Annotated in this window: 53 protein-coding genes, 1 tRNA gene and 3 pseudogenes (1 of these 57 running past the window's edge); 38 read left to right on the forward strand and 19 right to left on the reverse strand. The window is 59.5% G+C overall.

The window, feature by feature from the left end:
• Both NKI54_RS22005 and NKI54_RS22010 read left to right on the forward strand, forming a co-directional pair.
• Positions 1–769, forward strand: a 769-nt coding sequence (locus NKI54_RS22005) for a TRAP transporter large permease (RefSeq protein WP_352692365.1), incomplete at its 5' end; no start/stop codon positions are given.
• Entirely contained in the window at positions 766–1,815 is a 1,050-nt protein-coding gene (locus NKI54_RS22010; protein ID WP_352692366.1) for an L-idonate 5-dehydrogenase, read from the forward strand. The genes NKI54_RS22005 and NKI54_RS22010, both read left to right, overlap by 4 nt.
• 188 nt (positions 1,816–2,003) lie before the next feature.
• Here the strand turns inward: NKI54_RS22010 and NKI54_RS22015 are convergent, their stop codons facing one another.
• Genes NKI54_RS22015 through NKI54_RS22035 form a run of 5 tightly spaced genes read right to left on the reverse strand, consistent with a single transcriptional unit; the run spans position 2,004 to position 5,721 of the window.
• A complete protein-coding gene (locus tag NKI54_RS22015) occupies positions 2,004–2,312 on the reverse strand; it encodes a type II toxin-antitoxin system RelE/ParE family toxin (RefSeq protein WP_352692367.1) in 309 nt (102 codons plus the stop codon).
• Complete coding sequence (locus NKI54_RS22020; protein WP_352692368.1) at positions 2,309–2,569, reverse strand: CopG family ribbon-helix-helix protein; 261 nt, start codon at positions 2,567–2,569, stop codon at positions 2,309–2,311. Before NKI54_RS22020 ends, NKI54_RS22015 begins: the two co-directional genes overlap by 4 nt.
• Positions 2,570–2,625: 56 nt before the next feature.
• Positions 2,626–3,498, reverse strand: coding sequence for a carbohydrate ABC transporter permease (locus NKI54_RS22025; protein WP_352692369.1), 873 nt, complete (start codon positions 3,496–3,498; stop codon positions 2,626–2,628).
• On the reverse strand, positions 3,495–4,385 hold the full coding sequence (locus tag NKI54_RS22030; RefSeq protein WP_352692370.1) for a carbohydrate ABC transporter permease: 891 nt from the start codon (positions 4,383–4,385) through the stop codon (positions 3,495–3,497). The genes NKI54_RS22025 and NKI54_RS22030 overlap by 4 nt, the downstream gene beginning before the upstream one ends.
• 43 nt (positions 4,386–4,428) lie before the next feature.
• Positions 4,429–5,721 carry an ABC transporter substrate-binding protein gene (locus NKI54_RS22035; RefSeq protein ID WP_352692371.1) on the reverse strand — a complete coding sequence of 431 codons (1,293 nt, stop codon included), beginning with the start codon at positions 5,719–5,721 and terminating at the stop codon, positions 4,429–4,431.
• Between the two features lie 438 nt (positions 5,722–6,159).
• Between NKI54_RS22035 and NKI54_RS22040 the strand changes: the two genes are divergently transcribed.
• From NKI54_RS22040 to NKI54_RS22050, 3 genes are read left to right on the forward strand one after another with little or no spacing between them, the layout of a single operon-like run.
• Positions 6,160–7,035 carry an ROK family protein gene (locus tag NKI54_RS22040; protein ID WP_352692372.1) on the forward strand — a complete coding sequence of 292 codons (876 nt, stop codon included), beginning with the start codon at positions 6,160–6,162 and terminating at the stop codon, positions 7,033–7,035.
• Positions 7,032–7,802 (forward strand): GntR family transcriptional regulator, encoded by a 771-nt coding sequence (locus NKI54_RS22045; RefSeq protein WP_352692373.1) that lies wholly within the window; start codon positions 7,032–7,034, stop codon positions 7,800–7,802. The genes NKI54_RS22040 and NKI54_RS22045 overlap by 4 nt, the downstream gene beginning before the upstream one ends.
• Before the next feature lie 36 nt (positions 7,803–7,838).
• Complete coding sequence (locus NKI54_RS22050) at positions 7,839–8,630, forward strand: sugar isomerase domain-containing protein (protein ID WP_352692374.1); 792 nt, start codon at positions 7,839–7,841, stop codon at positions 8,628–8,630.
• Positions 8,631–8,684: 54 nt separating this feature from the next.
• On the opposite strand, the pseudogene NKI54_RS22055 reads toward NKI54_RS22050, so the two are convergent.
• From NKI54_RS22055 to NKI54_RS22065, 3 genes and pseudogenes are all read right to left on the reverse strand, one after another.
• Positions 8,685–9,323, reverse strand: a pseudogene (locus NKI54_RS22055) (IS5 family transposase); the annotation flags it as partial.
• A 157-nt stretch (positions 9,324–9,480) separates the two neighbouring features.
• Entirely contained in the window at positions 9,481–9,909 is a 429-nt protein-coding gene (locus NKI54_RS22060) for a type II toxin-antitoxin system VapC family toxin (RefSeq protein WP_023678722.1), read from the reverse strand.
• Positions 9,909–10,154 (reverse strand): type II toxin-antitoxin system VapB family antitoxin, encoded by a 246-nt coding sequence (locus tag NKI54_RS22065; RefSeq protein WP_023678723.1) that lies wholly within the window; start codon positions 10,152–10,154, stop codon positions 9,909–9,911. Before NKI54_RS22065 ends, NKI54_RS22060 begins: the two co-directional genes overlap by 1 nt.
• Positions 10,155–10,556: 402 nt before the next feature.
• Between NKI54_RS22065 and NKI54_RS22070 the strand changes: the two genes are divergently transcribed.
• A complete protein-coding gene (locus tag NKI54_RS22070) occupies positions 10,557–10,805 on the forward strand; it encodes a hypothetical protein (protein WP_352692376.1) in 249 nt (82 codons plus the stop codon).
• A gap of 101 nt (positions 10,806–10,906) precedes the next feature.
• Here the strand turns inward: NKI54_RS22070 and NKI54_RS22075 are convergent, their stop codons facing one another.
• From NKI54_RS22075 to NKI54_RS22090, 4 genes are all read right to left on the reverse strand, one after another.
• Complete coding sequence (locus tag NKI54_RS22075; RefSeq protein WP_352692377.1) at positions 10,907–12,952, reverse strand: CHASE2 domain-containing protein; 2,046 nt, start codon at positions 12,950–12,952, stop codon at positions 10,907–10,909.
• 15 nt (positions 12,953–12,967) lie between these two features.
• Positions 12,968–13,777 carry a FecR family protein gene (locus NKI54_RS22080; RefSeq protein WP_352692378.1) on the reverse strand — a complete coding sequence of 270 codons (810 nt, stop codon included), beginning with the start codon at positions 13,775–13,777 and terminating at the stop codon, positions 12,968–12,970.
• A gap of 11 nt (positions 13,778–13,788) precedes the next feature.
• Entirely contained in the window at positions 13,789–15,063 is a 1,275-nt protein-coding gene (locus NKI54_RS22085; protein ID WP_352692379.1) for a tetratricopeptide repeat protein, read from the reverse strand.
• A gap of 488 nt (positions 15,064–15,551) precedes the next feature.
• Complete coding sequence (locus NKI54_RS22090) at positions 15,552–16,739, reverse strand: magnesium transporter (protein WP_352692380.1); 1,188 nt, start codon at positions 16,737–16,739, stop codon at positions 15,552–15,554.
• 421 nt (positions 16,740–17,160) lie between these two features.
• Here NKI54_RS22090 and NKI54_RS22095 point away from each other — a divergent pair, with 421 nt between their 5' ends.
• The 3 genes and pseudogenes from NKI54_RS22095 to NKI54_RS22105 form a co-directional block, all read left to right on the forward strand.
• Positions 17,161–17,541, forward strand: a complete 381-nt coding sequence (locus tag NKI54_RS22095) for a hypothetical protein (protein WP_352692381.1) — start codon at positions 17,161–17,163, stop codon at positions 17,539–17,541.
• A gap of 102 nt (positions 17,542–17,643) precedes the next feature.
• Positions 17,644–17,869, forward strand: a pseudogene (locus NKI54_RS22100) (transposase); the annotation flags it as partial.
• A pseudogene (locus NKI54_RS22105) lies at positions 17,864–18,299 on the forward strand (TIM barrel protein); the annotation flags it as partial. The pseudogenes NKI54_RS22100 and NKI54_RS22105, both read left to right, overlap by 6 nt.
• 132 nt (positions 18,300–18,431) lie before the next feature.
• On the opposite strand, the gene NKI54_RS22110 reads toward NKI54_RS22105, so the two are convergent.
• From NKI54_RS22110 to NKI54_RS22120, 3 genes are all read right to left on the reverse strand, one after another.
• The gene (locus NKI54_RS22110) at positions 18,432–20,615 is read right to left on the reverse strand and encodes a calcium-binding protein (protein ID WP_352692382.1); all 2,184 of its coding nucleotides are present in this window, start codon (positions 20,613–20,615) and stop codon (positions 18,432–18,434) included.
• A gap of 638 nt (positions 20,616–21,253) precedes the next feature.
• Positions 21,254–21,328: transfer RNA gene (locus NKI54_RS22115), tRNA-Gln, on the reverse strand.
• Between the two features lie 121 nt (positions 21,329–21,449).
• Positions 21,450–21,794, reverse strand: a complete 345-nt coding sequence (locus NKI54_RS22120) for a VOC family protein (RefSeq protein ID WP_352570745.1) — start codon at positions 21,792–21,794, stop codon at positions 21,450–21,452.
• A gap of 186 nt (positions 21,795–21,980) precedes the next feature.
• On the opposite strand from NKI54_RS22120, the gene ppdK reads away from it, so the two are divergent.
• The 3 genes from ppdK to NKI54_RS22135 all read left to right on the forward strand — a co-directional run bounded on the left by ppdK (position 21,981) and on the right by NKI54_RS22135 (position 26,775).
• Positions 21,981–24,659, forward strand: a complete 2,679-nt coding sequence (gene ppdK / locus NKI54_RS22125) for a pyruvate, phosphate dikinase (RefSeq protein WP_352692383.1) — start codon at positions 21,981–21,983, stop codon at positions 24,657–24,659.
• A gap of 135 nt (positions 24,660–24,794) precedes the next feature.
• Entirely contained in the window at positions 24,795–25,982 is a 1,188-nt protein-coding gene (locus tag NKI54_RS22130) for a glycosyltransferase family 9 protein (protein ID WP_352692384.1), read from the forward strand.
• 55 nt (positions 25,983–26,037) lie between these two features.
• Positions 26,038–26,775 (forward strand): polysaccharide deacetylase family protein, encoded by a 738-nt coding sequence (locus NKI54_RS22135; RefSeq protein WP_352692385.1) that lies wholly within the window; start codon positions 26,038–26,040, stop codon positions 26,773–26,775.
• On the opposite strand, the gene NKI54_RS22140 is transcribed toward NKI54_RS22135, so the two are convergent.
• Together NKI54_RS22140 and NKI54_RS22145 are read right to left on the reverse strand one after the other, a co-directional pair.
• The gene (locus NKI54_RS22140; RefSeq protein WP_352692386.1) at positions 26,776–27,165 is read right to left on the reverse strand and encodes a DUF427 domain-containing protein; all 390 of its coding nucleotides are present in this window, start codon (positions 27,163–27,165) and stop codon (positions 26,776–26,778) included.
• Between the two features lie 125 nt (positions 27,166–27,290).
• Entirely contained in the window at positions 27,291–27,677 is a 387-nt protein-coding gene (locus NKI54_RS22145) for a hypothetical protein (protein WP_352692387.1), read from the reverse strand.
• A 175-nt stretch (positions 27,678–27,852) separates the two neighbouring features.
• Between NKI54_RS22145 and NKI54_RS22150 the strand changes: the two genes are divergently transcribed.
• Complete coding sequence (locus tag NKI54_RS22150) at positions 27,853–29,481, forward strand: fatty-acid--CoA ligase (protein ID WP_352692388.1); 1,629 nt, start codon at positions 27,853–27,855, stop codon at positions 29,479–29,481.
• 83 nt (positions 29,482–29,564) lie between these two features.
• Complete coding sequence (locus tag NKI54_RS22155) at positions 29,565–30,350, forward strand: DUF1499 domain-containing protein (RefSeq protein ID WP_352692389.1); 786 nt, start codon at positions 29,565–29,567, stop codon at positions 30,348–30,350.
• A gap of 13 nt (positions 30,351–30,363) precedes the next feature.
• On the opposite strand, the gene NKI54_RS22160 is transcribed toward NKI54_RS22155, so the two are convergent.
• Positions 30,364–31,272 carry an MBL fold metallo-hydrolase gene (locus NKI54_RS22160; RefSeq protein ID WP_352692390.1) on the reverse strand — a complete coding sequence of 303 codons (909 nt, stop codon included), beginning with the start codon at positions 31,270–31,272 and terminating at the stop codon, positions 30,364–30,366.
• Positions 31,273–31,386: 114 nt separating this feature from the next.
• On the opposite strand from NKI54_RS22160, the gene NKI54_RS22165 reads away from it, so the two are divergent.
• The 11 genes from NKI54_RS22165 (at position 31,387) to NKI54_RS22215 (ending at position 43,389) form a co-directional block, all read left to right on the forward strand.
• Positions 31,387–31,977: a biotin transporter BioY gene (locus NKI54_RS22165; RefSeq protein ID WP_352692391.1), complete on the forward strand. Its 591-nt coding sequence runs from the start codon at positions 31,387–31,389 to the stop codon at positions 31,975–31,977.
• 402 nt (positions 31,978–32,379) lie between these two features.
• Positions 32,380–32,943: a transcription termination/antitermination protein NusG gene (gene nusG, locus NKI54_RS22170; protein WP_352692392.1), complete on the forward strand. Its 564-nt coding sequence runs from the start codon at positions 32,380–32,382 to the stop codon at positions 32,941–32,943.
• 147 nt (positions 32,944–33,090) lie between these two features.
• A complete protein-coding gene (locus tag NKI54_RS22175) occupies positions 33,091–34,410 on the forward strand; it encodes a UDP-glucose dehydrogenase family protein (protein WP_352692393.1) in 1,320 nt (439 codons plus the stop codon).
• A 137-nt stretch (positions 34,411–34,547) separates the two neighbouring features.
• Positions 34,548–35,819 (forward strand): sugar transferase, encoded by a 1,272-nt coding sequence (locus NKI54_RS22180; protein WP_352692478.1) that lies wholly within the window; start codon positions 34,548–34,550, stop codon positions 35,817–35,819.
• 102 nt (positions 35,820–35,921) lie between these two features.
• On the forward strand, positions 35,922–37,016 hold the full coding sequence (gene gmd / locus NKI54_RS22185; RefSeq protein WP_352692394.1) for a GDP-mannose 4,6-dehydratase: 1,095 nt from the start codon (positions 35,922–35,924) through the stop codon (positions 37,014–37,016).
• Positions 37,017–37,036: 20 nt separating this feature from the next.
• A complete protein-coding gene (locus tag NKI54_RS22190; RefSeq protein ID WP_352692395.1) occupies positions 37,037–37,792 on the forward strand; it encodes a glycosyltransferase family 2 protein in 756 nt (251 codons plus the stop codon).
• 133 nt (positions 37,793–37,925) lie between these two features.
• A complete protein-coding gene (locus tag NKI54_RS22195) occupies positions 37,926–39,182 on the forward strand; it encodes a lipopolysaccharide biosynthesis protein (protein ID WP_352692396.1) in 1,257 nt (418 codons plus the stop codon).
• Between the two features lie 20 nt (positions 39,183–39,202).
• Positions 39,203–39,985, forward strand: coding sequence for a methyltransferase domain-containing protein (locus NKI54_RS22200; protein WP_352692397.1), 783 nt, complete (start codon positions 39,203–39,205; stop codon positions 39,983–39,985).
• A complete protein-coding gene (locus tag NKI54_RS22205) occupies positions 39,916–41,082 on the forward strand; it encodes a glycosyltransferase family protein (RefSeq protein ID WP_352692398.1) in 1,167 nt (388 codons plus the stop codon). Before NKI54_RS22200 ends, NKI54_RS22205 begins: the two co-directional genes overlap by 70 nt.
• A gap of 186 nt (positions 41,083–41,268) precedes the next feature.
• Positions 41,269–41,934, forward strand: coding sequence for a methyltransferase domain-containing protein (locus tag NKI54_RS22210; RefSeq protein ID WP_352692399.1), 666 nt, complete (start codon positions 41,269–41,271; stop codon positions 41,932–41,934).
• A 195-nt stretch (positions 41,935–42,129) separates the two neighbouring features.
• Complete coding sequence (locus tag NKI54_RS22215) at positions 42,130–43,389, forward strand: O-antigen ligase family protein (RefSeq protein ID WP_352692400.1); 1,260 nt, start codon at positions 42,130–42,132, stop codon at positions 43,387–43,389.
• Positions 43,390–43,424: 35 nt separating this feature from the next.
• Here the strand turns inward: NKI54_RS22215 and NKI54_RS22220 are convergent, their stop codons facing one another.
• The gene (locus tag NKI54_RS22220) at positions 43,425–44,243 is read right to left on the reverse strand and encodes a hypothetical protein (RefSeq protein WP_352692401.1); all 819 of its coding nucleotides are present in this window, start codon (positions 44,241–44,243) and stop codon (positions 43,425–43,427) included.
• A gap of 201 nt (positions 44,244–44,444) precedes the next feature.
• Here NKI54_RS22220 and NKI54_RS22225 point away from each other — a divergent pair, with 201 nt between their 5' ends.
• The 13 genes from NKI54_RS22225 to cysN all read left to right on the forward strand — a co-directional run.
• Positions 44,445–44,642 (forward strand): hypothetical protein, encoded by a 198-nt coding sequence (locus NKI54_RS22225; protein ID WP_352692402.1) that lies wholly within the window; start codon positions 44,445–44,447, stop codon positions 44,640–44,642.
• A 7-nt stretch (positions 44,643–44,649) separates the two neighbouring features.
• Positions 44,650–45,474, forward strand: coding sequence for a class I SAM-dependent methyltransferase (locus NKI54_RS22230; protein ID WP_352692403.1), 825 nt, complete (start codon positions 44,650–44,652; stop codon positions 45,472–45,474).
• Positions 45,475–45,478: 4 nt separating this feature from the next.
• The gene (locus NKI54_RS22235; protein WP_352692404.1) at positions 45,479–46,453 is read left to right on the forward strand and encodes an NAD-dependent epimerase/dehydratase family protein; all 975 of its coding nucleotides are present in this window, start codon (positions 45,479–45,481) and stop codon (positions 46,451–46,453) included.
• A gap of 89 nt (positions 46,454–46,542) precedes the next feature.
• Positions 46,543–47,625, forward strand: coding sequence for a glycosyltransferase family 4 protein (locus NKI54_RS22240; RefSeq protein ID WP_352692405.1), 1,083 nt, complete (start codon positions 46,543–46,545; stop codon positions 47,623–47,625).
• Between the two features lie 21 nt (positions 47,626–47,646).
• Entirely contained in the window at positions 47,647–48,120 is a 474-nt protein-coding gene (locus tag NKI54_RS22245; protein ID WP_352692406.1) for a hypothetical protein, read from the forward strand.
• Positions 48,121–48,398: 278 nt separating this feature from the next.
• Positions 48,399–48,881, forward strand: coding sequence for a hypothetical protein (locus NKI54_RS22250; protein WP_352578540.1), 483 nt, complete (start codon positions 48,399–48,401; stop codon positions 48,879–48,881).
• A gap of 514 nt (positions 48,882–49,395) precedes the next feature.
• Complete coding sequence (locus NKI54_RS22255) at positions 49,396–50,205, forward strand: tyrosine-protein phosphatase (protein ID WP_352692407.1); 810 nt, start codon at positions 49,396–49,398, stop codon at positions 50,203–50,205.
• Complete coding sequence (locus NKI54_RS22260; RefSeq protein ID WP_352692408.1) at positions 50,205–50,993, forward strand: polysaccharide biosynthesis/export family protein; 789 nt, start codon at positions 50,205–50,207, stop codon at positions 50,991–50,993. The genes NKI54_RS22255 and NKI54_RS22260 overlap by 1 nt, the downstream gene beginning before the upstream one ends.
• Positions 50,994–51,030: 37 nt before the next feature.
• On the forward strand, positions 51,031–53,415 hold the full coding sequence (locus NKI54_RS22265; RefSeq protein ID WP_352692409.1) for a GumC family protein: 2,385 nt from the start codon (positions 51,031–51,033) through the stop codon (positions 53,413–53,415).
• Positions 53,375–54,562 carry a tetratricopeptide repeat protein gene (locus NKI54_RS22270; RefSeq protein WP_352692410.1) on the forward strand — a complete coding sequence of 396 codons (1,188 nt, stop codon included), beginning with the start codon at positions 53,375–53,377 and terminating at the stop codon, positions 54,560–54,562. Before NKI54_RS22265 ends, NKI54_RS22270 begins: the two co-directional genes overlap by 41 nt.
• Positions 54,559–55,875, forward strand: coding sequence for an O-antigen ligase family protein (locus NKI54_RS22275; RefSeq protein ID WP_352692411.1), 1,317 nt, complete (start codon positions 54,559–54,561; stop codon positions 55,873–55,875). The genes NKI54_RS22270 and NKI54_RS22275 overlap by 4 nt, the downstream gene beginning before the upstream one ends.
• A gap of 341 nt (positions 55,876–56,216) precedes the next feature.
• Positions 56,217–57,122, forward strand: coding sequence for a sulfate adenylyltransferase subunit CysD (cysD, locus tag NKI54_RS22280; protein ID WP_352692412.1), 906 nt, complete (start codon positions 56,217–56,219; stop codon positions 57,120–57,122).
• A gap of 2 nt (positions 57,123–57,124) precedes the next feature.
• Positions 57,125–57,254 carry the 5' end (the start) of a sulfate adenylyltransferase subunit CysN gene (cysN, locus tag NKI54_RS22285; protein WP_352692413.1) on the forward strand. It continues 1,808 nt past the right edge of the window, so only the first 130 of its 1,938 coding nucleotides appear in the window; the start codon lies at positions 57,125–57,127; its stop codon lies off the right edge, out of view.

A 57,254-nucleotide genomic window follows, 5' to 3' on the forward strand; every position in this document is an offset into this window, starting at 1 on the left:
CAGTTTCCGCGTCACAGAGGCCCGTGTCGCATCAAAATGGAAAACCAAAAGTCCCTGTTTCCGGACGTTTGAAGAAGAGGTGCAGTATGAATCGGTCGTTGCGGCGGACTGGTATTTCGATTTCTCCGCGGTCATGGCGCTGATGACGCCGGTCATCCTGATCGGCGGCATGACGATGGGCTGGTTCACGCCGACCGAGGCGGCGATGGCGGCCGTGATCTGGTCGCTTTTCCTCGGGCTGGTGCGCTACCGCACGATGACGCTGCGTTTGCTTGCCAAGGCCAGCTTCGACACGATCGAAACGACCGCCTCGGTGCTCTTCATCGTTACCGCCGCATCGATCTTCGCCTGGCTGCTCACCGTCAGCCAGGCAGCACAGCTGTTTTCGAACTTCATCTTCGCGCTCACCGAAAACAAGTGGGTCTTCCTGATCCTGGTCAACATCCTGATGCTGGTGGTCGGCTGCTTCCTCGATACGATCGCCGCGATCACGATTCTGGTGCCGATCCTGCTGCCGGTCGCTGCCGTCTACGGCATCAACCCGGTGCATTTCGGGCTGATCATGACGCTCAATCTGATGATCGGGCTTTTGCACCCGCCGCTCGGCATGGTGCTCTTTGTGCTGTCGCGCGTCGCCAAGCTCTCGGTCGAGCGCACCACCATGGCGATCCTGCCGTGGCTGGTGCCGCTTATCGTGGCGCTGCTTCTGATCACCTTCATACCCGCCATCACGCTTTGGCTGCCGACCGAGATGGGCTTGATCCGGTGAGTGGCCAGGTGATTGCCGCGACGCTGTTCGGCCCGCAGGACCTGCGCGTCGTGGAGCGTCCGCTCGAACCGCTAGCACCAGGTATGGTGCGGGTGCGCTTTGGGGCAGGGGGCATCTGCGGCTCCGACCTGCATTATTTCCGCCATGCCCGTACCGGCGACTTCGTCGTCACTTCGCCGCTTGTCCTCGGCCACGAGATCTCGGGCGAAATCGTCGAGATCAACGGCGCCGCGCCCGGCCTGGGCGTCGGCGACCATGTCGCGGTCAATCCGTCACGCTGGTGCGGGCATTGCGCGCGATGCCTGGAAGAGCGCGCCAATCTCTGCGAAAACATCTACTTCATGGGTTCGGCATCGAAGACGCCACATATGCAGGGCGGCTTCGCCAGTCTGTTCGACGCCACGCCCGCGCAATGTTTCAAGGTTCCATTTGATGTGGCCTACCAGGCGGCCGCACTTGCCGAGCCGCTGGCGGTCAGCCTGCACGCCATCGCGCGGGCGGGCGACATCAGGGGCCGCAACGTCATCCTGTTTGGTGCCGGCCCCATCGGTCTCTTGGCCATGCTTGCGGCCAGGCTTGCCGGCTGCGCTGAGCTTACGGTCGCCGATATCGCCGCCGCTCCGCTCGCCTTCGCCCGCAGTTTGGGCGCGGACAGGACGATCGACCTTTCCGGCGGCGACGCCGAACTCCAGGCGCTTGCTGCCGGCGGTTCGCTTGATGTGGCGTTCGAGATTTCGGGCACCACGGCCGGCCTTGCCGCAGCAATCGCAAGCGTCCGGCGTGGCGGCACGGTGGTCCAGGTCGGCAATCTTCCCGGCGGCCAGATCCCGCTGCCTGCCAATGCAGTGATGGCCAAGGAGATCGACCTCAAAGGCACCTTCCGCTTCGGTACGGAGTTCGGCCGGGCGGTCGATCTCATCGTTTCGGGGGAGGTGGATGTCCTCAAGCTGGTGACCGCCGAGCGCACGCTTTCTTCCGCGCCCGACGCCTTCCTTCTTGCCGCCGACCGTTCACAAAGCGTCAAGGTCGTGCTCACTGCGGACTGAATCGTGGTTTTGCCAGATCGTTAGTAGCCATAACTCATTGCGAACGGACGAAACTCAGAACGTGCTCGACGTATATGCTCCCACCCAGGTCTCCGGTTAAACTCGGGAGCAATACCCGGCAGCTTGCTGTCAAAATTGTTGGCAGCAAATCCGCTCGCGATTAAAGCCCCTTCGTCGCGAGATTTCGCTCAGCTCGGCCATTCCTCGTCCTGCCAATCGCGCGCTGCGTGGATCACCCGCAAAATTGAAATGCTTTCCCGGCCGCCCTTGGCGGTCACGGCATAAGCGATGATGTAGGGCAGGCGACTCAAAGGCTTTTCATAGGTGCCGGATACACGGCCGGGTCGCCCGGTTGCCATTTCCCCAAGCGCGGCCCCTGCGTCCAGAATCCGGTCTGCTACCAGGCGCGCAGCGCGCGGATTATCCTGCGAGATATAGGCGATCTGTTCCTTGATGTCGTCCAGCGCACCGCGAGACCACTGAACGGCTCGCGTCACACCTTGCGGCCCGTGCCGGCATCAATCGCGGCATAAATTTCTGCCATAGCCTTATCATGAGACACGATGCGCCCACCTTCGACATCAGCAAGGCCGCGCTTGATACCTTCAATGATTTCAAGCTCGCGATCGACATACGCTGCGACGGCTTCACCTGCGAGGAACGACTTGCTACGCCGGGTGTCGGTTGCGATCCGGTCGAGCTTTTCCTTTACATCGGGACTGACGCGAATTGTCATAGTGGTGCTAGCGGCCATAGCGGTGTCCTGTGTTGATCTGTGTACACCTTAGCACAGAGCGCGGCGCTGGTCCATTATCCCTTGATCGCCGAGCCGACGATCGAATCCACAAAGAAGCGCTGCAGGAAGACGAAGAGCACCAATGGCGGCAGCACGGCGAGTGTGGCGCCGGCCATCACCAGTCCCGTATTGAGGGCGCCTCTGTTGTAGCTGAGCAGGCGGCTCAGGCTGATAACGATCGGATAGTCGTGTGCATTGCCCTGTAGAACGGTCAGCGGCCAGAGATAGCTGTTCCAGTGGTAGACGAAGGCAAACAGCGCCAGTGCCGCGATTGCCGGCGCCACGCTCGGCGCGACGATCTTGAACAGGATCAGGAGTTCCGACGCCCCATCCATCCGCGCTGCGTCGATCAGATCGTCGGGCACGCCGGCTATGAACTGGCGCATCAGGAAAATGCCGAACGCATTGGCGAGATTGGGCACGATAATACCTGCAAGGCTGGCGTTCAGGCCGATTGATCCGACGAGACGGTAAAGCGGGATCAGCGTGACGATCGGCGGCAGGAACATGGTGGCGATCAGCACCGAAAACAGCAGTGAGCGGCCGGGAAAGTGATGCTTGGCGAAGGCGTAGCCAGCCATCATGCTGGTGACCAGAATGCCGGCGGTGGTGATCGTGGCGATCACGAGCGAATTCCACATCGAGCGGCCGACATTGATGACGCCGGACACTTTCTCGTACGCTTCGAGGGTCGGCGTGCGCGGTATCCACACCGGCGGCACCTGCATGGTTTCGGCCGGCGTTTTCAGGCTGGAGAGCACCATCCACAACAGCGGGAAGGCGGAGGCCACGGCAACCAGCAGCATCAGCGTGGCGAGCAGCGCTCTGCGGCCCGCCAGGCGTCTGCGCGCCAACCGGCTCGATGCTGAGCGGCCCGGCGCGCTCATTCGTCATCCTTCCGGTTGGCGAATGCAAACAGCGCGCACACAATGACGATCAGCGCCAGCATCAGCATCACTGCCATGGCCGAGCCCAGCCCGCCTTGTGCCCGCTCGATACCGACTCGGCGGATATGGTAGGTCAGCACGTTGGTCGAGCCGACCGGCCCGCCTTGGGTGATCAGCGCCACCGGCTCGAACACCTGCACGGCGTTGATGATGGCAATGACGGCGCTGAACAAGAGCGTGCGGCTCAATAGCGGCAAGGTGATGAAGCGGAACTGTTCGCGCCGGTTGGCGCCGTCAAGCGTCGCCGCCTCGTAAAGACTGCCCGGGATCTGGGTCAGCCCGGCAACGGCCAGCACCGTAAAATAGCCGATCTGCTGCCAGACATTGAGGACGACGATCGAGATCAACGCCGATCTTGGCGAGGACAACCAGAGTTGCGGGCCGATGCCGGCGAGACCGAGCACCTGGTTGAGCGGCCCCTCGCTCGGCGAATAGAGCTTCGACCAGACCAGCGTCACGGCGATCATCGGCACCATGTAGGTGGAAAACAACACGGTCCGCAGCGCCGTACCGCCTGCGACATCGCGCTGGTGGACCATCAAGCCGAACACTACCGAAAGGGGCAGGATGAGCATCACCGACAATGCCGTGTAGATGGCGGTGTTGAGCAGCGCTCGCTTGAAATCCCGCCCGACCGAGGTCGGCCCGAATATTTGGCGAAAATTGTCGAAGCCGATGAAGCTCGCATTGGAAAAAGGCGTCTGCGTCGACCAGTCCTGGAATGACAGCCAGATGGTAAGCAGCATCGGCAGCAGGATGAAAACGCCGATCAGTGTCACGGCGGGTGCCAGCATGATGCCCGCCGAGGCACGATAGGTCTTGATCATCGCTATGCTTCCAAAGCGTCGGGCTCTCGAAACAGCGCCTTCGCTATTTGGCGGCACGCTCCAGGATCGAGACGGCATCGGCCTGCGCGTTCGCCTGCGCATCCTTGGCCGAGAGCTGCCCATACTGCAACGCCTCGAGCGTCTGCTGCAGCGATTCGCTGAACTCCTGGCCACCCGGGACGACAGGGAAGGGCTTGGCGTCGGCAAGCACGCTGACATAGCCGGACAGGAACTCGGAACCGAGCTTGTCCTTATGGGCTTCGATGTCGGAGGTCCGCGTCGGCAGGATGCCCATCGACATCAGAATATCCGACATTGCCGATGCGCCGTTCTTGCCGGACTTCGGACTGTTCAGCCATACCAGGAAATCCCATGCCGCTTTTTGTTCGGCCTCACCGGCATTGGCGTTGACGACGGTCATCCATGAATAGGAGATCGAGTGCGGCTTGTCGCCGCTCGGACCGACCGGGATGGGTGCGGTGGCGATATTGGAGAACTTGTCGCCCATGCCGCTCTTCAATGCGCTTTCCCACCAGTTGGCCATGATGATCATGCCGGTCTTGCCGGAGACGAAATTGTCTAGGAAGGGGCCGGTTGTGTTGGCGTCGGCCGTGGCCATCGCCGGATCGCTGGCGCCGGACTTGATCAGGTCCTCGTAAAGCTGGAGAGTCTCACCGGCTTGAGGACTGTCGAGCATCGGTTTGCCGTCCTTGACCAGCTCGCCGCCATTGGAGACCAGCAGCGAGGCGAAGGGATGGACGACGCCCGCCGCCCAGGAATTGATCATGCCGAAGCCTTGCTGGCCGGCATCTTTCCTGGTCAACTTCCGGGCCGCATCCTTCAATTCGGACCAGGTCTTCGGCGCGGCTGTGATGCCTGCCCGTTTGAACAGCTCCTTGTTGTAGTTCAGCGCATAGACGTCGATCTCGTTTGGAATGCCGTAAAGCGTGGCGCCAACAGAGGCCGCACTGACGACACCGGCCGGCCACGCACTCTTGACCTCGCCGGCAACCGCATCGGGGGCCGGCGCGACCAGCTTGTCTCGCGCCAGTTCGGGCAGCCACAAATCATAGATGCCGCCGATCGTCGGCCCGTCCGAGCTGCCGCCCTGGGAACGCAGTGTCGTCAGGAGATCGCCGAAGGGGACGGCGCGCACGGTGACGGTCACATCCGGATTGCTCTTGGTGTAGTCCTTGGCCGCGGCGTCCAGCAAAGCGACCGTTTCGGGCGACCAGTGGGTCAGATAGGAGATGTTGACCGATTGGGCCCAACCAATGGTGGGCGAGGCCAACAACCCTGTAGCCAGTGCCAGTTTCGAAATCCAAGCCAAAGACATCCGACCCTCCGCATAGCCATAGCGATGTCCATGACGTTATGACAACTTGAAGCAACGATGCAAGCGCTATCTTCGTGGAGAGCTCCTGCCGGCGTGGTGGGCGATTTCTTACCGGCCTACGATGGGAACGATAGCTCCTTGAAAACAGATAATTAGCTGAGATCGTTCGAGCTGTTTCTCACTGCCGGATATGCCCAAACGTGCCGCAAAGGCTCTTGCGAAGAAAGTCATGTCGTTATAATGACACTTAGCCGCCCAAAGGAAGCCGATGTCGAATGAGAGACTGATCATGGTTCATCGACGCGCAGCGCTCAGCCTGATCGGCGGCTTCGCCGCCGCGTGCACCGGGGTCTGTATCGCACTGCCGACCAGAGCCGACGACACCGTGTGGAACTGGCGCGCCGGGGACCGGGCGGTGGCCAGTCGGAGTCGCTCTCGATGACACGCGTTCTGGCCATCGATCTTGGCGGCACCAACTTGCGCGCCGCTATCCATACCGGCGATGTTCGCTGGCTGGAGATGCTCAGCCGCGAGCCCGCACCAGCAAGTCTTGATGCCTTCGTCGCCCGCGTCGGTGCGTTGGGCGCCGAGGCCGGTCCGGTCGACGCACTTGGCCTGGCGGTGCCGGGGCTTGTCGAGGGCTCGATCTGCCGCTGGGTTCCGAACCTGCCCTATTTCGATGGTGTCGACGTCGCGACCTTGTTTCCTCGTCTGCCTGTTGCCATTGGCAACGATGCGCAGGTCGCCATGCTGGCCGAGGCGGTCGAAGGTGCTGCAAAAGGCTTGTCCGATGCCATCCTGCTGGCGATCGGCACCGGTATCGGCTCCGCCGTTCTGGCCAATAACCACATCGTCGCCGGCGCACGGGGCGGCGCCTGCTCATTCGGCTGGGCCTGCGCCGACATCGAGGATGAAGGCGAGGACCGCAGCGGCTGGCTGGAGCGCTTCGCTTCCGGGCGGGCGTTCGACGCCGCGGCGCGCCAGATCGGGCTGCCCAATGGAGGCAGGCTTGTCGAGGCCGCGCGGGCTGGCAACACGGCCGCACTTGACGCCTTGGAGCTGCCGGCGCGCCGGCTGGGCACTGCCTTGGCGGGTGCGGTCGCGCTGCTTGACACCCGGGCGGTCCTGATTTCCGGCGGGCTTGCCGATGCGCTGGACGTGGTCGGACCGCCGCTGCTTGCGGCATTGCGGCGTCAGCTGCCGCCGCATCTGCGCGATGTCGTGCTGCGGTCCGGCGAATTCGGCTCCCGCGCCGGTCTCGTCGGCGCCTCGCTGGCCGGTCTCGCCGGAGCACAGTGGAGGCAGATTAGATGAGCCAAGTCAGCTTCCAGCTGCCCGACCGCCGAAGGCCCGAGCCGCTCTGGTATCAGGTGGAAGAGGCCATCCGCGCCATCGTCAAGAGTGGCGAGTGGGCGACTGGCGACCAGATTCCGGCCGAAGACAGACTGTGCGCCCTGTTCGGGGTGAGCCGCATCACGCTGCGCCATGCGCTGCGCAATCTGGAGGAGCACGGGCTGCTCAGGCGCGAACATGGCCGTGGCACCTTCGTGCGCTCCACCACGCTGGTCGCTGGCACCCGCGAACTCACCAGCTTCACGCAGGAAATGGGCAATATGGGCGTGGTCGCCGGCTCGCGCTTGCTCGACTGCAGCCTGACCACCGCCAATGCCGCCGCGGCCGGAGCGCTGGAGATCGAGGAGGGCGACCCGGTGGTGCGCATCCGGCGGCTCAGGCTCGGCAACAACGAACCGATCGGTATTCAGACTGCGCAACTTTCGGCCGCGCGCGTGCCCGGCTTTCTCGATGCCGGCCTGTTGCAGGGCTCGCTCTACGAAGCGCTGGAACGCCATTACGGCATCGTGCCGGTCGCGGCACGCGAAAACTACCGTGTTGGCGCGGTCGGGGCGGCGGATGCCGAGTTGCTCGATCTGCTTGCGGGGAGCCCCGCTTTCGTGGTCGAGCGCATCACCACCGACGAGCGTGGCCCATTCGAATTCACCGTCTCGGTCATGCGTGGCGACCGCTACGAAATCCGCTCGACGCTGCGCGCCGGCCGCGCCCCGCCAAACGCCAGAAGCTGAGCCATACCCAAGCCGACACATAACAGGAGTACCCACGTGTCCGATCTTTACATACCTCGCCTTGCCGCCCTCATCGAACAGGCCTCGAAAGCCAATGCCGAAGCCTTTGGCGAAGCGGCCAGCCGCTTTGCCGACACGCTCGAGAGCGGCGGGTTGGTTCATCTTTACGGCTCGGGCCACTCGGTGTTGCCGGTCCAGGAAGTGTTTCCGCGCTACGGCAGCTATGTCGGCTTCAATCCGCTGACCGACCCGCGTGTCATGTGGCATAACGTGCTCGGCGCCGGCGGCGTGCGCGAACTTCTGTGGCTGGAGCGAACCGAGAAATACGCCGAGAAATTCCTAGACCACCAGCCGCTGAACAAAGGCGATTCGATCATCATCTTCGGCCACAGCGGCCGCAATTCGTCGGGCATCGACACGGCGCTCTATGCGAAAAAACGCGGCGTCTTCGTCGTCGCGGTGACCAGCAAGAACAATCTCGACAAGCCGGCGACACACTCTTCCGGCAAACGGCTTGCCGATGCCGCCGACCTTGTCATCGACACCTGCTCGCCGATCGAGGATGCCATCGTGCCGGTCGAGGGCTGGAGCCGGCCGGTCTCCGGTTCGTCGACCGTGCTTGCCATGATCCTGGCGCATGAGCTGATCGCCCGCACCGCCGAGGCGCTTTCGAAACGCGGCATCGAACTGCCGGTTTTTGCCTCGCCGACAATTGCCGGCGTCACACTGCACGACACCGACGTCATCTATGGCGTCTATCGCGAGAAAATGCTCGAGGCACAAAGGAAGCATCTGCCGAGCTTCCAGGCGACCATGCGCGGCGAATGACAACCGGGGAGGGCACGCAAAACGCCAGGACGTAGACTCATCATCACCGCGTAGCCAGATGCGAGTTGAGACGAGTTTCAGGGCAGCAAGGTAGTTTTCTGCCAGCTTGTCATATCGAGTTGCGATGCGACGGAACTGCTTGGCCTTGTTGAAGAAGCGTTCGACGAGGTTGCGGGCCTTGTAGAGGAAGGGGCTGAAGCACATCGGGTCCTTGCGGTTGGCCTTGGGCGGGATGTTGGCCCATGCCTTTGCTCGGTGACGGCATTGCGCAAGGCGTTGGCATCCTAGCCGTTGTCGGCGAGCAGCATGGCACCCTCGGGCAAATCCTTGATCAAGTCCGCTGCGTAGGCGATGTCACTCATTTGACCTGCCGTGAGCGTCAGCTTGATCGGCCTGCCTTCGGCGTCGACAAGAGCATGGATTTTGGTCGTCAGCCCGCCTCGGGAACGACCGAGACAATAATCTCGATCACCCTTTTTGCTGTCGCGCCTTGCTGATGGACGCGAACAATGGAGGTATCGATCATCTGCACCGTTGCATCATGGGCTTTGGTGATGCCATGCATGAGGCGGTCCCACACACCTGCTTTCCGCCATCGAACGAAGCGATTGTAGCAGGTGGTGCGTGGGCCGTATCGCCCCCTGGCAGATCGCGCCATGGCGCACCCGATCGCAGCACCCAGAAGATGCCGTCTGCCCGCTGTGCCTGAACGGTGATCGTGCCGAAGAAAACCAGTGCTGCAGCGAACGTTCCTCGTAATATTGCGTTTAACCATGAAAGACGACGATTCGCCCAAAGCATGCAAAAGGGCCCATCGGCTCTCGCGCCGCGATGCAAGGCCAGGAAAGCCTTACGCCAGATCAGTTTGTGAAAAGTCATTGCCCTTGTAAAGCAGGGCAAGCCGGTGAGCCTTCGCGCAAGCGTAGGCAAAACAATCGCCGAAATTGAGATCGGCTTTGTGCCCGACTGCTTTGCCGTATTTCATGCTGGCTTCGATCGCCCGGTCGCCGATGTCGCCGGATATCATGATTTCCTTGCCGGCGATCTCGATCAAAAAGGCGTCGACGGTATCACGGGCTTGCGCCAGCATGTTGGCCGTGGGCTTGGCGTTCTTTTTGATGGCTTCGGCCGACGCTCGCGCGAGACCCTGGACTGCCTCGAACCGGACGAGCGGAGAGATATACAGCGGCTTGGTCGCGGCCGCGAGCCGCTTTTCCAGTTCTTCCGCGCCAGGTTCCTCGTTCAGGATGGCAACGATCACCGAGGCATCGACGAACATCAGTCGTCGCTCCACATTTGGTCGGTGAATTTCTTCATATCGAAATCAGGGTTGGCCGGCCCGATCCGCCGCGCCATTTCCTTGACTTTGGCAAGTCTCTCGCGCAGCGGGACGCTGCCGCGGTTGCGCTCGATCTCGTGGCGCAAGGCGGTTCTGACGGCCTCGGTCTTGCTGCGCGCGTTGGTAATGTGCTGCAGCTCGACGGCCATGGCGTCGACGTCGGGATCGCGAATGAAGAGCGGCATTTTGTATATCCTCATGAGTGATATATGTATATCATACCGGAGATATACTCGCCAGCGAATTCGCGAGCGGCGGTTTTGATAAGGAGGGGAGGGAGGAATGCAGCTCGCGAAAATCCGTCGGGAGGTTCGGTTCTGGTGCTCAGTCCTTGGAATTGCTCGGCGTCTGAAACACGTCGCTCCGGCCATGTCACTGTCAACGCCGACATGCCCAAGGCGTATCGACGCTACGTGCGCCGACGCATGCGCATCCCAACATCCGCGGCGACCGATTGATGTCGATAGACCGCCCACGCGCCCGACGAGGCCAGCGCCAGCTGCATCGATTGCGTCAGGTTCATAACGGCCATAATCCCGGCCCAGCGAACTCTCTCGTTAGGGCAGCTCGGGGAATGCTACGGCTGGATGCTCTTGGGAACATCCCGAGCGCATGATCCGGCGGCGAGGATAAACAATCTGAACCACGCGCTGCCTCCACCTGATGGCGCCGGCGAACTCAACGAGGCCGTGCTGCCATTCGTGGTAAACTGGATAACACGGCCTATCTTCTCGCTCGAAAATTCGGCGGCCTCGACAATCATTGCCGGGGTTACCTCGACCGATCCCTTCGCCGTCTATCCGCGTCTCATCGGCTGTCGCGCTGATCCGGATTGACAGCCACCCGCAATTTAAAGGGCCGTTTGCTGACACCTAGGCCTCCCCAGCAGTATTAGTTCACAAAGCAGGTCGGCACCCCTGCGATCCGCTGGATCCGGTCAGCGTGTGCTTCGCGTTCGGGGTGCAAGATCAGGCGGTGCCATTTGCACGGATGGCGGCGAACCAACCACCACGGCAGGGGCGCCAGATTGCTCACCACGTTGGCTCTCTACTTCGCGGCTCATATCTTGGTGAGCAGCTTGCATCTCCGGAACGGTGAAAACCGGCACCTCGCCCTTGAAACCCTGGAGTTCAAAGGCGCCCGCCTGGACGATCGGCATCGGCGCTCCTGCCGCAAAGCCGGGACCAAGCACCAGGGGGATGCCCAGCTTCTTGGTCGTCGACTCGAGCCGAGCCGTGCGGTTCACCGGAGAGCCGATCGCGGTGTAATCGAAACGCCGTTCGGAGCCGAAATTGCCTACCGAGCAAATGCCCGTCTCGATGGCGACGCCGATTGCGATGGAGGGGTGGCCGTCCGCGCTGAAGGCGGCGTCTTCACGCTTCACCCGTTCGATCAGGGCAAGGCCCGCGTCGAGCGCGCGCTCGCGATGGTCCGGCTGATCAAGCGGCGCGTTCCAGAAAGCGAGCACCGCGTCGCCCATGAACTTGTCGATGGTGCCGTCGCGCTTGAGGATCTCATCGGTCGCAATGCCGAGGAAGTGGTTGACCACCTTTGCGATTTCCTGGGTATCGAGCTGTTCGCTCATCGTCGTGAAGCCGCGTATGTCGCTGAGCAGGATCGTGATCTCGCGCTTCTCGCCGGACAGGATCGCTTCGGTGTCCGAGCTTGCGAGGCGCTGCACCACGGACGGCGACAGATACTGGGAGAACTGCCGTGCCAGGGTGGACCGGCGCTGCTCGCTGCGCCTGTAGAGGACATAGCCTTCGAAGCCGGCTACCAGGATCGTCGCCAGCGCCGGCTGCAGCGGGTCATAGAGTGCACCCTGCAGGCTGTATTCGAGAGCGCCGAACACGAACGGCGTGACGGCAAGCAGCACGAGAGCCAGGGCACCAAGCACGACACGCCCGGCGAGCACTCCGGAAAGTCCGATGAAAATGACGGCACCGAGGACAAACCAGAGCCGCTCCACCGTACGCGCGTGCGGCGGCTCTGTCAGGTAGCGCCCGGCAAGCAACTGGCCGATTGCATCGGCGTGGATGTCCGCGCCTGGTCGCGCTGGACGTGTCGGGGTGGGCAGGTACTGCGTCAGTCCCACGGCCGACAGATCGACAATGGCGATGGCGTCCCGCAGCCGCGGATCACTGCCGCCCGAAAGGATAGTGCTGGCAGATATACGGGGCGTATCCGTGGCGGTTTCCCAGAGGCGGATGCTCCCCTCCGGCTCGAGCGGCACGATTGCGCCGGCCATCCTGAGTGCGTCGAACCCGGCGGCATTCATCCGGGCTATGTAGCCGTCCTGCCCGGCGTAAAGGCGCAGAAGCTCGAGCGCGAAGGACGGCCACAGCTGCACGCCTTGAGCGGTATTGCGAAGCCACAGCAGCGGCACATGGCGCAGTACGCCGTCGGGATCGGGCAAGGTGCGAATTACGCCGAGGCCCGCGGCGGCATTGGAGAATTCGGCAAGCGAGCCGGTCAGGCCGGCGAAGCCGGGAAGTGTGTCGGGTACCTGTCCGACGATCGACCAGCCGGCTTTGGGCCCTGCTTCTGAAACCGTCGCCTCATTGCCCAGGCTGACGGCAAGCGCCGTTCGATTTTTGGCCAGCGCCGCTGCCAGGCGCTTGTCTCCGGCGATGCCCTCAGGCGAGGTGTCGGCCTCGGGCAGTACCAACGCAAGCCCGATGACCGCGGCGCCGGACTTGGTGATGCCATCGACCAGATCGGCCAAGAGGCCACGGTTCCAGGGCCATCGCCCATGTGCCTTGAGGCTGGCGTCGTCTATCGAGACGATCACGACAGGATTGCTCGTCGCCTGGCGCGGAGCGAGAAACTGGTAGAAGTCGTACGTGCGTTCGCGCAGGCGCGACAACGGCCCGTCAAAAGCCAAATGGCAAGCGAGCAGCAGGAGCACGACCACAAGGCCGGATACTTTGCGCCTGCCAGCTTGCCGCCAATCAGCCCAGCGCCAACCGACCAAGAGGCTCATGTCGTGCGGCCAAGCCTATTCGCAGTAGTAGCAGCAACCCTCACCCTCACACTCGCCCTTATTCACGCCGCCGCCCACAGGTGGCGTTGGGGTGTCGGGGAACTCCATGACCACTCCTGGCAATGCGCCGTCGCTGGAGTCACAGACTTTGAGCGAGCCGCCGAGTGCCGACGCACAAAGCGCGCTTACATCCAGTCCCGGACCCGGTGCGCCTGGCAGGCCGGTGCCGGCAATCCGGTCGATGCTGTCCAATATCGGGAAGGTGTCGATTCCGCCGTAGCCGGTCAGCAGCTTGCCATCTTCCGATGTGCAGGCGTAGCCCGGGTTTGTGATGACCAGCCGTTTGCCATTGATCGTGCAGGTCATGCGGCCGGCGCGCAGTATGCCGACGGTCTGGCCGGCTGCCACCAGCACTTCGATGATGCCGCCTCTGGCTCCGAGCACCATATGCGGCGTCGCAACCTGCATGACGCCGCCTTTCGAAACCTGGCCGCCATAAAAACGGGCCAGGCCGCTGTTCATCCCGATGTCGATCTTTCCCGATCCGGAGCCCGGATTGTAGACGAATTCATCGATCGTCAGGCTGGTGTTCGGACCAATCTTGGCGCTCGATTCATCCCGGAACACCAGCATTCCAAGACCGGTGGGATTGCTGCGCAGCTGGTCGCCGAGTTCGACGCCGGCACCAACGTTCATTGTCCCGCCGTTGTTGCGGACGATGTTGGTCTGATAGGCCGTCATCGACCCGACCGTCTCAGCGGCGGATGGTGCCGCGAAGGCAAGGCAGGCGATAAAAATGGCGATCTGACGGTACGGGGTCCTCATCGCGGCCTCTTTCAATTGAGCGTCAACGTATAGCTCATGAGCATTTCGAACGATTTTCGGTCGCGGTTGGCGATGTCGAAGTTGGTTTCGCGATAGGCGAGATCGACGCTGATCTTCTGCGCCTCCGTCAGCTGAAAATCGCTTTCGGAGGCAATGCGCCAGAAGTCGCTCTTGATATTTGTGCCGATGCCGACGGACAGATCGGGAGTGTTGCTGTGGCCGGCCGAAAAGGCGATCTGGTGCGACCATGCGAAAAGATCCGGTACGTTCATCAACAGGCCGCCATAGCGGACCTCGCCCGTGTAGCTGTGGCCGATTTCGCCAGATCCGGAAGCGAAGTCATTCGAGCCGACAAAGCGCAGTCCGAGCGCCTGGCCATTGCGGAAGCGGTAGCTGCCGCCTGCCTCATAGAAAACCCTGCTATCGGCGAAAATGCCTTGCGAGGGGCTTAGATCGATGTAGCCGCCACCGGCGAAGAGCGTCGTTTCGACCGTCGGGCGAACGAGAAAGCGCCCACTGACGCCGATGCCGGTCTCGTGGATATCGCTGTCGAAACGATCCGTAACTGTGAACGCCGAAAGCAACAGGCGCAGCGAATCGATCCCACTGTTCGGCAGCCCCTTGTCCCAGGTGATCGCGGCGTTGCCGTGGACGAAGGTCTCCTCGCTACCCGGAACCGACAGGTCTTCCGTGAAAAAGCGCTGTGTCGCCGTCAACGACCCTGAAAGAACGAGAGCGTCGGCGCTTGGCGTGCCGAGGTCCCACCGGACAAAGCCTTCCGCCCGCCCATAGGGGGAGACGAAGCTGTCGTCGTCCTGCGCCCCGCCGGGCTCAAAATCGGTAAATGCGCTGAACACGCCGCCGGTCAGGGCGAGTTCCCAGGTGACGCCACGCAACGCGCGCTCGATGCGGGCGAGCAGGCGAACGGCTTCCTGCTGCTCACTTGCGCTCAGGCCGTCGACTTCGATGCCGTACTGCACCTGCCGCCGGGCCAATTCATAGGAGCCGACATGATAGTACAACCGGCTGGCCGCCAGCCGGGCGCGCGCATCGCGGGGATATTTGATCAGATACTGCTCGATTGAGGAGATCGCCTGATCATATTGTCCCGCGTTGACGGCAACTGTGACGAACTGGGCGAGCGTTCCGTTGTCGGCCGGACTGGCGATGCGGGCCGAAAACGCATCATCATATGCCGTAAAAAGACCTTGTGCGCCAGCCGGCAATACGCCGGTACAAAGCAGCGCCGCGGCGCAGCCGAAGATCGTTCGAAACGAAGATTGCATGCCGAGAACCACCCCAAACCCGACCAGTGCGAAGGACTTAGCACGACCACAAGAAAAAGGCGACTGAACTGTCACCAGACCATGCGAGTCTCAGCAGCTGTTGCAGCTGCGCAACAAACTATCGCGTTTATTCCTATTTCGGCTGCGCTGGTTGTCAAAACATCTTCTCAGCGTTGCTGTACATAATTGAAGTATTCGGCACCAGTGTCAACTAACTCAAATCATCATCAGTGGCGGATCGCGCAGCCGACAAGATTAATATTGTTTGCGCGATTCTGCGCGTATCTGGTCACCGAATGAGGCTTCAAGGTCACCCACGGCTCATCCAAAGGTCTTCCGTCGCGTTGCGCAAGAGGTCGGAGAGCTGCCGGAAGGTGCTTTCCGCAACGGCCTGCGCGATTGCGTGCTGGCCTTCGCAATTTCGTTGAACGCGACGAGGTCAGCTTATTGCCCCCGACTCCCAGGGACGCGTCACCGGACGCGTCTTGCTACAGCACGAGCATGGTAGCCAGCCCCAGCATCAGACCCATGCCTACAATATCGGTCACCGTGGTGAGGAAGATCGCCGAAGCGACCGCCGGATCGGCGCCGACCCGGCGCAGGCCCAGCGGGATCAGCACGCCGGAGATTCCGGACATGAGGCACGATCCGGACATGGCAAGCAGGATCACAAGTGCCAGCATGGGCGCCTGGGCCGCCGACTCCGGTTGCCGCGAGGCGTAGAACCACATCGCCGCAGCCGCAACAAGGCCGACGAGCACGCCGTTGGCGATTCCGAGCGCGCCCTCCCTCATCACCAGGTGCAGCTTCGGTCGTTTGTCCACATCCCCCAGGGCAAGGCCACGCAGCGTCATAGCGAGTGCCTGGCAGCCGGTGTTTCCGCTCTGCCCGGCCAAGACCGGGAGGAATGCCGCCAGGGCGACGATCTTCTCGATCGTGCCTGTGAACGAACTGACCACGAAAGCAGCCATGAAGGCCGTCAGCAGGTTCAGCTGCAGCCACGGATGCCGCTTCAAGAAGGCTGAAAACAGAGGCGTAAAAGAACGCTCCTCCTTCTGGACGCCCACCATCTGGCCAGACTGGGCAGAAATCTCGATGATTTGCTGCTCGAACAGCCGCCAGCCGCGAACCTGCCCGAGCAGCCTGTTCTCCGCGTCCACCACCGGATAGACAGGGTACTGACGGCGTACTGCTGCCTTGCAGGCGTCGCTCAAAGACAGACCGACATTAAGGGCGAACGGCCTGGGCAGCATGATCTGATCCACCGTCGCGTCCGCTTCGCTCAGCATCAGATCGCGCAGGACCACCAGGCCAACCAGTTTATTGCCCTCGTCCGTGACGTAGAGATAAGTGAGCTCGGTCGGCACCTGGGCGCGTCTGACCGCCTCCACTGCGGCGGCAACCATCGTCGCGACAGGAACGCTGGCCGGAATCGGGTCCATCAGCTCGACGAGCGAGTCGGGGACCGCGAAATCCTTGCCACCGCCATGAGACCTGATGGGCCGCATATGCGGTGGCAAATGCTCCGCCACCTTACGGGCGTGCCCATCCGGCAACAATTTTAGTGTGTCCCGGATGAACTCGGGAGATTCTCGGGCCAGCAATTCAGCCGCGTCATCAGGTGCTCGAGCACGCAGCGTGCGTACCAGCTTCTGAACGTCGTTCTCTTCCTTCATCTGCCGCCGCCCCCAAATTGCTAGTGTCTTGCCTCTGACAGTATGACACGGATCGGATCGCTCTGTCTGGCGCGCAGTGGCCCAAGCGCCTCGATCCCGAAATCTTCGCCTCTCGGGCCCGAGTGGACCGAACCCAGACAGATCTGCGTCATTGCGTGGGTGCATACAGGCGGGCTGTAACGTCAGAGTGTCGCCTAGAATTTGACGTGTTGCGAACTTCACCGGTCTTTTGGGCTTTGCGAGCACGCCGCACCAACTTAAACCCGGAAATTCTGCAGAGGCAGGGTCTCCGGCGTTCGAATTGATTGCCTCATCCGGCGCATCTTGCCAGTTTCACCAGCTATTGACGCCACGGCCGGTTAAGATCTGCGACTGCTTGCATAGAAGGATGTGGAGCACGAGCTCCTTCGAGGACGATTTCATGACGGTCTTGCACCAAGGCAAAAACTTCGGCAAGTTCGTTGCGTCTTGGGAGAGGGCAACAACAATGAAATTATCTCGCGTAGGCATGATGCCGGTCGCGGCAATGGTGATTTGCGCAAACTCGTTCGTTCCAACCGCCGCCCGCGCTAACTCGGTTGCCTTCGATTATGGATATCAGATGGCGGCTTATTTGTTTTGCTCTCAATCGATCTATAACGACAGACGTTTTGGCGACTTTCTTGTTGAGGGTGGGAAGTATGACAAAACGAAAGAGTACAATCGTGGCGTTGCCGCTCTGAAAGCCGGGCTCAAAGGCCCCCACCCTAGGAAAGTGTGCTTCGATGCCGCCCGCGCCAGCGGTTGGTGGACCGACCGCTGACGGCTTTCGAACTCGGTCTTTAGTTGGTTGCTTATCGGCTTCGGCTCACCGCCAATCGGCAGGCCGTCGAAGCCGTGCAACCATGCCTCGGCACGCTCGCTGTCGCGGCGCTGGCAATCCGGCTCCACGATTGACGTCCGGGGACGGATCTCGAAAGCCGGCGACTCGGATGTGCGGCGTGCGCTCTGCGAGGCGGTATCGGGTCTGGTGATCCGCTTCAAGGGCAGGGACAAGGTCAAGAGCTGGGGTGAGGCGACCGCCAAACGCTCCTGCCACTGCAGAGCCAGCATCGCGGTGGCCCCGCAAGCTGGCGGTGATCATCATCGCCTTTGAGAACCTCTTCGCCATGGAACCGGGTCAGTGCCGGTAGACCCCGGCCGAGGTGGCGCAGACGGTTAAGGCGGTCGGCCATCCGAACTTGGTGGCGCTTATCGATTTCAGTCACGCCTATATTGAATCCACCCATCGCGACCTGAACTTCCGCGAGCAGCTGCGGGCCATGGCGCCGGTGGCAGGGCACCTGCATGTCCATGGTTCCTTCGGGGCGCCCGTCCCCATCGAACCTACCTCCTGCAAGAGGATGCAGCACTAGGTTTGGGCGACCTGCACATGCCGCTCGGCTGGGGCCATATCGACTGGGATGACATCTTCAGTGAGTTGGTCTTCTTGCCGGGACCGTCCTAATCATGGAAATCGGACCCAGATATCCCAATGAGCAGCCTAACAGCCTGGCCCGGGCAAAAACCTTATCGCCTTGAACAATCGCGCTGAGCGCGGAGCGGCGGAGTAGGGTCGGAACCGGCGGAAACTGACACCTGCTTTGGAACAAACCGGTGCTTGAACAAGGAGGAGCGGCGGACCGGCTCGAAGGTCCGCCGCTCCTGGCTCTTTCAGATCACAAGGAACGAACCTGCTGCAAGCGACAGACCTGGAGAGAGCGTGGCGAACTGTATTTGAGCTGCGGCGCCGATCCCGTCGCTGTCGAAAGAGAGCGCTCCGGTTGAACTGTTGTAGATGATATGGTCGGAGCTGTCATGCGCGGCCGTGCCAGCGAAGAAAGCATCGGATGAAAGGCCACCCAGCTTTAGGCCGGCAAAAACCGCGTCGTCGAGTTGGATCTTGTCCTGGAGCTTGTTGAAGTCGGTGATCCTGTCGATATTGCCGGCCCCAAGAGCGCTGTTGAACACGAATGCATCATTGCCCCCGTTACCGGTCAAGATGTCGGCACCGCCGCCACCGTTGATGATGTTCGCGCCGGCGTTGCCCTGGATGGTCTGGGCAAAGGTGTTGCCCGTCAGGTTGATTGCAGACGTACCTGACGGGCTGGTGGTGGCGAGAAGCTCGATCTGTGAACTGGCCGAAAGCGCATGGCTCACAGCAGCGAACACCCTGTCGGTACCGCCGCCGACCGCCTCGTAAACTCTGTCGCCGGCATTGTCCACATAGTAGGTATCGTTGCCGCCATAGCCGACCATCGTATCAGCGCCACCGCCGCCATTAATGACATTGGCGCCGGCATTGCCCCCGATGCTCTGGGCGAACTCATTGCCGGTGAGGTTGATTGCCGATGTGCCCGAGGGGTTGGTAGCAAGAAGCTCAATCTGCGAGCCGGCCGAAAGCGTATGGCTCACAGCAGCGAACACCCTGTCTGTACCGCCGCCCGCCGCCTCATAAACTCTGTCGCCGGCATTATCTACATAGTAGGTGTCGTTGCCGCCATAGCCGACCATCGTATCGGCGCCACCGCCGCCATTAATGACATTGGCGCCGGCGTTACCCCCGATGCTCTGGGCGAACTCATTGCCGGTGAGGTTGATTGCCGATGTGCCCGACGGGTTGGTAGCAAGAAGCTCGATCTGCGAGCCGGCCGAAAGCGTATGGCTTACAGTAGCGAACACCCTGTCTGTACCACCGCCCACCGCCTCGAACACCCTGTCGCCGGCATTGTCTACATAGTAGGTGTCGTTGCCGCCATAGCCGACCAACGTATCGGCCCCACCGGCGCCGTTGATGACATTGGCACCGGCATTGCCCTGGATAGTCTGGGCGAACGCATTGCCGGTCAGGTTGATCGCCGTGGTGCCGGACGGGCTGTTGGTGGCGAGAAGTTCGATTTCCGATCCGGCCGCAAGCGCATGACTTACGGAGGCGAATGCTTTGTCGGTACCGCCGCCCGCAGCCTCGATCTCCTTGTCGCGGATGTCATCGACATAATAGGTGTCATTGCCGCCATAGCCGATCATCGTGTGGCCGCCGGCCCCGTGAAACACATCGTCGCCGCTGGTGCCATACAAGGTGTCGCTTGTGTCGACGGGAGGCGGAGCGGTCCCCGTCGTTGCAAGGTTGTGTTCCCGGAAAACGGCCTGCAGTTCCGAAGAGCTCTCCAACGCTGTATCGCCTCGCTGTGAACCCCAGGCGTACGCGTAGTCGAAGGCGGGTGACGGAACCAGCTTGGCCCAGTGCTCCATCATGATTTCCATCTGGGCGGCGGTGGGCACCACATATTTGCCACCCATATCGGTGTTATACTCGCCACCTCCAAACGCCTGGTAGCCCGGAACGATCTGGCTAGTCGGGATGCCCGATGCCTGAGCGGCGGCAACGAACTTATCGATCATGTTGTAGTCGACCGGGCCATCCGTGCGGACCGGATAGACATCTATGCCGTAGTAATCGATACCCGTATTGGCGGGATTGTACGTGCCCCTGAAATCCGGATTCGCTGACGTCCCCAAGCTCATCATTGTGATGTAGGTCTTGGCGCCTGGAAAATGCTCATGGATCCAGTCGGATTCTGCCTTCAGATTTGCGGCAGAGGCGTAGGTACCCCATTGGCCGGTGGGATCCGGCTCGTCAACCAGGAAGAACCCAAATACGTTCGGATTGCCGAGGAAAGGAGTAACCTTGTCGATAAAGGATTGGGTTACTCCGTTGGCCTCGTCGAGGTAGACCAAGCCTTTCATGCCCTCTGGCAGCTCGTTGACCTGGTCAACATATTGCACGCTAGCCAGATTGAATCCGGCTTTTGCAATGTCCGTGCCGGATCCGCCCGACGTGTAATGGAGAGTCGCCATCCATAATCCCTCATTTTGATTCGATAGCGCCCCGCGGATGCCTGCCTACTAGAAGGTGTATATTAGCGCCAAATCACATACCTGAACGCCCTGATAGAATGATTGATCGGCGGCAGGATTCTCACGTTGCGGCGAAAAATATACTTACGGATAGTCGACATCGTGCGATAAAAGCAAATTTAACTTCAGAGATGCCCACGTTGTTTTCCCAGAGATGCTTATTGATATTTTTACGACATTCTACTTGTTGCTGACAGCACAAGATAACATGATCGCTGCCGTTTAAAAAGAAATTGAATTTTATTAAAATTAGTTTGATGATTGCGCCGGGTGCTACCAAAGAGGCGTTGGAGGCGCTGACTTATCTGAAGAAAAGCGACAAAAAATCCGATGTTTTGGATTATAAAAGTCTCAAACTATAAAGATCGAACGCCAAGCCGTGGCAGAAAAACGGCTTTTCTCCACAAGATGCATTTGACTGCCGGCCAATTGAGCCGACATTAAACTAAGATGCCAGCCGCATCGCGCTCTCTGCCGGAGACACCAATTTGTTGTGGACAGATACCGCAGATACCAGTCCGCGACCAAGGTGTCTGCAACTGAGATTACGACTCGGGAGATCGTCAGAATTGGAGAACTGGCTGGGGCGCCAGGATTCGAACCTGGGAATGTCGGTACCAAAAACCGATGCCTTACCACTTGGCTACGCCCCAACAGCCGGAGCATGCCCGCTGTGCGCGCGGCCTTATAGGACGAGCCGGGAGAAAGCTCAATGCCGACATATCGACTATGCGCGACCGATTCACCAGTTTTGCAATCGTCACTTTGACGGACCTATTCACCCCAGACAGCCATTTCATTGCCGGCCGGATCGACGAAATGGAACCGCCTGCCGCCGGGGAATGAAAAGATCGGCTTGACGATGGTGCCGCCGGCATTCTCGACGGCGCTCAATGTTTCCTCCAGCCTTTCGGAATAGAGCACGGGCAGCGGCTTGGCCGGCGCATCTTGGCCATCCGCTTGAAAACCGCCGTCCAGCCCTTCGGCAAAGGCTGAATAGGTCGGCCCGTAATCGGTGAACGACCACGAGAAGGCCGCGCTGTAGAAAGCCTTCACGCTGTCCAGCGTTCCGCCCGTCGCCGGCATTTCCAGATAATCGAGCTTTCCGGTCATTCTCATCGCTCTACCTTTTGTTCTCGTTATGTTCTACAACAAAGCTTTCCAAAAAGCAAGTCTTTTCGGCGCTGCTTTTCATTAATCGATTGTAGAGGCCGGCCGGCTTGGTCGATGCCTTGCCTTTCGCACTGCAGCATCATATCGCTCGATTTGTCAGTATTTCCAATCTCCTGCAACCGGGGAGCAAGCATGACCAAATGGGTCTACACCTTTGGCGATGGAGCGGCGGAAGGCCGTGCCGGCGACCGCAATCTGCTCGGCGGCAAGGGCGCCAACCTTGCCGAAATGTGCAGCCTGGGCCTGCCGGTGCCGCCAGGCTTCACCATCACCACCGAGGTCTGCAACGCTTATTACGCCAACGGCCACGCCTATCCGGCCTCGCTGGAAGCGGATGTGGCGGTCGCCCTCGATCACATCGGTCGGCTGACCGGGCGCCGTTTCGGCGATCCGTCGAAACTGCTTTTGGTGTCGGTGCGCTCCGGTGCCCGCGCTTCCATGCCCGGCATGATGGACACCGTGCTCAATCTCGGCCTCAACGACGAGACGGTCGAAGCCTTGGCCGCCGATTCAGGCGATCCGCGCTTTGCCTATGACAGCTATCGGCGTTTCATCCAGATGTATTCCGACGTCGTCATGGGCCTCGACCATGAGGTCTTCGAGGAGATCCTCGAAGACCAGAAGGGTGGGCTCGGCCATGAGCTCGACACCGAGCTGACAGCCATCGAATGGCAAGGCGTAATCGCGCTCTACAAGGCCAAGGTCGAGGAGGAGCTCGGCAAGCCGTTTCCGCAGGATCCGAACGAGCAGCTGTGGGGCGCCATCGGTGCGGTGTTTTCCAGCTGGATGAATAACCGCGCCATCACCTATCGGCGCCTGCACGACATTCCCGAAAGCTGGGGCACGGCGGTCAACGTTCAGGCCATGGTCTTCGGCAATATGGGCGACACTTCGGCCACCGGCGTCGCCTTCACCCGCAATCCTTCGACCGGCGAAAAGCAGCTTTATGGCGAGTTCCTGGTCAACGCCCAGGGCGAGGATGTCGTTGCCGGCATCCGTACGCCGCAGAACATCACCGAGGCGGCGCGCATTGCCGCCGGTTCCGACAAGCCGTCGCTGCAGAAGCTGATGCCTGACGCCTTCCAGGCTTTCGTCAGCATCTCCGACCGCCTGGAAAAGCATTACCGCGACATGCAGGATCTCGAATTCACCATCGAGCGCGGCAAATTGTGGATGCTGCAGACCAGGTCAGGCAAACGCACCGCCAAGGCGGCACTGAAGATTGCCGTCGACATGGCCAGGGACGGGCTGATTTCGAAGGAAGAGGCCGTCGCCCGCATTGATCCGGCCTCGCTCGACCAGTTGCTGCATCCGACAATCGATCCAAAAGCGGCGCGCGATATCATCGGCGTCGGCCTGCCGGCATCGCCAGGTGCTGCCACCGGCGAAATCGTGTTTTCCTCGAACGACGCCGAGGAGGCCAAGACACAAGGCCGCAAGGCGATCCTGGTGCGCATCGAGACCAGCCCCGAAGACATCCATGGCATGCATGCGGCCGAAGGCATCCTGACGACGCGCGGCGGCATGACCAGCCACGCCGCTGTTGTGGCGCGTGGCATGGGCAAGCCTTGCGTTTCGGGCGCCGGCTCGCTGCGCGTCGACTACAAGGCCGGCACGCTGATGGCGATGGGATCGACGTTCCGCAAGGGCGATATCATCACCATCGACGGCGGCAACGGCCAGGTGCTGAAAGGCGCGGTACCGATGCTGCAGCCGGAACTCTCGGGCGATTTCGCCGCCATCATGGAATGGGCCGACGGCGCGCGCCGCATGAAGGTGCGCACCAATGCCGAGACGCCGCTCGATGCGCGCATGGCGCGCTCCTTCGGCGCCGAAGGCATCGGTCTTTGCCGCACCGAACACATGTTCTTCGACGGCGACCGCATCGTTGCCATGCGCGAGATGATCCTGGCCGATACGGAAAAGGATCGGCGAACGGCGCTGGCCAAGCTGTTGCCGATGCAGCGCTCCGATTTCCTCGAGCTGTTCGAGATCATGGCCGGCCTGCCGGTGACGATCCGCCTGCTCGATCCGCCGCTGCACGAATTCCTGCCGAAGACCGAGGAGGAGGTGGCCGAGGTCGCCGCTGCCATGAACGTGTCGGCGGACAAGCTCAGGCGGCGCACCGAAGCGCTGCACGAGTTTAATCCGATGCTCGGCCATCGCGGCTGCCGGCTTGCCGTCTCATATCCCGAAATCGCCGAGATGCAGGCACGAGCCATTTTCGAGGCGGCCGTGGAGGCCGGCAGGAAGGCCGGCGCGCTGGTGGTCCCCGAAATCATGGTGCCGCTGGTCGGGCTGGTGAAGGAGCTCGACTTCGTCAAGGCACGTATCGATGCGGTCGCCAAAAGCGTGATGGAGGAGACCGGTGTCAGGATCGACTATCTGACCGGCACGATGATCGAACTGCCGCGTGCCGCGATCCGAGCCCAAATCATCGCCGAGGCGGCCGAATTCTTCTCCTTCGGCACCAACGATTTGACCCAGACCACGTTCGGTATCTCGCGCGACGACGCGGCCTCGTTCCTCGAGACCTACCGGCAAAAAGGCATCATCGAGCAGGATCCGTTCGTGTCGCTCGACATAGAGGGTGTCGGCGAGCTGGTGCGGATGGCGGCCGAAAAGGGCAGGGCGACGCGGCCCGACATCAAGCTCGGTATTTGCGGCGAGCATGGCGGCGACCCGGCCTCGATCCATTTCTGCGAAAAGGTCGGCCTCGACTACGTCTCGTGCTCGCCATACCGGGTGCCGATCGCCAGGCTGGCCGCCGCGCAAGCGGCGGTGCAGACTGCAAAGAACGGCCGCGGATAGGAGTTGCAGTCCACCGGCATCTGACCTTACCGATTTGTAACCGAATTCACGCGAACGTGCGTCTGTCGGCTCCAAATCCCGACATCGTTTCTGCCCAGTTTCCGGCCCCCGAACCCGCCCCGGAGCCAGAAACAGATGTTGCAGAACCCGCCCACGCACGTCCGCTCGATTCTCATCCTCCAGACGAAATTCATCGGCGATCTTGTCCTCGCTTCCGCGCTCGCCAGAACCCTGCGCCTCCAATATCCAAAGGCCAGGATAGTGTTCCTTTGCGAGGCGAACTTTGCCAGTTTCCTGTTGGCTCATGGCATCGCCTCGGACGTGGTGGCGTTCCGGCGCGTACGGATGCGTGGCACCCCTGTGCAGCGTGGTCGCGAGCTTTACGCGATGGTGCGCGCTCTGCGCCGGTTCCGGTTTGACCTGACCATCGACCTGGCCGATTCCAAAACCTCACGCATCATCGTCAGGCTCGTCAACGCCAAGACCCGCGTCGGATATGATCCTCCCGAAAAACCGTTGCGCTGGCTGGAACGCCAGCCCGCCAACGTCCTAGCCAAGCCGTTTGGCTTTGGTGGCCAGCATTATCTCTACCGCTATCTTTCGCCGCTTGAAGCGCTTGGCGTGGAGTTGCGTGCGCCGGTCCCAACGATTGAGCCGCTGCCGCTGGAGACCGCCAGGGCATTGGCGCTTCTCGACCGGCATCATCTCCGGCGTAACGCCTTCATAGCCGTTCATGCAGGAGCGAGCTTCCGGGGGCGGCAATGGCAGCCGGAACGTTTTGCGCTGGCGATCGACGAGATCTCGCGGCAGACCGGGTTGGACTTCCTGCTTGTCGGCGGCCCCGGTGAACGGGCATCTGCCGAGCGCATCGTCGCCAAGGCCGCTTCGCCGGTCGTCAACGTGGTCGGGGCGCTGTCGCTGGCAACGCTGCTGGCGGTCCTCGGCCAGGCACGCCTTTTTCTGGGGAACGAGAGTGGCCCGATGCACATGGCCGCTGCCGCGGGAACGCCGGTTGTCGGCCTCTTCGGCCTGACCGACCCGGCCGTCTGGGGTCCTGTCGGCGTGACCAGTGTTACGCCGCGGCCCTCCATGCCTTGCGAGTGCATAGCCAGGGACCTGTGCCGCCGACCCGATCCGAGCAAGGCTTGCTGCGTCTGGCGACTTGAGGTCAAAGCGGTGGTCGACGCGGTGCTCGCGATCCTTTCACGTAAGGTTAAGGACGTGGAGCACGCATTTGACCTCGCGCTTGCCAAAGGTCAGGCCGGCGGTCAAATTGCCGCTGCCGACGCTTTTGCAGGGGCATCGTCCCGATTTCCGCCTTGATGGCGGTCTTGGGGTCGCCGCTTCAACTTTGATCCGGCCGACCTGGAAATAATCGATGCGCCCGTTCCAAAAGTATTTTTGCGCCATTGCGATATCGCTGTGGGCTGTTTCTCCTGGCAACGCCCAGTTGCTCGTCGCACCGACGCTGCACATCAAGGCCGAGGCGGGCGGCGGCCGCGTCGCGCTGACGCTCGATGCGTGCGGCGGAAGGACCGACACACGGATTCTCTCGGCGCTGGTGGAAAACAAGATTCCTGCCACCATTTTCGTCACCGGCATCTGGCTGAAGCACAACGCCGCCGCCGTCGAGATCATGCGGGCGCATCCCGAACTGTTTGAATTGGAAAACCATGGCGGCCGCCATGTCCCGGCTGTCGACACGCCGCAAAAGATCTACGGCATTCGCAGTGCCGGCAGCCCGGAGGCCGTGCTGGCCGAGGTCGAATCGGGTGCTGCCGCTCTTGCCGTGACCGGCGAACCGGCGCCGAAATGGTTTCGCGGCGCAACCGCCGAATACAGCCCGTCGGCAATCGCGATGATACGCAAGCTTGGTTTCAAGATCGCAGGATTCTCAATCAACGGCGATGGCGGCTCATTGCTCGGCGCAAAAGAGACCGCCCGGCGCATTGCCGCGGCGAAGGACGGCGACGTCATCATCGCTCACATCAACCAGCCGACCCATGCGGCCGGCGAAGGCGTGGTGCAGGGACTTCTGGCGCTGAAGGCCAAGGGCCTCACCTTCGTGCGTCTCGACGATGCCGACGGCGTCGGCGATGAAGGCACCACCGACTGATCAGTCGGGCGTGGCCTCGATGGTCACCTTGTTCGGATAGAACGCGCCGTGGTCGCGGATATCGGCCGTCTCGTCGAACGGCCGCTCATAGGCCCACATCGCATCCTTGCCTGCATCGCCGGCGGGCAGCACGCTCCAATAGCTGGCATCGCCCTTATAGGGGCAATGGGTCGAGTGTTCGGTCTTGCCAAGCTGTTTGAAGTCGATGTCGCCGAACGGAATGTAGAAAACCGGGGGGTAGGGCGATTCGGTCAGCACTTTGACCTTGTTGGACGAAGCGATGACGACATCGCCAGCGCGCACCATCACGGTGCCCTTGTAAGGCTCGACTGTGATGACCTTGCCCGGATTCTGCTGAAAGCCGGGTGACCGGTTTGCGATCTGGTCCATATCGGATCTCCTTGCCTCTACCCCAAGATGTGTCTGGCAAGCGCGCTGCGCAATACCTGCCAGCCACCGGCGGGCATCGCCCGCGGGTGGCAGTCTTGCGCTTTCCTCCGGTATCCCGCCTAAAATCAGGCGGCGGCCTGGAAAGCGTCCATCAGTCCGGCATAGGCGGCGGCAATGCCGGCCACCGGATTGGTGCTTTTCGAGGTGGTCTCGACCTTCAGCGCACCACCGCTGGTCGGCAAGGTGAGCAGCAGGAACTGGCGATTGCCGCCGTCGCCGACGCAGGCGGCAGCGACGTGCTGACTTTCGCCCTCGTTCTCGACGCACATCTTGAACAAGAGCGTGCCGCCGACCGCCTCGAGGGCGCCACCGACGACGTCGACGAATTCATCTTCGGAAACGGCTTTGGCGTCAGGCACCAGATCGGCCCGCGCGACGTCGGCCGCCACCAGATCGGCCAGACTTTCGGCAAGCGTATTTTCGAGGGCTTTGTCGTCGAGCTGCGCGTCCATGCGAACCTCTTTCATTCGCCAATCGCGCCCCGCCGTTAATCAACGTTAACGCCGAGCATGGCCGGATTGTGGCGAATTCGGCCTCAATTGGCTCCATGCCCCGCTCCAGCCCGATCCTGGCTGGACAATCCGCCGGTTCGTCCCACAATGGCGAAAAAATAACGGGAGGAACAAGATGCTCGGGCTGATGCAGGAATGGCCGCTGCTTTGCCATAAGCTGATCGACAATGCCGAGCGGCAGCACGGCAGCCGCGAAATCGTGTCGCGTTCGATCGAGGGGCCGATCGTGCGCAGCACATATGCCGAAATCCATGATCGTGCCCTGAAGGTCGCCGAGCGGCTCGAGCGTGACGGTTTCGGGCTTGGCGACCGCATCGCGACCCTGGCCTGGAACACCGCGCGCCACATCGAGGCCTGGTACGGCATCATGGGTGTCGGCGCCATCTATCACACGCTCAACCCGCGGCTCTTTCCCGAGCAGATCACCTGGATCATGAACAATGCCGGGGACAAGGCGATCTTCGTCGACCTGACCTTTCTGCCGCTGCTCGAAAAGATCGCCGGCGCGGTCAAGTCGCTGAAGCAGGTTATCGTGCTGACCGACAACGCGCATATGCCGGAGACTGCGCTGCCCAATGTGGTTGCGTACGAAGAATGGCTTGCTGAAGCCGACGGCAACTTCGCCTGGAAGACATACGACGAAAACACCGCCGCCGGTATGTGCTACACCTCGGGCACCACGGGCGACCCGAAAGGCGTCCTCTACAGCCATCGTTCGAACGTGCTGCACGCAATGATCGCCGCCATGCCCGACGCCATGGGCCTGTCGTCGCGCGATACCATATTGCCGGTCGTGCCGATGTTCCACGCCAATGCCTGGGGCCTTGCCCAGAGCGCGCCGATGGTCGGCGCCAAGCTGGTCATGCCCGGTTGCAAGATGGATGGCGCTTCGCTCTACGAGCTGCTCGACACCGAGCAGGTGACCTTCAGCGCCGCCGTGCCGACGGTGTGGATGATGCTCCTCCAGTATCTGGAAGAGACCGGCAAGAAACTGCCCTATCTGCAGAAAGTCGTCATCGGCGGCTCGTCCTGTCCACGCGCGCTCACGACGAAGTTCCAGGACAATTACGATGTCCAGGTCGTCCACGCCTGGGGCATGACCGAGATGTCGCCGCTCGGCACGCTGTGCACCCTGAAGCCGGATTACGCCGGGCTGAAGGGCGAGGCCCGCCTCGGCGTCCAGCAGAAACAAGGCTTTACACCGTTCGGCATCGAAATGAAGGTGACGGACGACGCCGGCAACGAACTGCCATGGGACGGCAAGACCTTCGGCCGGCTCAAGGTCCGCGGGCCGGCCATCGCGCGCGCCTATTATGGCGGCATCGGATCCGAACAGTTCGATCAAGACGGCTGGTTCGATACCGGTGACGTCGCGCATATCGACCCCGGAGGCTATATGCAGATCACCGACCGCGCCAAGGACGTGATCAAGTCGGGCGGCGAATGGATCTCGACCATCGAGCTCGAGAACCTCGCGGTCGGCCATCCCGATGTGGCGGAGGCCGCCGCCATCGGCATTCCGCATTCGAAATGGGGCGAGCGGCCTTTGCTCGTGGTCGTGCGCAAGCCGGGCAGGGAGCCGACCAAGACGGATATTCTCGCTTTCATGGACGGCAAGGTGGCGAAGTGGTGGATGCCGGACGACGTCGCTTTTGTTGGCGAAATCCCACACACCGCTGCCGGCAAGATCCAGAAGATTACCTTGCGCCAGCAGTTCCGGGATTATCACCTGCCGACGGATTGACCGGAGATGCGGCGTCTTTGCGTCTTCAAGCCGCCGCTGAAAGGCACTATGCCTGTGTTCGGGTTGGGGCAGCGCGGAAACCAATGACGGGAATTCCCGAGCGACAAACGTCGAGGGCTGCCGGTTGGTCGCGGCGCGCCGGCGCGTTTTCGGCAGTCCTGCTGCTGACCGCTCTCATCGGCCATCGCTATGACCTCGTCGAGACCCAAGCTTTCCTATGGGTGCTTGGCATTGTCGCCTTGCTGGCCGCGTTTGCGCTTTTGTTTGCCGGGTTTGCCTTCGCGCGATTGTGGAACTTCGGTGATCGTGGCGGCCAAGACCTGACCGCCGGCGCCTTGCTGGCGTTTCTGGTGCTCATCCCTTACGCTGTCGCGGCCTATTGGGCGGCGACCTATCCGCCGCTGCGCGACATCTCGACGGATTTCGACGACCCGCCGGCGCTCGATATTTCTACGCGGACAAAGGATATGAACGAGCTTTTGCCGCCGACGCCCGGCGAGCAGCGCCTGCAAATCGAAGCTTATCCGCTTGTTACCGGACGCAGCTACACCTTGCCTTTCGATCGCGTTCTGGAGGCGGTCAAAACGGTGCTCGATCGGCGCGGCTGGCAGCTCACGGCGCCGTTTCCAGACGCAGCAGGGCAAAGCGACGTGACGGTCGATGCGCTGGCCAAGAGCTTGCTGCTTGGTCTTCCCGCCGATGTCGCCATCCGCGTGACCGACGACGGCGATGCGGTCATCGTCGATATGCGCTCGGCCTCGCGTTACGGCCGCTACGACCTTGGCGACAATGCAGCGCGCATCACCGATTTCCTTTCCGAACTCGACCAGGAAGTCGCCGGCCAGGTGGGCGTGGCGCCGGCGGAATGATATCCGAAGTGTGCTACGTTGCCGGCGAATAGATGCCGTCGATAGCCGGCGCGCCGTCGGTGTGGACCAGGCCCTGCGCCACCAGGTCTTCCAGATGGGCAAGCACCGACAGGCCGGCCGCGCCATGCAGGCGCGGGTCGGTGTCTCGATAGATCGCGTCCACCATGTCCTTGATTGTCCGGTCGCCGCTGTTGATCCGCTCCAGAATTGCCCGTTCGCGCATTTTGCGATGCGTTTTCAATCCGCGCATGAAGCTGCGCGGTTCGGTCACCGGCCCACCATGACCGGGCAGCAGCAGCCGGTCGTCACGTTCGATCAGCCGATCGAGCGATGTCATGTACTCGGCCATCGCGCCATCCGGCGGCGCGACGATCGTGGTTGCCCACGCCATGACGTGATCGGCCGAGAAAAGGATGCCGGTTCCCTCCAGCGCGAAGGCCGCGTGATTGGCGGTATGGCCGGGCGTCAGCACCGTCCGGATCGCCCAGCCGTCGCCGTCGATCACCATATCGTCCGGCAGCGCGATATCAGGAACAAAGTCGGTGTCGGCGCTGGCATCGAGTGGATTGACCTCGCCGGTGCGCAACGGCCGCGCCGGGCGATGCCGGCCCTCCGCCAGAACCACCGCACCCGTATGCTGCTTTAACCGCGCCGCCAGCGGCGAATGGTCGCGATGCGTGTGGCTGATGAAGATATGGCTGACCGGCCTGGTCCCGATTGCTTCGAGCAGTGTTCGAAGATGTGCCTCGTCATCCGGTCCGGGATCGATCACCGCCAGCGTCTCGCGCCCGACGATATAGCTGTTGGTTCCGTGAAAGGTGAACGGGCTTGGGTTCCTGGCGGTGACGCGTTGAATACCAGGCGCAACGGCTACGCCCTGGCCATAGGCCGGATCGAAGCGTGTATCGAATTTCAGCGCCATGCGAACGTCGCGACCTTTTTTGGGGCGAGGGCAAAACCGATTGCCGCATAGCACGGAAGCCAATATAGGAAAACGCAAGGCCGCGTTCGGCGGCAATCCGGAACGGGGAAGACCATGGCAATTGCAACGACGATGCGTCCGCTCATTTCTCTCGCTTTGCCTGAAAAGGGCGCGGCCCGGCTGGCAGGACAGCTTTTGCTGGCGATCGCCGGAACGTTGCTGCTGATCTTGTCTGCCAAGACCAAGGTCATGCTCGGACCGGTAGACATCTCGATGCAGACGCTCGCCGTCTTCCTCATCGCTGCCTCCTTCGGCATGCGCCTTGGCGTCGCCACGCTGCTTCTCTACATGGCCGAGGGCGCGTTGGGCCTTCCGGTCTTCCAGAGCACGCCCGAAAAGGGCATCGGTATCGCTTACATGCTCGGTTCGACCGGCGGTTATCTAGCCGGCTTCGTCGTCATGGCGGCGATCGTCGGCTGGGCTGCCGACCGCGGCTGGGATCGCCATCCTATCAAGCTCTTCAATGCCATGCTGGTGGCCGAGATCGTCATGATGGCAATGGGCTTTGCCTGGCTGGCGCTGTTGATCGGCCCGGAAAAATCCTGGCAGTTCGGGGTGTTGCCCTTTATCGTCGGTGATCTGATCAAGGTTGCGCTGGCCGCGAGCTTGGTGCCGGCTGTCTGGTCGCTGTTGAAGCGTTCGTGAAGCCGGTCGAGCGGTGATAACCTGTTCTGCGCGACAGTGATTTTTCGCCGTAGTTGGTGTGGCCGTGCAGGATCTTTGTCGCTGGCGGCAGGCTTGTGCGCGACGCCATCCGTCACATTAGCTTCAAGTCGACGGACTAAGTACCAGAACCAACGGGCGATTCGTCACGACCAGCGTAACCAAGCACCTACGTATGGAAATAAATTGCTCGACATAGCAACTCAGCCAGCTGAAAAAGAAAGCGGCTCGATGATTATTTAGGCACAGCTAAATTTCTGGACAATGTTTAGGAAATTCTTAACCCAACCGCCTTGACTCTAGTGGCTTGGTTGCTTGCTGGTATCCACACACTGTCGTAACCGTTGACCTGAGATCATGCCGCCGACCGCCGAAGGAAGACACGTGAGTAGCGCGGAAAAAACAACGAGCAACGCGACCACCCTGTCGCCTGCGCCTACCGCCGTGCCGGCAACTCGCTGGTATGCGGCCTGCGTCTTTCCCGGGAAGGAGCATGTCGCAGAGCGGCATCTCCGGATCCAGGGATTCGAGCCCTTTGTGCCTCGCTGCGAGAAAACCGTGCGTCATGCCCGGCGGCTCGAAACACGGTCCGCAGCTTATTTCCCGGGTTATATGTTCATCGCCCTTGACGTCGCGCTGCAACGTTGGCGCTCGATCAACGGAACGTTCGGTGTGCGCTCCCTCGTCATGCAAGGGGACCGGCCTTTGCCTGTCCCCTCCGGTCTGGTAGAGCGCTTCATTGCATTGACCGGCAGGCATGGCCTGCTCGACTTCAGTGGCGGCCTCGCAGCCGGTGCTTCGGTTCGGATCCTTTCCGGCCCGTTCGCGGAAATGATCGGTCGTCTTGACCGGCTCGATCCAGCCGGAAGGGCTCGGGTTCTGATTGCGATCATGAATGGCGAGATACCTGTCGACCTTGATACCAGGGATCTCGTCGCCATCGCATAGTCGTAAGCATCGAGGTGCGGCGAGGCGATGCAAATTGTTGTAGGATCGGCTCTCGGGTTTTCACCCGGGAGTGCGGTAGCCGTTCTTCGGTGGGACTAGGCGCTGTCTGACGAGATCGTCTCGTCGGCGCTGATGAGAGTACGCGATATGCGGATAACAATGATTGGTGCCGGCTATGTAGGGCTCGTCTCGGGCGCCTGCTTCGCCGACTTTGGCCATCAGGTCTGCTGCGTCGACCGGGATGCGGAAAAGCTTGCCATGCTCAAACTTGGCAAGATACCGATCTACGAGCCAGGGCTCGACGACCTCGTCACCACGAATACCGCGCAAGGTCGCTTGCGTTTCGACGACAATCTGGCCGATGCCGTTTCTCAATCGGATGTCGTCTTCATAGCCGTCGGCACGCCGTCACGGCGTGGCGATGGGCACGCCGATCTGTCCTTCGTCTACGATGCGGCCGCCGAAGTTGGTCGCGCGCTCAAGGGGTTTACGGTCGTGGTGACGAAATCGACCGTCCCCGTCGGTACCGGCGATGAGGTGGAACGGATCATTTGCGAGCAAAATCCCGCCGCCGATTTTGCGGTGGTCTCCAATCCGGAATTTCTTCGCGAAGGATCGGCCATCGAGGATTTCAAGCGGCCCGACCGCATCATTGTCGGGACCGAGGCCGAAAGGGCCAAGGCGGTCATGGGCGAGATCTACCGTCCACTCTCGTTGAATGTCGCGCCGATATTCTATACGAGCCGGCGTACGGCTGAGCTTACCAAATATGCCGGCAACGCATTTCTGGCCATGAAGATCACCTTCATCAACGAAATAGCCGATCTCTGCGAGCGGTTGGGGGCCGATGTGCAGGATGTCGCGCGCGGCATCGGCATGGACAACCGCATCGGCGCAAAGTTTCTTCATGCCGGGCCGGGCTATGGCGGTTCCTGTTTCCCGAAAGATACGCTGGCACTGGTCAAGACCGCGCAGGACGCGGCAAGCCCCGTGCGGCTGATTGAAACAACGGTCTCGATCAACGACCAGCGAAAAAGGGCGATGGCGCGCAAGGTAGTCGAGGCCTGCGGCGGCTCGGTTCGCGGCAAGACCATCGGTATCCTTGGCCTGACCTTCAAGCCGAACACCGACGACATGCGCGATGCCCCCTCATTGGCCATTATTCAGGCACTCCAGGACGCAGGCGCTTCGATCAAGGCCTATGATCCGGTCGGCATGGAGCAGGCGCGCAAGATGATAGAGGGCATTGAATTCGGGGAAAGCGCCTACGCGGTGGCCGACGGCGCGCATGCGATCGTCGTCGTCACCGAGTGGAACGCGTTTCGGTCGCTGGATCTGAAGCGGCTTCGTGCAGTCATGGCGACGCCGGTGATGGTTGATCTGCGAAACGTCTACCGCGGCGAGGACGTCGTGAAGGAAGGCATAGCCTATTCGAGCGTTGGCCGAGAGCGGCATCCTGTCAGGTGAACGTCCAGCAAGAGCCTACTGGAATTTCGAATCTTCGGGGTTAAACGTTCCTGCAGAGAACAAGGTAAGCAGGCAAAAAGCATTTGAAGAGACTTAGAATTCAGTAACTCGCAACAGAGATTTTGAACTTGAATATAGTGATGATGAATCGGCCAAGACAGCGCCACCTCGTGCACAGGGTCAGGTTTCAACTCCTGGGCGGTTTGGCTTTTGCAATCATGCTCCCTGTTCTTGTCAGGATTTTATTTGATCCATCAATTCTATATTATTCAAACCTGCAGATTACCATCTTGGCAGGCGTTATCGCGCATACAATAGGCTATTTTGCTTTTCGACGTATAGGTAATTTCCCGGGCATCGCGGCCTCTGGCTACATATTTCCGACATTTGCTTTTTCTTACGGGATTGTTTATTTGGCGATTTTCCTGTTTAGGATTGAATATAGCGGCTTCCAGGCGGCCAGCAGCTTGACGTTGTCAATTCTCTGGTACTTTGTCTTGACCATCATAAGCCGGCGCCTTGACCCTTACAGTCTTGCTGTGGTTCCAGGCGGTGCCGTTGGTCGCCTTGAGGAGATAGGCGGGGTGAACTGGCATTGGCTTGTTTCCCCTGACATGATCATTGAACGCGTCAACGGCGTCGTTGCCGATCTGCGCGCCGATCTGTCCGACGATTGGGAGCGCTACATAGCCGACCGGGCACTTGCGGGAGTTCCGGTCTACCATGTCAAGCAAATCACCGAATCGCTGACTGGCCGCGTCGAAATCGAGCATTTATCCGAAAACACGCTGGGCTCAATTAATCCCAACCAGGCCTATATCAAGATCAAACAGGCGATCGACTGGGTCTGTGCGCTGTTGGCACTGATCGTGCTGACGCCTTTCCTGTTGTTGATCGCGCTGTTAATCAGGCTGGAATCTCCCGGACCCGCCATATTTCGTCAGGAGCGCCTCGGCTTCGGCGGAAAGTCATTTACGGTCTACAAATTCCGGACGATGACCGTCAGTGAACCTGAGGCGGCAAACGTTCGCAGTCTCGCGGTCACCAAGCCGGGTGACAGCAGGGTTACCCGGCTCGGCCGCTTCCTTCGCAGAAGCAGAATTGACGAACTGCCGCAGCTGATAAATATCGTTCGTTCGGAAATGAGCTGGATCGGGCCTCGCCCTGAGGCGACAGTTTTGTCATCCCACTATTCGGTGGCGTTGCCATTCTACCGCTACCGAAATATCGTCCGTCCCGGAATTTCAGGGTGGGCTCAAGTGAATCAAGGATACGTCTCGGAGGACGACGACGAGACCGAGAAGCTGCACTATGACTTCTATTACATCAAGAATTTCTCGCCGTGGCTTGATTTCGTTATCGTGTTGAGAACGCTGAAAACTCTGCTAAGTGGGTTCGGATCTCGATAGAGACCGTTCCGGATTTTGGCTACCATCGAAATTTATCTATCGAACACTGCGCCGCGATAATGTTTGGCGGTAATGTTTTCTGAAGCTGCCGAAGGGTATGAAATGAGCCGAAAAACCGCGCTAATTACAGGCATCACCGGCCAGGATGGTGCCTATCTCGCCGACCTCCTGCTCGCCAAGGGATATGCAGTCCACGGCATCAAGCGGCGTTCGTCGTCTTTCAATACGGGCCGTATCGATCATCTCTATCAAGACCCGCATGAAACCGGCGTCAATTTTTCGTTGCACTATGGCGACATGACCGATGCGACGAACCTGATCCGCATAATCCAGGAAGTGCAGCCGGACGAGATCTACAATCTCGCGGCGCAATCGCATGTCCAGGTGAGCTTCGAGACCGCGGAATATACGGCGAATGCCGACGCGATCGGCACATTGCGCCTTCTGGAAGCCATCCGGCTGCTTGGGCTGACAAAGAAGACGCGTTTCTATCAGGCATCGACCTCCGAGCTCTATGGCAAGGTGCAGGAAGTTCCGCAGAAGGAAACGACGCCTTTTTACCCTCGCTCCCCCTATGCGGCCGCCAAGATCTATGGCTACTGGATCACGGTGAACTATCGCGAAGCCTATGGCATTCACGCTTCCAACGGAATTCTGTTCAACCACGAAAGCCCGATGCGGGGCGAGACGTTCGTGACCCGCAAGATCACCCGAGCCGCCGCGGCTATCAGCCTCGGCCTTCAGGACAAGCTTTATCTCGGCAACCTGTCTGCCGAGCGCGATTGGGGACATGCGCGCGACTATGTCGAAGGCATGTGGAGGATCCTTCAGCAGGAAACCCCGGATGATTATGTGCTGGCCACAGGGATCAAGAACTCCGTTCGGAAATTTGTCGAACTCGCCTTCGCCGAAGTAGGGGTCCGTATTCAGTGGAACGGTACCGGGGTCGACGAGAAGGGTGTCGATACGAAAACCGGCAAGATATTAGTCGAGGTCGATCCACGCTACTTCAGGCCCACCGAGGTCGACCTGCTGCTCGGTGATCCTTCGAAGGCGGAGCGGGTCCTCGGCTGGAAGGCGACGACGTCGCTTGATGAGATGGTGCGCGAGATGGTTCAATCCGACCTCAAGGTGGTGGCGCGCGAATACGAGCATCGCCGGCTTGACGAAGAGCACAACCGCAAGGCGGCCCAGTAGCTGCGAAAAGTCCCGCGAACATGAAGATTTCCGTTCTAACGGTCTGCTGGAACTCGGCGGCAACAATCCGTCATACGCTCGACAGTTTCTTTGCCCAGGATCACCAGGACAAGGAGCTGCTCGTCATCGACGGAGCCTCGACCGACGAAACGCTCGCGATTGTCCGCTCCTATGCTGGGCAAGGATTGCAGGTCATCAGCGAGCCCGACCGCGGCATGTATGACGCGTTGAACAAGGGGCTGGCGCTTTGCACGGGCGAGGCGATCGGAGCCCTTAACGCGGACGACGCATTTCACGACGCTTCCGTGCTCGGCAAGATCAGCGAGGCGCTTGCTGAAAGCGATATTGTCCACGGCCACCTCGACTTCGTTGAAAACCATGAAAGCAAGCGAGTGGTCCGCCGCTGGCGAGCAGAGCCAAGACCCAGTGACGGGTTCCGCTCCGGCTGGATGCCTGCCCACCCGACTTTCTACGTTCGCCGCGCCGTTGCCGAAAAGAACGGGCCGTTCGATTTGGCGCTCAAAGTCTCCTCCGACTACGACTGGATGCTGAGAGCCGTCGAACTCCATGGATTCAGGATCGCGACAATCGATCAGGTCCTGGTCGACATGATGATCGGAGGCGCCAGCACAAGGAGCTTGCGTTCGCATATCGGGCACAACCTCGAAGCGTTGCGTGCCAGGCGCCGTTGGCTCGGCTCCGGCGCTGTCGACTATGCGCTCATTGCCAAACCGGCGCGGAAAATCCGGCAGTTCGTTTTCGCGCGGCGAGGTTAGGCGAGGATGAGTGCTGTCTTCCTGGGCGAGGAAGCTAGTCACGTGGCTTCTCGTCACTTGCAGCGGGGCGGTCCGGACTAGTGCAATCAGTCGCTTCCTCTAAACCTGGCAAGGCCGAATGTTTCGAAGCATCTTGACGGTCCTGTCGGGCTCGGTAATTGCGCAGATCATTGCAGTTGCTGTTCTGCCCGCGCTGACACGACTCTACGATGCGGAAGCATTCGGTCGCTATCAGATCTATGTTTCCATACTGAACGTAGCGGTCATCTTTGTCGCCTTCCGTTACGAATTGGCGATCCTAAGCGCGAGACCGGGGCCAATTTTGGAGAACCTGCTGAAATTAACATTTCGGCTCTGCATGTTGACCAGCATCATTGCATTTTTCGTCGCCGGCATCGTCGACTTGTGGATGCCAGGCGTCGCATCATCTTTGAAGGGCGTTCTCTTCTTCTTGCCGGCCGCGATGGCAATCGCGGGAATCTATCAGATGCTCAGCTATTTGCCGATCCGCGAACGTGACTACCGCCTCAGTGCACGTTCGAAGATCTCTCAATCGGTGGGTTTCTCGGTCGGTGCCCTTGGATGTGCCGTTCTGTCTTTCGTAGGAGTTGGCCTGGTTCTGGCCGACACGTTCGGAAGAGTCGTCGGAAGTATTTCTATCCTCCTTGGTAGCGGCAAGCTCTGGCGAACGTTGATCTCTCCTGCCTCCTTTCCTGTAATGAAAATTACGGCAATTCGCTTCCAAAAGTTCGGGTTTCTCACGTTCCCGGGAGCCCTTCTATCTGCGCTCAGCGCAGCTATTGTGCCGTTTGCCTTTTTCGCCCTATTCGACCTCACAGTTGCTGGACAGTACGCACTTGTAGAGCGGTTCATTTTGATGCCCGTCGGGATCATCGCGATGGCGATCTCGCAAGTCTTTACAGGGGAATTCTCTACGCTCTATCGCTCTGACAAAAGGAGCTTGAATCGCGCATTTCGACGTTCGCTCCTCTACTTGCTCGCCGTCGGCCTTTTGCCAACGATTTTGGGAATGCTGCTCTCGGCGAAGGTGGTTCCCCTCATCTTTGGAACAGACTGGGCACTAGCCGGAAAACTGTGTGCCATCGGATTTCCGATCGCATATATGCGTTTTGTGGCAATCGCGGTGACCATGACTCTTGTCGTTGTCGATCGCCAATCGCTTCAGTTCACCTGGGAACTGAGCAGGTTTGTCTTTACGCTGTGTGTCTTCGGCTGGGTCTGGTGGGTGGATCCGGGCAGTCCAGCAACCGTCATGGTCTGGTATGGTCTGGCAACTGCCGTCAGCTATGCTCTTCACTTGGCATTTTGCGACCGGGCGACGAGAGCGGTAAGTCTGCAGGCAGAGATGAGCGAACGGGTAATGGCATGAATCTAAGGATAGCAATGTAGATGCTGTCTCCCAATCAAACAGTTGGCACGAAGGGTGGTGCGGTGGTTCTCAAGAGGTTTATCGGTTGGAACAGGTGCGCCGCCGCCTGGCTCGAACGCCGCTTGCCCAGGGTTTTCGGCGCCCCGTCCTACAAAGCGGAGCTCGAGCGCCGTATCGCCGACGACATTGCACGGCTCGGGCCTTCGGCAATCCTGGAGGTCGGCGGGATCGACCGGCCACTTCTGCAGCGCGGTCACGGCTTTAGCTATATTGGCCTGGATATCGAGGAGAGGCCTGACTGCTATACCGTCTACGATCGATTTATCGTCCAGTCGATCGAGCAGCCAGTCAATGTCGAGGCAGATATGCTTATTTCCATCACGTTGATGGAACACGTGCCGGACAACAAAGCCGCATCGGGCTCGATGTTTTCCGCATTGCGGCCAGGCGGTGCGATGCACCACTACATGCCCTCAAAATGGCATCCTTATTCGATCGCGCTGCGGCTCGTCGGGCCAGTCATGCAAAAATGGCTGATTCCATACCTCCGACCGTCGGCGGTGGGCGTTACCGGGTATCCGGCCTTTTTCGACCATTGCTCGCCCTCGGATATGGCAAAGGTGTTTCGCCAGCAAGGATTCGAGAAGATCGACGTCATGCCATTCTACCGTGCCAGCGATTACTTCGCTTTCTTTCTGCCTGCCTATCTTTCCGTCGCTCTATTCGAGAACCTTTGTGCGGCCTTGAACTGGCGCATCTTCTGTTCAGGTTTCGTCATCAGCGCCATAAGACCCGCAGACTAGCTGCGAGCAAGAACGAGGCCATGCGACTTTTTCAAAATTCCGGAATCAATCCTGTCTATCAACCGCGGCTGGCCGATCTCGTCGGCAGCGCCAGCGGATTCGAGCAGCAGAAGGACGTATTTCTGAACGATCGCTACGGCGCCGCGCACATCCTTTTGCCGGTGCTCGACCGTCATCCGGAGGCATTCTTTACGAACGGCGACGACGAATCGCTGCAGCGGGCGTGGGCACGCGAAAACGGGCTTGGCGAAGACACGCCATTGGACGACATCCTTCTTGCCCAGATCGAACATCACAAGACGGACGTCTTCTACAATCTCGACCCATTTCGTTACGGTGCCGCTTTTGTGCGCCGCTTGCCTGGGCACGTGAAACAAAAGATTGCCTGGCGCGCCGCACCAGGCAAGATCGACTTTTCCGGTTATGACCTCGTGCTTTGCAACTTTCCGTCCATGCGGCAGATATGGGAAGAGCGGGGCGCCAGGACGGCGGACTTCTTTCCGGCTCACGACCCGGAACTCGATAGAGTGGCTGCGAATCGGAACAGAGACATCGATGTCCTGTTCTTCGGCGGCTATAGTCGCCACCACCAGCGTCGGCGGGAGATCCTGGAGACGGTGGCTCGTCTTGCCGGCCGCCGCCACATTGTCTTTCATTTGCATTTGTCACGCTATACGCCGCTCGCAGAGACGCCGCTTGGCTGGTTCGGTCCGCTGAGCGCGGTGCGCCGCCCGCCTGCGATCCGCAAAGTCAGCGCGCCTCCCGTATTCGGTCGCGCCATGTATGCAGAGCTTGGAAGGGCCAAGGTCGTGATCAATGCCTCGATCGACATGGCAGGCCCGGATCGTGGCAACATGCGCTGTTTCGAAACGATGGGCGCTGGAGCTCTGCTGGTTTCCGACTCCGGTAACTACCCCGGGCCGATGCGCGATGGCGAAACCATGATTGTCTATGAGCAGCCGCAAGACGTCTCGAAAAGAATCGAGCAGCGGCTGGACGATGGGAGCTGGGACAGGATCGGCTGGGCCGGCAACCGCGCGATTCGTGAAGAATACAGCAAGCAGCGCCAATTCGAGCGGTTTGTCGAACTGGCCTAGCCGCCCATTGACTTCACGGCCAATAGCGACGTTGTGTTTTGATGGCTGGGAATCCTCTGTGTGCCAACGAATTTTTGGTATGCTTGCTCTGAACACTGCAGGAATTTCTTGTCATAGCCGGCCCTTGAGGCTCCTTCGTGGGAGGCGAGCCTTTGTCAGACGATTGGTTTTTTTGGAGATACGCACATGTATGGAAAAATTGCCGACGAGGTCGAACGGCGCCTGGCAACCTTCGGGTTTCGTATCGCCACCTGGGACGATGCGCGATCGTGCGGCAAGCTCTACGCGGGGCGGCTGACACGCAATCTCCCTCAGTTCGATACGCATATCGGACTGACGCCCTACAGCCCGTCACCTCGCAACATCAACCACGATGTGACGCAGCCGATGCCGCTAAGGGAATGCATCGATATTTATCAATCCGAGGATGTCTTTGAACACGTAGCGTACGAGAAACTGCCGCAGATTTTTGCGCACATCCATACCGTGCTGAAGCCGGGCGGATTGTTCCGGATGAGCGTGCCCGATTATCGTTTCGATGTTTACCGGGATCGGTCCGTCAAGGATGGCGATCGGTTCGTATTCGACCCTGTCGGCGGCGGCAGATATGAAAATGGCGTCGTCACCGGCGGCGGGCATTTGTGGTTCCCGACATACGAAAGCGTCACTGCACTCGCAGCCGCAAGTCCATTCTCGAAATGGGAGGTGCTTGAAGGTTACGATCCGGACGCCAACGCGATCATCAAGCCCGTCGACGAATCATATGGACGGGTGCTGCGCACTTCATATAGAGACCCCCGTGTCGCGAGCCGCCCACGCCCATTGTCCATGATCATGGACTTGTGGAAGTAGCTCGACCGCTACGGCGCGGAAGCCGGCTCGCAAATTCCATATGGGCATTCGGTTGCCCGAGAACCGCGGCGTGTTACCGGATCAAGCTTAACGGCAACTTTAGCCAACATGTATGATGAGCCGGTGCCAACCGTTGTCTCAACTCGACAAGGCATGGTATCGCTGTTGCCGTTTAACTAGTGAACCTCCAGCACAATGTACATCAGCAAACACGTTCCGATCTACAAGGACTTATGGGCCTGGAGTTTCGCCCTGGCGGTTGCCGGTTATCCACTAATAGGAGTTTTCTCGTCTGCTACGGGGCGGGAGGACGCAAAATTATCGATCGCCTTCCGCATCTTGGTAATTGCTCTAAGCGCCATCGCATTTTTTTGGTCGGACCGGCACAAGGCATGGCGATTCGGAGATGTGTGGCTATTTGCCTTCGCCGCGCTCTACCTAACAAAACTCGGCATCGATGCCGATTACAACATCGATGGAGCGTCGGACGCGCTCGTATTTGCCCTGATCACTTCGGTTGTGCCAGCTGCTCTTCTGGCGTTATCGACAAATACGTGGTCGGAGATCAACGTGGCGTGGGCACTTTTCACCGTCGGCGCATTGAGTGTGGCGGGTATCGTTTGGCTCCAATACAGTGGTTCAAATGCGGTGCTGGTCGATACGACGGATCGTGTTTATTTCGAAAGATTGAATCCCATATCCGTAGGTCATGCCGGCCTGACTACACTTATAGCGTCATACACCCTGCTTAGGTTTGATCAAAGCAAGATCATAAAGATTGTTATCCTGAGTGTAGTGTCTGCCTCGGCAGTCGCAATCTATCTAGCGGCGGCCCGCGGGCCGCTTGTCGCTTTGGGGTGTTGTATCGTTTTATTTCCCTTACTCCGTCCGAATTTCACGACCATGCTCGTGTGCTTGTTGTTTGTTGCCGGAGCGGTATTGGCGTTGGCCATCACTGACATAACGCCGCTGCTCGACAAATTCCATCTGACGGTGATCGGGAAAGACAATTCGACCACCGAACGGCTCGGATCGATTTCGCTCTCGTGGGGACTGTTTCAGCAAAGCCCTTTGTTTGGCTGGGGCACGCAATTGCCTCTGTTCGTATACCCCCACAATATGTTCATGGAGATCCTTCAATCGGCTGGTCTTCTCGGTATGGCAATATTTATCCCGGTTTTCGTTAAACTGGGAATGGCGATAAAATTCCTAGCCGACAAACGCCTGGTGCTTTTGCCGCTTCTGGCCACGCAAGCCATCGTCGGCGCGCAGTTCTCCGGATCCCTTTGGGGGTCAGCATTCCTCTGGATCGTCGTTACGGTCTTGATTTTCCGTGTCAATGCCATGAGGTCATTTGACCAATGGTCGCAGCGGCGCATGGCGTGGCGTACCCCTGCTCGATTTGCTGTGCCCGGCGAGGGTTGGGCAGCGAGTAATGTTGCCGCTCGGAAGTGAGATGCGCGTTCGCCTGCGATACCGTTTTTTCGGCACTATTGCGCTTCGTCAATCTCGCTCAAGAATTTCAAGGTAGCCTGCCACCACTCGGCTTTTTCATCCCATTTTACGGGCCCGTCGCTTAGACCGCCACGCATCGTACCCCAGATGACGATCCCGTCTGCCAATCTTCTGCAAGTGTCTAGTTGAGCATACCAGAAGTCGCCGGGCAGGAAAGCTAGGGTCTTTTGAAACTGCGGCCATAGGAAGCAGTAAACCGGTTTTCCTTGCGCGACCCGTCGGGCTTCACCGATGTTGGCTTGCGCATAGGCTATCCAGGCATCCTGATCCCCATAAAACGTGTAGAGGGATGGAAACAGCGCGTCGACGTAGGGGACAAGAGCGGAGGCGATCCTGGTGTTTTGCTGCTTCCAGTCCTCCTGAGCCGCGGCACCATCATGGCCGATCGCTCTCCAATGATCCCTGATCGGCATGACGCCGTAGAAGCCGAGCTTGACGTTCGGGTCTGCCCTTCTGAAAACGCTCAAAGTTTGTTGATATTTAGCAATTGAAGATGCTTGATCGGGGCCTTCCAACGGCCAGTTTTCGATGTCGATCACCAGGAAATGGTTGCTCCTTGGCAGTTCTAGAGCTTGCCACACCTGGTTGGCATTCGGCACGTCCAATCCCAGGACGTGTGGATCCGCAATCGTGAGATGGTCCAGGCCGAACGAGCGGAAATCTTTTGGCCCGTTCTCAAACAGCAAAGTCTCGAAAACCTTGAACGGTTGGCGAGCCTGCGGCAATGCGGGCCACGTGCCGGCCAAAAGGCACATCACACAGGAAACAGTCTTGAAAAACGAGACGTTGCGCATCCGGCCTCGCCAATTCGCGAACGTTTGCGCTGGTGAAAATCGCATGGATTGAATTCCTCATGACCTGAACTTGACGAGTCAAGAAACGGTAGCGTAGCTGGAAAATTCGAACAACGTCCTGGTGAAAGAGGGATGCATTGTCGCAGGGTGACTGGGGCCGGCCGTGCTTCTTAGCAGCCGGAAATTATCCGCGGTGGAACAGTGGACGAGCGAAGCACGCAAGCCTATGACCGAGGCGCTGCTGCACGCGCCAATCTGGGCCTCGCGGCGGCTGTTGTGGATGCATCTGACAAATCTGACGAGGAGATCGAGATCGCTGTGACCAAGAACGTGCCGCCTCACGCAGTTGCCGAACATCCGGCGCGGATCATTCAGCACGTGGTTTCTCTCGATGCCTGAAATGGCCATGACTTGGGAAGATGCCGTCCGCTGGTGCATGAGCGAGCCTTCGATGAAGGATCTCGCCCGCGCCGCCTATTTCGATGATCCGGTCGCCGCGGCGCAGCGTTACCACGAAAGTGCGGAGTTTCAGGCGGTTCGCGGCATGATCCCGCGCAAGGCCGGCCGTGCTCTCGATCTCGGCGCTGGCAACGGCATCCTCTCCTATGCCCTGGCGCGCGAGGGCTGGTCGGTTACCGCTGTCGAGCCCGATCCCAGTGCACTTGTCGGTGCTGCTGCAATCCGGACGCTTGCTGAGAAGACAGGCACGAACATCGATGTGATCGAGGCATTCGGCGAAGCTATTCCGTTGTCCGCCGCCGGCTATGATCTGGTCGTTGCCAGGCAAGTGCTTCATCATGCGCATGACCTGCCGGCATTCTGCCGCGAAGTTGTGCGGCTCGCCCGCAATGGCGCGACGTTCCTGTCGTTGCGCGACCATGTGATTTCCGGACCGAAACAACTGGAACCGTTTCTGCGCGCTCATCCGTTGCATCATCTCTACGGCGGGGAGAATGCCTTCACGCTGGCAGACTACCGCGCTGCTCTCGAAGGGGCAGGGCTGACGATCAATCGTGAAATGAACTCTTTCCAATCGGTTGTGAATTATGATCCGATGACAGCATCCGAAATTCGCGAGAGGCTCGCTGCGGCCTTCGGTCCCCTGTCGGGGCTCGTGCGCGTGACTTTGTCCCCGCTACCCTTCGGTGCCGTTGCCGGAGCTGCGGCACTGCTTGACCGTCGGCCCGGGCGGCTGGTGTCTTTCCTTTGCCATAAGCAAGGGAAGGGCTGATTTGGTGGCGCAATTGAACGAGGCGAAGCCTGTCTGGGTGACTGGAGCCGGTGGCTTCATCGGCCTGCACCTGTCGCGATTTCTTGCCCAGCAGGGCCACGTTGTCCTTGGCTTCGGCCGAAGCGAAGCGCCTGGGTTCGCCATCGCAACTGGCGGCGCTTTTTTTTCCGGCGGCGTGACCGCGGAAACAATGGGCGCTGCTCTGGCCGCATATGGTCGCCCGGCAGCCGTATATCACCTGGCAGGCGGCTCTACGGTAGGCCGGTCGATTGCCGAGCCGCTGAAGGACTTTGAACAAAGCGTCGGTTCCACAGCTTGTGTCCTCGATTTCCTGCGTCGCCACGCACTCGGGGTCTCCGTCGTTCTGGCATCCTCCGCTGCCGTTTATGGCGGCGGCCATTTCGGCCCGATCGGGGTCGACGCCGCGCTCGATCCCTATTCCCCTTATGGCTATCACAAGCGAATGGTGGAGGAACTCGGCCGGTCATACTGCGCGGCATACGGGCAGCCGGTCTCGGTGGCACGGCTTTTCTCTGTCTACGGCGAGGGGCTGCGCAAGCAACTTCTCTGGGACCTCTGCGGCAGGCTCGCGGCAGGCGAAACCGACATTGTGCTTGGTGGCACCGGAGCGGAAATGCGGGATTGGCACCATGTCTCGGATGTCGTGCGATTGATCCATCGCGTCTCGCCCGCCAATGCAGCAAGCTTCGCGGTCTATAATGGCGGTGCCGGCGCCGCCGCGTCCGTCAGCACGATTGCCGGGATGGTCTTGGAAGCCTGGGGCGGGAAGCATCGCCTCGCGTTTTCGGGAGAATCCCGGCCGGGCGACCCTGTCAATCTGATCTCGGATCCCTCCGGCGTCCCGGAGGGACTTCGGTTGCAGATGCCGCTTGGCAAGGGCATTGCGGGATATGTCGATTGGTATCGCGCCGAGGTTCTCGGCGAGCCGGTCGGCGATTTGCGACGCTTCGCGCCTTGATCACCGTCGGCTTCACGCTTATCGGCCGTGGAACCTGGTCCGGCGGCGAATCCTATCTGCGCAACATGCTGAGCGTCATCGCCTCCGAGTTGGGCGGCAAGGTCCAGGCGAAGCTGTTTTTGACGCCCGAGCAGCATGCGAGCGTTGGCACGTCCTTTGATCACATGTTGGCCGCGCCTGCCATCGTCGACGACCGGGTCACGGGCGCCGGGCTTGGCAAGCGAGGGCTGATCGCACTCGCTGGCGGAAGCGATCGGGCTTTTGCGAATCTTGTCGCCGCGCACGGCATCGATCTTGTGTTTGAAGTCGCTCAGTGGTTCGGCAACCGATTTCCGCTACCGGTCATTTCCTGGATTCCGGATTTTCAGCACCGTCGCCTGCCGCATCTGTTTCCGCGTCGCGCCTGGTGGCGCAGAGATCTCGGGTTCCGTCTGCAGACGTCCGGCAACCGCACCATAATGCTCTCTAGCGAGGATGCGCTCGCCGATTGCGAAACATTCTACCCGGCCTCGCGCGGCAAGACCGCCGTCGTGCGCTTCGCCATCGATCTCGATCCAGGCACCGTCATGGCGCGCACCGAAGCCGCGCGCCGGGCGCACGATCTGCCCGAGCGCTTCTTTTTCCTGCCCAACCAGTTTTGGATCCACAAGAACCACAAAGTGGTCGTCGAGGCGTTGCAGCATATAGCCCGGCTCGGAGCGTTGGACGCCTTGCCGCCAATAATTATGACGGGGCGCACCACGGATCCACGCGATCCGACCTTGTTCAAGCATCTGATGGACCTTGCGCAAGCACATCGGCTCGAAGGCCATTTTCGACACCTCGGATTGATCCCCTATGAGGATGTCGTTGCTCTGATCGGTGCGACAGACTGTCTTTTGAACCCTTCCCACTTCGAGGGGTGGTCGACCACCGTTGAAGAGGCGAAATCGCTGGGCGCGCCCATGTTGCTGTCCGACATCCGGCTGCATCGCGAGCAGGCTCCGGACGCGCTCTTCTTCCCGCCTGACGATGCGGAAGCCCTGGCGCAGCGTCTGCTCGAAATCGGGCAGTGCCCACGCTTTGTCCGCGACAGCATCGCCGTGCTGCAAGGCCGGCAACAGCTCCGCCGACGGGGTTACGCGGCAGCACTCCTTGCCTTATTTGAAAAGACCAAAACCGCCGCGCGTTGATCGTTCAATCGGGAGTGGGAATTGTCGATCGGGAAGGTAGCCGCACTTGCATTCATAGCGCTGGCGTTTGCGGGCGGCTTTCTTTTCATCGTCATCAACAAGGGAACAAATATTCGCGCACCGGCGCCGAAGCCGGTGGAAGTCCCCACATCATTCGATGGCAAGCTTGACGTCCAATCAATCGACGATCTGCGGGTCGCCGGCCGCAAGATCGTGCTGTGCGGCGTCGCATTTGCCAAGCCCCAGTCAATGCGGGTCATGGTCACCGAGGCCATGCGCCGGGACTATCAAGGACTCGCATTGACATGCAAACCCGTAGGCTTGGGGACACCGTGCGACGGCAATGTCGCGCCAAAATTTCGTGACGCCGTCGTCGTGCAGTGTCTCACCTTGGGCGGAACGGATCTGGCTGCGAAGCTCGTCGAGGCAGGCATTCTGTGCGGGCAGCCCGCGCAGGCGGGCTCGACCTATAAACCTTGCGTGCCGGGCTCGTAGCTCCTGCGGACCCGTGGCGTAGCCGTCGAAACGAAGGTGACGCCGGTGCCCCAAGGAACGCCGGATTGGCTCGCTGGCAAACGCGCTGTATTGCGGCCGACAGTAAAGATGATACATTTCGATATTCTAATGGTGTGTTCAATCAACCACACCGAAACCAAAAATTATCTCGCATTTGCGAAATGGGTTGGAATTGGCGCAGAAAGCTGTTACGCGCTTTTGAGTACCTTAGCGGTTGGGTGGGCCTCAGGTAACGTGGGACAGAAGGATTGATGCGGATGAACCTAGTTTTGAAAAGTGCGTTGGCCGGAGTTGTTGTGTTGGCCGGCTTCGCACCGGTGTCGTCTTTCGCGCAGGATGGGTCGTGCACCTGTGCAACCGCCTATAACGGCGTAAATCCGATTGGATCGCTCGGCAGCGTCAATGGCGACGTGATGATCTCGCAGGTGGCTGGCTATGGCCCGGCGCAAGCGGGCGGCGCGCTTGATTTCGGCAGCCGTGTCGTGGTTGGCTCCAAGGGCTCGGCTTCGGTTCAGGTTGGTGGCTGCAATGTGAGCGTCCCGGCGAATTCGACGCTCGATATCTCGCGTGTCGAGAATAAGATCTGCCTCAATGTCTTGGGTTCTGAGAAGACCGCCCAGACGGGCAATACCAACAGCACCAACTACACGCCGGCCCTTATTTTTGGCGGCATGGCTCTTGGGGCTGGTGTTCTGGCTGCAACGGCGGACAAAGATCACGGCCACGCCGTTAGCGACTAAGTTGACCGCGTAGTAAATAAGGCAACGGCAGCAGAGGCGTATGGCGCTGCTGCTGTGTGTCTGTTGTTCGCGGTGGAGCGCACTTGGCGTGTATGCTGGTGTCGCGTCGGTCGGGTCGCCTAAGCCAAGGCGGCATGCGGATGTCTGAGGCTGGCGAACATGCCGGGATGAGGGGCGAAGTGCCGGTCTATCCAGGCAGATGGTCGAATCGCAATCTGTTGCTGCTGCGTGTTGGTGCAAGTTTCGGATACGGCAAACGCGACGATCAAGGTCAATCCTGCGGAAGGGCGGCATGTGTGTAGCGCTCGAAACATCAGGCGCAGCTTTTGCCGCCGGTGCGGCGCTGATCATCGGCCTGCATGATGACGACGACTCTGTCCGCCAGTAGCCGGGACCTAGCATCCATCGTATCGCATGAACTTGACAAATGCGTCATTCGCTGTCTTGCGGATGACGCATTTATACTTTTTGGGGATGACGTCGCCACGTTGCTTCGCTGCTGTCACAAACGCCCATGATCGATCTACATTCCCATATCTTGCCCGGCCTCGACGACGGCTCGCCCAGTCTTGCCGAATCACTGGAAATGGCTCGACTGGCGGTGGCCGACGGAACGACCCATATGGCGTGCACGCCACACGTGACGCCCGGCGTATACGAAAACGGAACATCGAACATCGTTCGGGCGGTTCAAGAGTTGCACCAGGCATTGCGCGGCGCCGCAATACCACTTGCTCTCTACGTCGGTGCAGACGTTCACATAGCGCCGGATCTTCCGGACCAATTGGTGGCGGGCAGCGTGCCAACCTTAAATAGGTCGCGCTATTTTCTGTTCGAACCGCCGCATCATGTTCTACCTCCACGAATGGAGGATCTTGCTCTACGCCTGATAAATGCCGGCTTTATCCCGATTCTTACTCATCCGGAGCGTTTGACCTGGATCAAAACGAATTACGACGTTATCGAGAGGTTGAATGCGGTCGGCTGCCTCATCCAGCTTACCGCGGACTCGATTGTTGGTGCTTTTGGACGCACGGCGCTTTATTATTCGGAAAAGCTGATTGACGAGGGCAGGGTGGATATCATCGCATCGGATACTCATAGCGCAACGCGCCGCCGTCCTGGGCTTTCCAAGGCGGTTGCTGCTGCTGCCAAGCGGTGTGGGGAAGACGAGGCCCGCAACATGGTGTTGAAACGTCCAGGCGAAATATTGGCGAACCGCCCCATTGAGCCGATCGGAAAAGCACGTCCGAAAAACCCAACCGCCGGTAACGCCGGCCGTTTTGGAGGATTGGGCCGCCTATTCAAGGGCGGGACCGCGTGATGGGCATTTTTCATTTGGTAAAAAGCCACATAGGCATGGCACTCGTCTTGCTAGCTTCGCTTGCAACGTCGGCATGCACGAGCACCTCGTCGACGACACCTACTTCCTCGAGTGCGGTGGATGCGCTGCAATTGACGTCGTCATCGACGCCACTTTCAGGCGGCGGCGCGCTGAAAGTGGTGAAGGATCTGCCTCCGCCGCAAAACACCCAGAACGGCAACGAGCAGCCTTTGTCTCCGAACGATGTGCTCGAAGTGAATGTATTTCAGGTCGACAATTTGAGCCGAACAGTTCAAGTCGACTCCAGCGGCCAGATATCGCTTCCGCTTATCGGAACCATTACCGCGGCAGGCAAAACCGTTCGTCAGCTGGAGCAAGAGATAGAGACGGCCTACGGCGCCAACTACCTGCAGTCACCCGATGTGACGATCTTCGTAAAGGAGTCGATTGGGCAGCGCATAACCGTCGATGGCGAAGTCAACAGGGCCGGTATCTTTCCGGTAACGAGTAATTCCTCGCTTCTGGACGCGATCGCTCTGGCAGGAAATTTCAGCCCGGTTGGGGACGCAAGCAAGGTCTTCGTCTATCGCAATATCGGCCAGAATACCTTGGTCGCAAATTACAACGTGGAGGAAATTCGTGCCGGCAAGGCCCGTAACCCGCGGATCTACGGTGGGGACAAGGTCGTCGTCTTTGCCTCAAAATCGAAGATTGCCGTGAACAATCTCAAGGACGCGCTAGGCATAGCCTCCAGTGCCGCGCGAATTGCCGTCATCCCTGGGATATAGTTCGTAGCCGGTCAGTCGAATAGGATCACTTCGCACCATGCTCGATCGCAACAGGCAGCATCAAATTGCAGGTCCAGGACATGGCCAAGCCTTGTCCGCCGACCTCTATTATGACGGCGGGCAAAACTACAGCCCTTACGGTCGCGATTATTCGGAGCAGGAACAGGGCTTCAATCCGCTCAAGCTGCTCTTCTACGTCGTCCAGTATCGGTGGCTGTTCGTCATTATGGCGGCAGCCGGGCTTGTCGCCGGTGTCATCATCACGATGATGCAGACGCCGAAATACCAGGCAACGACGCAATTGGAAGTGCTGGTCCCTTCGGCCAAGGTCTTCCAGGACATCGAGGTAGTTTCTGAAAATGCCGACGTGCGGGCTTTCCTGACCGCACGTGAAAAACTCAAAAGCCGCGCATTGGCGCAGCGTGTTGTGTTTCAACTGGGTCTCAGCGAAAAGCCGGATTTCCTTTTTCCCACGCCAGCCTTTTCCCTCAGCAATATTTTCTATCGCGCGTTCGGTATCTCCAAATCGCCTTCCTTTGAGGAGAAGACCCCAGAGGAGCGCGAGGAAATTGCTATCAAGCGTGTTTTGGACGACCTCACGGTCAACCTGGTCACCAACACGAGCCTGCTATCGATCACCTTCGTCGATCAGAAGCCGAAATATGCAAGCGATATCGCCAACCAGGTCGCGCAAAGCTTTATTGACCAACGCCTCGACCAGACCAGCGAAACATCCGACCTTGCACGACAGTTCATCCAGGAACAGGTTCTGCAGGTGAAGCAGAAGCTCCAGAAATCGGAGGAGGATCTGGTCGCTTACGCGAAGGATGCCGGCATCACGATAACCGGCGACGACAAGTCGCTGATAGGATCGAACATCGAGGCGCTGAATACCGCCCTTGCGACAGCGATCCAGGACCGTCTCGACGCAGGACGTGTTGTGGACCAGATAGATAAAGGTCGCGGTTCGAGCTTGGCCCCAGTTTTGGAAAGCGAAGGTCTGCAGAAGCTCAATGAAAAACTGGCGGATTTGACCAGCCAGTACCAGCAGAAGCTGGGCATTCTCAAGCCCGGTTTTCCCGAAATGCAGCAGCTTCAGTCCCAGATCAAGGAGTTGCAGCGGCTCTATAACAACGGCGTGCTTGCTATAACGGATTCACTGCGGCTGAAATATCAGGAGGCGCAGAACAAGGAGGCCGATCTCAAGTCCAAACTTGCTGAGATGGAAAAGCAGCAGGTCATCTTCAACGACAAGAACATCAAATACACAATTCTCAAGCGCGATGTCGATTCGAACCGGTCGCAATATGACAACCTTATCGCCAAACTGAACGAAGTTGGTGTCAGCTCCGAGCTCAAGACGCAAAGTGCGGCAATCGTCGATTTCGCGTCATTGCCGGATCGGCCATATTCCCCGCGCTTGAGCATCAATCTTGCAATCGCGCTGGCCCTTTTCATGGCTCTGAGCGCGTCTGTCATTTATGTTATCGAACTGCTGAACAACACCTTCACCAATCCCGAACAGGTTGAAAAGGAGCTCGGCTTGGCAATGCTCGGCATCTTGCCGCTCGTCGATGACCGGGAACTCATGGCCAGTATCGCCGATCAGAAGTCCGGCCTGTCGGAAGCCTATCGTTCGCTTCGAACATCGCTACAGTTTTCCGGTGCGGAAGGCGCCCCACGATCGCTGGTCGTCACGAGTTCGGAGCCTTCGGAAGGCAAGTCGACGACATCGTTTAAACTCGGACAAGATTTTGCAGCACTCGGCGCAAGGGTTCTCATTGTCGACGGCGATCTCCGTAAACCAAATCTTCATCGCCTGTTTGGTCTCGACAATACGATCGGGCTAAGCAATCTCCTGACAAATACCGTGCGCAAGGAGGATCTGGCGAGCATCTTCAGGGCGACGAAATATCCCAACGTGACCGTTCTAACTTCGGGAACAATCCCTCCAAATCCTGCGGATCTGCTCTCCTCACCGAAGATGGCTCTGATAGTAACCAATCTCGGCAAGCGCTTCGATCTTGTCATTATCGATGCGCCGCCGATTGTCGGCCTTTCTGATGCTCCTATTCTCAGCCGACTCGCTGAGGGCACATTGATGGTCATCTCTACAAATCAGGTGACGCGCAAGTCGGCCAAGACCGCGTTGAAGCGCCTGCGAGCTGCTGGCGCGAACGTGGTCGGAGCCGCGATGTCAAAGTTTGCGGTGAACAAGTTCGACTACAATTATGCCTACAAATATATGAACTATCAGTATTATAACTACGGGACGGACACGAATACTCCCAAGATTGAGGGCAAAGTCGATGATGGAGCAAGCCAGCCCGCTTATGCAAAGTCTCCGACATTCAGTCGTTTGGTTCGTCGCATCCGTTCTAGTGTTGGTGGCTTCCTCGATCGGGCTAAGTCGATTTCTTGAAACAGAAACACCGGCTGTTTCTCTTGTGCTGGACCCGCTCAACACCGACGCATTGACAGCTGAAATCAGCAGTGACCTGAACGATACGAATAATGCTACCGATCTTGATGCCTTGCTTGCCAAGGCCAAGCGCGCGCTCACCTTCGATTTGGCCGATGCACGTCTCTATAGCCTGATTGGTGAGATCAAATACCGGCAAGGCGAAAAAGACGAGGCCTACCAGCTCTTCGATCAAGCCCGAAAATTGTCCAAGACAGAGATCCATGCACTACAGAGGTCAATTGGCCGCAACATCGAAGCAGGTGATTTGCCCAAGGCCGTTGGCGAGATCGACATCTTGCTGCGCCGCTGGCCGGACCAATTTCCGGCGATCGCCGAGGGCATGCCGCCAATTCTCTCGAATCCCGATGGCTATCAAGCCGTGCTGATGGCCATCAGGGCGCAGGCGCCCTGGAGAGCCAGTCTGATCTACGCTCTTATCAAAACTCCTGAGCAGATCAATTTCGCAAATCGGCTGCTGCTCGATTTGACCGGATCAAGCGCACCACCGAATTCGAGTGAACTCACAGCCGCGATCAGCGGCTATATTCGTCAGAAGCAATATGAACCAGCCTATCGGCTGTTTCTTTTCACCCTGTCTGAGCAAGAGCGAAAATTAGGCGGATACATTTTTAACAGCACGTTCGAGCCGGTCCCCAGCGGCAAGCCTTTCGATTGGCAGGTTCCCGGTCAATCTGGCTTGGAAGTGACATTTGCAGCATCCCGGGATGCTGTGGAGGGCGAGGGTGGGGCAACGGTCCGGTTCTTGAATACCCCGGTCAAGAACACTGCCCTTCAGCAATATGTTCAATTGCCTCCAGGCTCGTATAAGATTTCCCTTGTTGCCTCTGCGCGAAACCTGAAGCTTCCAAAGGAATTGTTCTGGTCGATCAAATGCTTGGGGCCGGCCGGCGAAATAGCAAGGTTCAACATCCCCGAGGGCACATATAACCGACAAAAGCTGAGCCAGGACTTCTCGGTTGTACCGACTGGCTGCCCCATGCAACTATTGACGCTGCAGACCGCCGCCATTGCCGAGAGCTGGCGATTTCGATATGTCGGCACCTTGATAATGCACAAATTGAGCGTTGAGAGACTTCCATCTTGAACGACCGGCCGTCGGAATGGGATAAATATCTCCTCGGCACGGTCTTGTTTGTATCGCTGCTGATCGGTGGTGGTACTGCGAGCGGCCTTTACACAGACACTCTGATCGAGGTCGCGGCGATAGTTTCGGCCGCGGCCGTCTTTTCGCAAACCCCCGGCCAGAGAATCGCCCGGCCTGTTCTGTGGCTGCTGGTCTTCGCTATGGCGTTGATCGTTTTGCAAATCGTCCCATTGCCGTCAGCCATATTCAACGGGTTGCGGCCGGAGCTGTTGCTCGGAGATCCCTGGGTTGGAGAAAGCCGATTTCGTTTCATCAGCGTAGGGGTCGGCCGGACGGTCGAATGCCTGCTTTATTTTCTGGCCGCCACAGCGTTTTTTTTGGCCGTATTGCGTTTGCGTGCCGAGCAGGTCAGCGCGCTCCTTCCGTTTTTCTTCATGGGTGTTATCTGCAATGGTTTGGCGGGAGCGATTCAATATTCGCTCTCCGACGACGTCGCTATTGTCGGGCTGTTGCCTTTTACGATCAATGCCGGCCTTTTTGCCAACGTAAATCATTTTTCGGCGTTGCTTTTTGTGTCTATTCCCTTCGTCGTCTATTATGGTCTGTTCCGCGGGCATCTCTTGTCCGGATCCTTCGGCTTGATCGCGCTTTTGCTGCTTCTTTTGGCCGCCGGTTCTCGCGCCGGTGTTCTGATCGGGTTGGCGATCACCGTATTGTCTGTAGTCTTTCTCTCAGCTCGTTCGAGGGCGAGTGGGTTCGGCGTTCTCCTGATCTTTATCGCACTTTCGATCTACACGATAAGCGCCTGGACCAAATTGGATGCACAGGCGCTTGATCCGGCGTTCGGGCGAGGAGAATTTGCGCGAACCACAATCGAGGGCATCAAAGACAATTGGGCGACAGGCATTGGATTCGGGAATTTCCAGAAGGCCTATCAGATATACGAAAGAGCAGGCATGATTTTCAGGGAGTATGTGAATCATGCTCACAATGAATACCTTGAAATTACCTTCGAAGGGGGAATTCCTGCGATTTTACTTATGGTAGGCTATTTCGTGTTGCTATTCGCTGCATTGGCTAGGGTTCGCCGTGACCCCTTTCAGAAGGCGGCATTCCTCTCGGTGTCTTTTCTTCTCATTCATTCGCTGGTCGATTATCCGCTGCGAACCGGGGCGCTGGCGATGACCTTTGCCTATATGAACGCCATCATCTTCCACAAAGGATTTGCCGAACGCTTGAGCCGCAAGAGCGAGATGATCGAGATCGATCACAACGGTGACAAGCTGTTTGTTCCCATCGGAACTTCGTCCTAGCGACCTCGTCGCCACGGCTGGCGTGGCCAGAACATGGCGGACCGCTGTGAGGCGAGCCGGCTCCTGGCTCTCGGGTTCCGAGGCTCAGGCAACATTTTCCTGCCCCTACCAAGTGCAATCGCTCGCTGAGCAGAAATTTCCCGATTTTGCTGGCCGTACGGAAAATTCATTCCCGAACCATTCGGCCGCAAGCCTGTCTTGCATTGTTCTGGACCGGAACGATCTGCTAGAACGCCCGCACGAGAATAGATTGTCCGGAAGTGCAGTTTGAATCGGGCGGCTGAAGGTCGCCTCCGATGCAGGCCCTTCCGTGGATCGGTACGAAAGAACGCTCGCAGTCCATGAACATCGCACTTACGCACCTTCAGCGGCTTGAGGCCGAATCCATCCATATTTTTCGCGAGGTGGCCGCGGCTTTCGCCAAGCCGGTGATGCTCTATTCGGTCGGCAAGGATTCGTCCGTGCTCATGCACCTGGCGATGAAGGCATTCTATCCGGCCAAGCCGCCCTTTCCCTTTCTCCATGTCGACACGACCTGGAAGTTCCGCGAGATGATCGCCTTTCGCGACCAGATGCAGCAAAAGCTCGGTTTCGACCTCCTGGTCCATGTCAACGAAGACGGCGTGCGCGACAACATCAATCCGTTCGACCACGGCTCAAACACCCACACGCATGTGATGAAGACGGTTGCGCTGCGGCAGGCGCTCGACAAATACGGGTTTGACGCTGCCTTCGGCGGCGCGCGGCGCGACGAGGAGAAGTCGCGCGCCAAGGAGCGCATCTTCTCGTTCCGCAACGCCCAGCATGTCTGGGATCCGAAGAACCAGCGGCCGGAGATGTGGAAGATTTTCAACACCCGCATCGCTGCCGGTGAATCGATCAGGGTGTTCCCGTTGTCGAACTGGACCGAGCTCGACATCTGGCAGTACATTCTTCAGGAAAACATCCCGATCGTGCCCCTGTATCTGGCCAAGGAGCGGCCGGTCGTCGAGCGCGATGGCATGCTTATCCTGAGGGATGATGAGCGCATGCAGCTGCGGCCCGGCGAAACAGTGGAGAACCGGATGGTGCGGTTCCGCACGCTCGGCTGCTATCCGCTGACCGGCGCGATCGACTCGGACGCCGACACTCTGGAGGCGATAGTCGGCGAAATGCTCACGGCGCGCACTTCCGAGCGGCAAGGTCGCCTGATCGACCGCGACGAAGCCGGCTCGATGGAAAAGAAGAAGCGCGAGGGGTATTTCTGAGCATGCACCATATCATGGCCAAGAGCCTCGCCCCGACCGACGGTGTCCGCGACTATCTGGCGGCGCAGGAACGAAAGTCGCTGCTGCGCTTCCTGACCTGCGGCTCGGTCGACGACGGCAAGTCGACGCTGA

Origin of the sequence: Mesorhizobium sp. M0663 (assembly GCF_040320585.1) — a bacterium.
Classification (GTDB): domain Bacteria; phylum Pseudomonadota; class Alphaproteobacteria; order Rhizobiales; family Rhizobiaceae; genus Mesorhizobium.

Excerpts from the sequence above, each read along its gene's own strand:
- NKI54_RS22020 (WP_352692368.1), bottom strand. The coding sequence starts at position 2,569 with ATGGCCGCTAGCACCACTATGACAATTCGCGTCAGTCCCGATGTAAAG.
- NKI54_RS22025 (WP_352692369.1), bottom strand. The coding sequence starts at position 3,498 with ATGAGCGCGCCGGGCCGCTCAGCATCGAGCCGGTTGGCGCGCAGACGC.
- NKI54_RS22030 (WP_352692370.1), bottom strand. The coding sequence starts at position 4,385 with ATGATCAAGACCTATCGTGCCTCGGCGGGCATCATGCTGGCACCCGCC.
- NKI54_RS22035 (WP_352692371.1), bottom strand. The coding sequence starts at position 5,721 with ATGTCTTTGGCTTGGATTTCGAAACTGGCACTGGCTACAGGGTTGTTG.
- NKI54_RS22040 (WP_352692372.1), top strand. The coding sequence starts at position 6,160 with ATGACACGCGTTCTGGCCATCGATCTTGGCGGCACCAACTTGCGCGCC.
- NKI54_RS22045 (WP_352692373.1), top strand. The coding sequence starts at position 7,032 with ATGAGCCAAGTCAGCTTCCAGCTGCCCGACCGCCGAAGGCCCGAGCCG.
- NKI54_RS22060 (WP_023678722.1), bottom strand. The coding sequence starts at position 9,909 with ATGTTCGTCGATGCCTCGGTGATCGTTGCCATCCTGAACGAGGAACCT.
- NKI54_RS22065 (WP_023678723.1), bottom strand. The coding sequence starts at position 10,154 with ATGCCGCTCTTCATTCGCGATCCCGACGTCGACGCCATGGCCGTCGAG.
- NKI54_RS22070 (WP_352692376.1), top strand. The coding sequence starts at position 10,557 with ATGCTCTTGGGAACATCCCGAGCGCATGATCCGGCGGCGAGGATAAAC.
- NKI54_RS22075 (WP_352692377.1), bottom strand. The coding sequence starts at position 12,952 with ATGAGCCTCTTGGTCGGTTGGCGCTGGGCTGATTGGCGGCAAGCTGGC.
- NKI54_RS22080 (WP_352692378.1), bottom strand. The coding sequence starts at position 13,777 with ATGAGGACCCCGTACCGTCAGATCGCCATTTTTATCGCCTGCCTTGCC.
- NKI54_RS22085 (WP_352692379.1), bottom strand. The coding sequence starts at position 15,063 with ATGCAATCTTCGTTTCGAACGATCTTCGGCTGCGCCGCGGCGCTGCTT.
- NKI54_RS22090 (WP_352692380.1), bottom strand. The coding sequence starts at position 16,739 with ATGAAGGAAGAGAACGACGTTCAGAAGCTGGTACGCACGCTGCGTGCT.
- NKI54_RS22095 (WP_352692381.1), top strand. The coding sequence starts at position 17,161 with ATGACGGTCTTGCACCAAGGCAAAAACTTCGGCAAGTTCGTTGCGTCT.
- NKI54_RS22110 (WP_352692382.1), bottom strand. The coding sequence starts at position 20,615 with ATGGCGACTCTCCATTACACGTCGGGCGGATCCGGCACGGACATTGCA.
- NKI54_RS22120 (WP_352570745.1), bottom strand. The coding sequence starts at position 21,794 with ATGAGAATGACCGGAAAGCTCGATTATCTGGAAATGCCGGCGACGGGC.
- ppdK (WP_352692383.1), top strand. The coding sequence starts at position 21,981 with ATGACCAAATGGGTCTACACCTTTGGCGATGGAGCGGCGGAAGGCCGT.
- NKI54_RS22130 (WP_352692384.1), top strand. The coding sequence starts at position 24,795 with ATGTTGCAGAACCCGCCCACGCACGTCCGCTCGATTCTCATCCTCCAG.
- NKI54_RS22135 (WP_352692385.1), top strand. The coding sequence starts at position 26,038 with ATGCGCCCGTTCCAAAAGTATTTTTGCGCCATTGCGATATCGCTGTGG.
- NKI54_RS22140 (WP_352692386.1), bottom strand. The coding sequence starts at position 27,165 with ATGGACCAGATCGCAAACCGGTCACCCGGCTTTCAGCAGAATCCGGGC.
- NKI54_RS22145 (WP_352692387.1), bottom strand. The coding sequence starts at position 27,677 with ATGGACGCGCAGCTCGACGACAAAGCCCTCGAAAATACGCTTGCCGAA.
- NKI54_RS22150 (WP_352692388.1), top strand. The coding sequence starts at position 27,853 with ATGCTCGGGCTGATGCAGGAATGGCCGCTGCTTTGCCATAAGCTGATC.
- NKI54_RS22155 (WP_352692389.1), top strand. The coding sequence starts at position 29,565 with ATGACGGGAATTCCCGAGCGACAAACGTCGAGGGCTGCCGGTTGGTCG.
- NKI54_RS22160 (WP_352692390.1), bottom strand. The coding sequence starts at position 31,272 with ATGGCGCTGAAATTCGATACACGCTTCGATCCGGCCTATGGCCAGGGC.
- NKI54_RS22165 (WP_352692391.1), top strand. The coding sequence starts at position 31,387 with ATGGCAATTGCAACGACGATGCGTCCGCTCATTTCTCTCGCTTTGCCT.
- NKI54_RS22175 (WP_352692393.1), top strand. The coding sequence starts at position 33,091 with ATGCGGATAACAATGATTGGTGCCGGCTATGTAGGGCTCGTCTCGGGC.
- gmd (WP_352692394.1), top strand. The coding sequence starts at position 35,922 with ATGAGCCGAAAAACCGCGCTAATTACAGGCATCACCGGCCAGGATGGT.
- NKI54_RS22190 (WP_352692395.1), top strand. The coding sequence starts at position 37,037 with ATGAAGATTTCCGTTCTAACGGTCTGCTGGAACTCGGCGGCAACAATC.
- NKI54_RS22200 (WP_352692397.1), top strand. The coding sequence starts at position 39,203 with ATGCTGTCTCCCAATCAAACAGTTGGCACGAAGGGTGGTGCGGTGGTT.
- NKI54_RS22210 (WP_352692399.1), top strand. The coding sequence starts at position 41,269 with ATGTATGGAAAAATTGCCGACGAGGTCGAACGGCGCCTGGCAACCTTC.
- NKI54_RS22215 (WP_352692400.1), top strand. The coding sequence starts at position 42,130 with ATGTACATCAGCAAACACGTTCCGATCTACAAGGACTTATGGGCCTGG.
- NKI54_RS22220 (WP_352692401.1), bottom strand. The coding sequence starts at position 44,243 with ATGCGCAACGTCTCGTTTTTCAAGACTGTTTCCTGTGTGATGTGCCTT.
- NKI54_RS22230 (WP_352692403.1), top strand. The coding sequence starts at position 44,650 with ATGACTTGGGAAGATGCCGTCCGCTGGTGCATGAGCGAGCCTTCGATG.
- NKI54_RS22250 (WP_352578540.1), top strand. The coding sequence starts at position 48,399 with ATGAACCTAGTTTTGAAAAGTGCGTTGGCCGGAGTTGTTGTGTTGGCC.
- NKI54_RS22255 (WP_352692407.1), top strand. The coding sequence starts at position 49,396 with ATGATCGATCTACATTCCCATATCTTGCCCGGCCTCGACGACGGCTCG.
- NKI54_RS22260 (WP_352692408.1), top strand. The coding sequence starts at position 50,205 with ATGGGCATTTTTCATTTGGTAAAAAGCCACATAGGCATGGCACTCGTC.
- NKI54_RS22265 (WP_352692409.1), top strand. The coding sequence starts at position 51,031 with ATGCTCGATCGCAACAGGCAGCATCAAATTGCAGGTCCAGGACATGGC.
- cysD (WP_352692412.1), top strand. The coding sequence starts at position 56,217 with ATGAACATCGCACTTACGCACCTTCAGCGGCTTGAGGCCGAATCCATC.